This window comes from Ruminococcus sp. AF31-8BH, from assembly GCF_003460605.1.
Classification (GTDB): Bacteria; Bacillota; Clostridia; order Lachnospirales; family Lachnospiraceae; genus Blautia_A; species Blautia_A acetigignens.
Genome location: NZ_QTVN01000007.1, coordinates 173015 through 230685, shown reverse-complemented (window position 1 = coordinate 230685; position 57671 = coordinate 173015). Strand labels below are relative to the sequence as shown.

At 46.8% G+C, this 57671-nt stretch carries 47 protein-coding genes, 3 tRNA genes and 2 pseudogenes (2 of these 52 running past the window's edge); 11 read left to right on the top strand and 41 right to left on the bottom strand.

The features are described 5' to 3' along the window. Positions 1-255 carry the final stretch of a peptidylprolyl isomerase gene (locus DWZ38_RS10920; protein WP_117852646.1) on the top strand. 264 nt of this gene lie to the left of the window's left edge, so 255 of the gene's 519 nt are visible here — the last part of the coding sequence; its start codon lies beyond the left edge, outside the window; it ends in the stop codon at positions 253-255. A 75-nt stretch (positions 256-330) separates the two neighbouring features. Here the strand turns inward: DWZ38_RS10920 and DWZ38_RS10915 are convergent, their stop codons facing one another. Further along, complete coding sequence (locus tag DWZ38_RS10915) at positions 331-1137, bottom strand: YigZ family protein (RefSeq protein WP_347519479.1); 807 nt, start codon at positions 1135-1137, stop codon at positions 331-333. A gap of 136 nt (positions 1138-1273) precedes the next feature. Here DWZ38_RS10915 and DWZ38_RS10910 point away from each other — a divergent pair, with 136 nt between their 5' ends. Next, complete coding sequence (locus DWZ38_RS10910; protein ID WP_117852643.1) at positions 1274-3841, top strand: PBP1A family penicillin-binding protein; 2568 nt, start codon at positions 1274-1276, stop codon at positions 3839-3841. A gap of 167 nt (positions 3842-4008) precedes the next feature. Here DWZ38_RS10910 and DWZ38_RS10905 read toward each other — a convergent pair whose 3' ends face one another. The 4 genes from DWZ38_RS10905 to ftsH all read right to left on the bottom strand — a co-directional run bounded on the left by DWZ38_RS10905 (position 4009) and on the right by ftsH (position 10166). Further along, on the bottom strand, positions 4009-4950 hold the full coding sequence (locus tag DWZ38_RS10905) for an ROK family glucokinase (protein WP_021925654.1): 942 nt from the start codon (positions 4948-4950) through the stop codon (positions 4009-4011). A 103-nt stretch (positions 4951-5053) separates the two neighbouring features. Further along, positions 5054-5986 carry an HPr(Ser) kinase/phosphatase gene (gene hprK, locus DWZ38_RS10900; RefSeq protein WP_021925653.1) on the bottom strand — a complete coding sequence of 311 codons (933 nt, stop codon included), beginning with the start codon at positions 5984-5986 and terminating at the stop codon, positions 5054-5056. Between the two features lie 77 nt (positions 5987-6063). After that, positions 6064-7917 (bottom strand): excinuclease ABC subunit UvrC, encoded by a 1854-nt coding sequence (gene uvrC / locus DWZ38_RS10895; protein ID WP_117852641.1) that lies wholly within the window; start codon positions 7915-7917, stop codon positions 6064-6066. 86 nt (positions 7918-8003) lie between these two features. After that, positions 8004-10166, bottom strand: coding sequence for an ATP-dependent zinc metalloprotease FtsH (gene ftsH, locus DWZ38_RS10890; protein WP_117852639.1), 2163 nt, complete (start codon positions 10164-10166; stop codon positions 8004-8006). A 277-nt stretch (positions 10167-10443) separates the two neighbouring features. Here ftsH and DWZ38_RS10885 point away from each other — a divergent pair, with 277 nt between their 5' ends. Continuing rightward, complete coding sequence (locus DWZ38_RS10885) at positions 10444-11925, top strand: DUF1846 domain-containing protein (protein ID WP_021925650.1); 1482 nt, start codon at positions 10444-10446, stop codon at positions 11923-11925. Between the two features lie 141 nt (positions 11926-12066). Here DWZ38_RS10885 and aroE read toward each other — a convergent pair whose 3' ends face one another. The 24 genes and pseudogenes from aroE to DWZ38_RS23500 form a co-directional block, all read right to left on the bottom strand. Beyond that, positions 12067-12912 carry a shikimate dehydrogenase gene (gene aroE / locus DWZ38_RS10880; RefSeq protein WP_117852670.1) on the bottom strand — a complete coding sequence of 282 codons (846 nt, stop codon included), beginning with the start codon at positions 12910-12912 and terminating at the stop codon, positions 12067-12069. A 119-nt stretch (positions 12913-13031) separates the two neighbouring features. After that, a complete protein-coding gene (locus DWZ38_RS10875; protein ID WP_117852636.1) occupies positions 13032-14732 on the bottom strand; it encodes an AarF/UbiB family protein in 1701 nt (566 codons plus the stop codon). 100 nt (positions 14733-14832) lie between these two features. Further along, a complete protein-coding gene (locus DWZ38_RS10870; protein WP_347519474.1) occupies positions 14833-15222 on the bottom strand; it encodes a hypothetical protein in 390 nt (129 codons plus the stop codon). A gap of 96 nt (positions 15223-15318) precedes the next feature. Further along, positions 15319-15699, bottom strand: coding sequence for a diacylglycerol kinase family protein (locus tag DWZ38_RS10865; RefSeq protein ID WP_021925646.1), 381 nt, complete (start codon positions 15697-15699; stop codon positions 15319-15321). A gap of 68 nt (positions 15700-15767) precedes the next feature. Further along, positions 15768-17555 carry an ASKHA domain-containing protein gene (locus DWZ38_RS10860; protein WP_117852632.1) on the bottom strand — a complete coding sequence of 596 codons (1788 nt, stop codon included), beginning with the start codon at positions 17553-17555 and terminating at the stop codon, positions 15768-15770. A 131-nt stretch (positions 17556-17686) separates the two neighbouring features. Continuing rightward, positions 17687-20089, bottom strand: coding sequence for a leucine--tRNA ligase (gene leuS / locus DWZ38_RS10855; protein WP_117852629.1), 2403 nt, complete (start codon positions 20087-20089; stop codon positions 17687-17689). A gap of 55 nt (positions 20090-20144) precedes the next feature. After that, positions 20145-21329, bottom strand: a complete 1185-nt coding sequence (locus DWZ38_RS10850) for a S41 family peptidase (RefSeq protein WP_117852626.1) — start codon at positions 21327-21329, stop codon at positions 20145-20147. A gap of 187 nt (positions 21330-21516) precedes the next feature. Next, positions 21517-22425 (bottom strand): permease-like cell division protein FtsX, encoded by a 909-nt coding sequence (gene ftsX, locus DWZ38_RS10845; RefSeq protein WP_021924287.1) that lies wholly within the window; start codon positions 22423-22425, stop codon positions 21517-21519. Beyond that, positions 22415-23098, bottom strand: coding sequence for a cell division ATP-binding protein FtsE (gene ftsE / locus DWZ38_RS10840; RefSeq protein ID WP_021924288.1), 684 nt, complete (start codon positions 23096-23098; stop codon positions 22415-22417). The genes ftsX and ftsE overlap by 11 nt, the downstream gene beginning before the upstream one ends. A gap of 619 nt (positions 23099-23717) precedes the next feature. Further along, entirely contained in the window at positions 23718-24806 is a 1089-nt protein-coding gene (locus tag DWZ38_RS10835; RefSeq protein WP_117852624.1) for a helix-turn-helix domain-containing protein, read from the bottom strand. Between the two features lie 185 nt (positions 24807-24991). Continuing rightward, positions 24992-25861 carry a YitT family protein gene (locus DWZ38_RS10830; RefSeq protein WP_021924816.1) on the bottom strand — a complete coding sequence of 290 codons (870 nt, stop codon included), beginning with the start codon at positions 25859-25861 and terminating at the stop codon, positions 24992-24994. Positions 25862-25913: 52 nt separating this feature from the next. Continuing rightward, positions 25914-27887, bottom strand: a complete 1974-nt coding sequence (locus DWZ38_RS10825) for a nitric oxide reductase activation protein (RefSeq protein WP_243000235.1) — start codon at positions 27885-27887, stop codon at positions 25914-25916. Continuing rightward, complete coding sequence (locus tag DWZ38_RS10820; RefSeq protein WP_117852621.1) at positions 27877-28797, bottom strand: MoxR family ATPase; 921 nt, start codon at positions 28795-28797, stop codon at positions 27877-27879. The genes DWZ38_RS10825 and DWZ38_RS10820 overlap by 11 nt, the downstream gene beginning before the upstream one ends. A gap of 81 nt (positions 28798-28878) precedes the next feature. After that, positions 28879-30993, bottom strand: a complete 2115-nt coding sequence (locus DWZ38_RS10815) for a glutamine synthetase III (RefSeq protein ID WP_178105316.1) — start codon at positions 30991-30993, stop codon at positions 28879-28881. Between the two features lie 88 nt (positions 30994-31081). Next, positions 31082-31981 carry a diacylglycerol kinase family protein gene (locus DWZ38_RS10810; RefSeq protein ID WP_347519467.1) on the bottom strand — a complete coding sequence of 300 codons (900 nt, stop codon included), beginning with the start codon at positions 31979-31981 and terminating at the stop codon, positions 31082-31084. Positions 31982-32135: 154 nt separating this feature from the next. Beyond that, entirely contained in the window at positions 32136-32915 is a 780-nt protein-coding gene (gene trpA, locus DWZ38_RS10805; protein ID WP_117852612.1) for a tryptophan synthase subunit alpha, read from the bottom strand. After that, positions 32908-34092 (bottom strand): tryptophan synthase subunit beta, encoded by a 1185-nt coding sequence (gene trpB / locus DWZ38_RS10800; RefSeq protein WP_117852610.1) that lies wholly within the window; start codon positions 34090-34092, stop codon positions 32908-32910. Before trpB ends, trpA begins: the two co-directional genes overlap by 8 nt. Positions 34093-34116: 24 nt before the next feature. Next, entirely contained in the window at positions 34117-34764 is a 648-nt protein-coding gene (locus DWZ38_RS10795) for a phosphoribosylanthranilate isomerase (RefSeq protein ID WP_117852608.1), read from the bottom strand. A 23-nt stretch (positions 34765-34787) separates the two neighbouring features. After that, positions 34788-35585, bottom strand: a complete 798-nt coding sequence (gene trpC, locus DWZ38_RS10790) for an indole-3-glycerol phosphate synthase TrpC (RefSeq protein ID WP_117852605.1) — start codon at positions 35583-35585, stop codon at positions 34788-34790. A gap of 59 nt (positions 35586-35644) precedes the next feature. Beyond that, positions 35645-36658 (bottom strand): anthranilate phosphoribosyltransferase, encoded by a 1014-nt coding sequence (gene trpD, locus DWZ38_RS10785; RefSeq protein WP_117852603.1) that lies wholly within the window; start codon positions 36656-36658, stop codon positions 35645-35647. Beyond that, on the bottom strand, positions 36655-37230 hold the full coding sequence (locus tag DWZ38_RS10780; RefSeq protein ID WP_021924806.1) for an aminodeoxychorismate/anthranilate synthase component II: 576 nt from the start codon (positions 37228-37230) through the stop codon (positions 36655-36657). Before DWZ38_RS10780 ends, trpD begins: the two co-directional genes overlap by 4 nt. Further along, complete coding sequence (gene trpE, locus DWZ38_RS10775; RefSeq protein WP_117852601.1) at positions 37227-38738, bottom strand: anthranilate synthase component I; 1512 nt, start codon at positions 38736-38738, stop codon at positions 37227-37229. Before trpE ends, DWZ38_RS10780 begins: the two co-directional genes overlap by 4 nt. A gap of 191 nt (positions 38739-38929) precedes the next feature. Then, on the bottom strand, positions 38930-39085 hold the full coding sequence (locus DWZ38_RS22240; protein ID WP_021924804.1) for a hypothetical protein: 156 nt from the start codon (positions 39083-39085) through the stop codon (positions 38930-38932). Between the two features lie 92 nt (positions 39086-39177). Then, positions 39178-39324, bottom strand: a pseudogene (locus tag DWZ38_RS23500) (DUF6783 domain-containing protein); the annotation flags it as partial. On the opposite strand from DWZ38_RS23500, the pseudogene DWZ38_RS23495 reads away from it, so the two are divergent. Further along, positions 39262-39495 (top strand): annotated as a pseudogene (locus DWZ38_RS23495) (DUF6783 domain-containing protein). The pseudogenes DWZ38_RS23500 and DWZ38_RS23495 overlap by 63 nt on opposite strands. Here the strand turns inward: DWZ38_RS23495 and rhaD are convergent. Then, positions 39413-40246, bottom strand: a complete 834-nt coding sequence (gene rhaD, locus DWZ38_RS10765; protein ID WP_117852666.1) for a rhamnulose-1-phosphate aldolase — start codon at positions 40244-40246, stop codon at positions 39413-39415. The pseudogene DWZ38_RS23495 and the gene rhaD sit on opposite strands and share 83 nt — an antisense overlap. Positions 40247-40717: 471 nt before the next feature. On the opposite strand from rhaD, the gene DWZ38_RS10760 reads away from it, so the two are divergent. The 4 genes from DWZ38_RS10760 (at position 40718) to DWZ38_RS10745 (ending at position 41832) form a co-directional block, all read left to right on the top strand. Further along, positions 40718-40790, top strand: a tRNA-Val gene (locus DWZ38_RS10760). 18 nt (positions 40791-40808) lie between these two features. Next, positions 40809-40882 (top strand) — tRNA-Met (locus tag DWZ38_RS10755). A gap of 60 nt (positions 40883-40942) precedes the next feature. Then, positions 40943-41016: transfer RNA gene (locus DWZ38_RS10750), tRNA-Met, on the top strand. A gap of 123 nt (positions 41017-41139) precedes the next feature. After that, positions 41140-41832, top strand: a complete 693-nt coding sequence (locus DWZ38_RS10745) for a hypothetical protein (protein WP_117852596.1) — start codon at positions 41140-41142, stop codon at positions 41830-41832. 69 nt (positions 41833-41901) lie between these two features. On the opposite strand, the gene DWZ38_RS10740 is transcribed toward DWZ38_RS10745, so the two are convergent. From DWZ38_RS10740 to DWZ38_RS10730, 3 genes are all read right to left on the bottom strand, one after another. Then, complete coding sequence (locus tag DWZ38_RS10740) at positions 41902-43014, bottom strand: hypothetical protein (RefSeq protein ID WP_021924472.1); 1113 nt, start codon at positions 43012-43014, stop codon at positions 41902-41904. Continuing rightward, entirely contained in the window at positions 43007-43516 is a 510-nt protein-coding gene (locus tag DWZ38_RS10735; protein WP_021924471.1) for a sigma-70 family RNA polymerase sigma factor, read from the bottom strand. Before DWZ38_RS10735 ends, DWZ38_RS10740 begins: the two co-directional genes overlap by 8 nt. An 863-nt stretch (positions 43517-44379) precedes the next feature. After that, complete coding sequence (locus DWZ38_RS10730; protein WP_117852594.1) at positions 44380-48177, bottom strand: phosphoribosylformylglycinamidine synthase; 3798 nt, start codon at positions 48175-48177, stop codon at positions 44380-44382. Positions 48178-48381: 204 nt separating this feature from the next. Here DWZ38_RS10730 and DWZ38_RS10725 point away from each other — a divergent pair, with 204 nt between their 5' ends. Continuing rightward, positions 48382-49278, top strand: coding sequence for a LysR family transcriptional regulator (locus tag DWZ38_RS10725; RefSeq protein WP_117852592.1), 897 nt, complete (start codon positions 48382-48384; stop codon positions 49276-49278). Between the two features lie 164 nt (positions 49279-49442). Then, entirely contained in the window at positions 49443-50531 is a 1089-nt protein-coding gene (locus tag DWZ38_RS10720) for a class II aldolase/adducin family protein (RefSeq protein ID WP_117852590.1), read from the top strand. Positions 50532-50618: 87 nt separating this feature from the next. Here DWZ38_RS10720 and DWZ38_RS10715 read toward each other — a convergent pair whose 3' ends face one another. From DWZ38_RS10715 to DWZ38_RS10705, 3 genes are all read right to left on the bottom strand, one after another. After that, the gene (locus DWZ38_RS10715; RefSeq protein ID WP_117852587.1) at positions 50619-51449 is read right to left on the bottom strand and encodes an Mrp/NBP35 family ATP-binding protein; all 831 of its coding nucleotides are present in this window, start codon (positions 51447-51449) and stop codon (positions 50619-50621) included. A 34-nt stretch (positions 51450-51483) separates the two neighbouring features. After that, entirely contained in the window at positions 51484-51864 is a 381-nt protein-coding gene (locus DWZ38_RS10710; protein ID WP_021924652.1) for a metal-sensing transcriptional repressor, read from the bottom strand. A 187-nt stretch (positions 51865-52051) separates the two neighbouring features. Continuing rightward, positions 52052-52279: a hypothetical protein gene (locus tag DWZ38_RS10705; RefSeq protein WP_021924653.1), complete on the bottom strand. Its 228-nt coding sequence runs from the start codon at positions 52277-52279 to the stop codon at positions 52052-52054. Positions 52280-52442: 163 nt separating this feature from the next. On the opposite strand from DWZ38_RS10705, the gene DWZ38_RS10700 reads away from it, so the two are divergent. Next, positions 52443-53015 (top strand): xanthine phosphoribosyltransferase, encoded by a 573-nt coding sequence (locus tag DWZ38_RS10700; protein WP_021924654.1) that lies wholly within the window; start codon positions 52443-52445, stop codon positions 53013-53015. Positions 53016-53138: 123 nt separating this feature from the next. On the opposite strand, the gene DWZ38_RS10695 is transcribed toward DWZ38_RS10700, so the two are convergent. The 5 genes from DWZ38_RS10695 to DWZ38_RS10675 all read right to left on the bottom strand — a co-directional run. Further along, a complete protein-coding gene (locus DWZ38_RS10695) occupies positions 53139-54611 on the bottom strand; it encodes a substrate-binding domain-containing protein (protein WP_117852585.1) in 1473 nt (490 codons plus the stop codon). 15 nt (positions 54612-54626) lie between these two features. Continuing rightward, positions 54627-55259 carry a WYL domain-containing protein gene (locus DWZ38_RS10690; RefSeq protein WP_117852583.1) on the bottom strand — a complete coding sequence of 211 codons (633 nt, stop codon included), beginning with the start codon at positions 55257-55259 and terminating at the stop codon, positions 54627-54629. Between the two features lie 66 nt (positions 55260-55325). Beyond that, positions 55326-56051, bottom strand: a complete 726-nt coding sequence (locus DWZ38_RS10685) for a hypothetical protein (protein ID WP_021924657.1) — start codon at positions 56049-56051, stop codon at positions 55326-55328. Further along, entirely contained in the window at positions 56048-57385 is a 1338-nt protein-coding gene (locus tag DWZ38_RS10680) for a MurT ligase domain-containing protein (protein ID WP_117852581.1), read from the bottom strand. Before DWZ38_RS10680 ends, DWZ38_RS10685 begins: the two co-directional genes overlap by 4 nt. A gap of 48 nt (positions 57386-57433) precedes the next feature. After that, positions 57434-57671 carry the final stretch of a phosphatidylinositol-specific phospholipase C/glycerophosphodiester phosphodiesterase family protein gene (locus DWZ38_RS10675; protein ID WP_243000234.1) on the bottom strand. 620 nt of this gene lie beyond the right edge of the window, so the window shows 238 of its 858 coding nt (coding positions 621-858); its start codon lies beyond the right edge, outside the window; it ends in the stop codon at positions 57434-57436.

Genomic DNA, 57671 nt, shown 5'->3' with positions numbered 1-57671 from the left:
GAGGGCGTTCTTTCCATGGCAAGAGCCATGCATCCGGATTCAGCAGGAAGCCAGTTCTTCATCATGCACAAGAATGCTCCGCATCTTGACGGCGCATACGCTGCTTTCGGCAAAGTGATCGAGGGAATGGATGTTGTGAACAAGATTGCCGAGACCGATACCGACTACAGCGACAGACCTCTTGACGAACAGAAGATCAAATCCATGACAGTGGATACCTTCGGCGTAGATTATCCGGAACCAGAGAAATGCTGATCATAAATCACATATGAGTGCACAAATGCTCAGGGAAATTCGCAGCTGCCGAATATTCCCTGAGCATTTTTATTTTTAATGGTCAAATACTATGATCTCGCCGTCCACATCCGCAAAATACAACTCTTTTTCCTTCTCCATCTTCACTCTTCCGCTGGTGGCTTCTGTGATGGTTTTCTCAATTCTTCCTGCCTGGTCATTTGGCACAAGAAGGTGCATAATCACTCTGTCCGTATATTCTGTGTCAAGAATGGGCAGCTGATTTTCCCCGGCAATGTACTGCAGCTTGCCGATGGCTGTATAATCCGCTGTAAGCGCCAGGGAAATGCCGTGATGCTTCTCAATTACCTTGCTTGCCCCAAGGCCTGCCTGCACGGCTCCGGAATAAGCCCTCACAAGACCGCCTGTGCCAAGAAGCACGCCTCCGAAGTATCTGGTGACAACCACGGCTACATTGTAGATGTCCTCTCCGAGAATCACATCCAGCATAGGCCTGCCTGCAGTTCCTGAGGGCTCGCCGTCATCACTGCATCTTGTAAATTCCCGGTGTTCCCCGATGGAATAGGCGTAACAGTTATGTCTGGCGTCCCAGTATTTCTTCTTCATTTCTTCTATAAAAGCAAGAGCGTCCTCTTCTTTTTCTACCAGACGGACAGTGGCAATAAAACGGGATTTTTTCTCTGTGATCTCTCCCTCACCGCCAGCATAGATGGTCTTATAATTTTCCAGCATACCGGAACCTCCAAGCTTGTTTCTCCACAGATGTCCATTTCCTGCCTGGACATCCGTTTTCCTATAGTTTAACATGAATTCTCCCTGGTTTCCACCCCAGGAAAATGCATTTTTCGAAAGAGCAGCCCACCATCTGCTATAATAAAGCATAGAAATTCTTTTTTCTGGAAAAAATGCCTTAAGATGGGAACGGATTTGGTAAAGAGTTCACAGAAATATTCGATTTTAGGGTTTATTTACGAATTGAGATTTGATATAATAGAACGGATTATAAAGGAGGTTTATCATGAACTACGGAAAAAAATCGGCCTCTAAGAAGCGGAATTCTCTTATTTCCCGCTCGTCCATGATGGGGAAAAGAGCTCATGTTTCGTTTATCAGAGTCCTTTTCATCGGTCTGATTGCCCTTTGCGTCGGGGTATCCAGTCTTGGAATCGGTTCCATCCGCGGAATCCTTGCCAATACACCGAATGTAGATGAAGTGGACATCATGCCCCTTGGCTATGCTACTTTCCTCTACGACTGCAATGGAAACCAGATCCGTAAGCTGGCAGCACCTAATGCCAACCGTCTTCCGGTATCCATCGACCAGATTCCCGAGGATCTGCAGCATGCAGTCGTTGCCATTGAGGATGAGCGTTTTTACGAGCATAACGGAATCGATGTGAGAGGTATTCTCCGTGCCGGTGTGAAAGCACTTACCAGCGGAGGCTTTTCAGAGGGTGCAAGTACCATTACCCAGCAGCTTCTGAAGAACAATGTCTTCACCAACTGGACCAACGAGTCCACCCAAGTTGAAAGATTTACGCGTAAGCTTCAGGAGCAGTACCTTGCCATTGAGATTGAGAAGAAGATCAATGATAAAAATGTAATCCTTGAGAATTACCTGAATACCATCAACCTTGGTGCAGGCGCTTACGGTGTGCAGGCAGCAGCCCGCCAGTATTTCAATAAGGATGTATGGGATCTGAACCTTTCTGAGTGTGCTACCATCGCAGGTATCACCCAGGCTCCTACCAAATACAATCCCATTGAGAACCCGAAAGAGAATGCCAAGAGACGTAAGGAAGTTCTGGATCACATGCTGGATCAGGGATATATCACCCAGGAGCAGTATGACGAAGCCATTAATGATGATGTCTATACCCGCATTCAGGAAGCACAGGCTTACAATACACAGTCTCAAAGCAAGACTTACTCCTATTTCGAGGATGAGCTTACCCAGCAGGTTGTCAATGCCCTGATGAATATCAAGGGATATACCAAGACCCAGGCACAGAACCTTCTGTACAGCGGCGGTCTGAAGATCATGACCACCCAGGATCCTGACATTCAGAATATTCTGGATGAAGAATACGCAGATCCGTCCAACTATCCGGATTATGTGCAGTATTCCCTGGAATATGCCCTTACTGTGAAGAAGCCTGACGGCACAGAGGTCAACTACAGCAAGGAAATGCTGAAGCTCTACTTCCAGAACGAGGATTCATCCTTTGACCTTTTGTTTGACTCTCAGGATGAGGCACAGACCTATGTAGACCGTTACAAAGCGGATATCCTTTCTGACGGAAGCACAGTTGTGGCAGAGCGTGTGAATTTCATACCTCAGCCGCAGTCAGCAATGACCGTCATTGACCAGCATACCGGATATGTGAAAGCGATCATCGGAGGACGCGGTGAGAAGACAGCCAGCCTGACGCTGAACCGTGCTACAGACAGTACCCGTCAGCCTGGATCTACTTTCAAGATCGTATCCACTTATGCACCTGCTCTGAATGAGAAGGGCATGACTCTGGCTACCACTTATGAGGATGAGCCTATCACTTATGAAAATGGCGCTCCGGTCAACAACGCCAGCGGTTCCTTCAATGGTACCACTACCATCCGCACCGCGATCCGTAATTCTGTCAATACCGTTGCAGTCCAGTGTTTCGAGGATGTTACCCCGGAGCTTGGTCTGAAATATCTGGATAACTTTGGTTTCACCACTCTTGCCCATGGCACAGAGGCTGACACAGATGCCAACGGCAATGTGTTTACAGATGCCAACCTTCCTACAGCACTTGGCGGTCTGACCTACGGTGTTACCAACGTAGAGCTTTGTGCAGCATATGCAGCCATTGCAAATAACGGCAATTATATCAAGCCGGTTTACTACACCAAGATCCTTGACCACAATGGAAACGTACTCATTGAGAACAATTCAGCAGGACGTTCCGTAATCAAGGAGACCACTGCTTATCTTCTTACCAGTGCTATGGAGGACGTTGTACAGAACGGTACCGGTACTGCATGCCAGCTTGACAATATGGCAATTGCAGGTAAGACAGGTACTACAGAGGATTACAATGATCTCTGGTTCGTAGGCTACACCCCATATTACACCTGTGCAGTATGGTCCGGTTACGACGGCAACCAGAAGATGCCGGAAGGCGATGCCCGCAACTTCCACAAGACCCTGTGGCGCAAGGTTATGAACCGTATCCATCAGGGAATGGAATACAAGGAATTCGAACAGCCAGCCGATATTGAGCAGATCAGCATCTGTTCTGAGACAGGACTTCTTCCAAGAGCCGGCTGCCCGGTTACAGAGGAATATTTCGATGTGGGAACCATGCCAACCGATTACTGTGATCAGCACTTCTATGATTATGATGAAGATGAAGAAGAAATGGAGATTTTTGACGAACAGCTCACTCCAACTCCTGATCCGGAGAACCCGGACGGTACCACTGAGAATCCGGATGACGGAGTAATCGATGTTCCGGATGACGGAAGCGGCGACGGCGGTGATAACGGCGGTGAAGATGCCGGAGCTGATAACGGTGATGATAATATTTACTATTACGATTAAGCAGAATGTCAGATCAAAACTTTTATATTTGAAATCTTAAATGCAAAATAAAATGCCCAGCGAGGAAATGTTCGGATGAACAGATCTTCGCCGGGCGTTTTTTATGTATTACATGTACAGTTAAAAGTGAGCAGCCAAATGCTTCGCACCTGCTGATTTTTGGAGCATCAGTCCTTGATCACCATACGTGCTGCACCGTAGATACCAGCATCATTTCCAAGGCTTGCAAGAATGATCGGTGTGCTCTTGCAGGACGGGAATGCATATTTCTGATAGTATTTCTGGATGCAGTCTGTAAGAGCTTTACCAGCCTTGGATACACCGCCGCCGATTACGATGGCCTCCGGGTCCGTTACGCAGGCAAACATAGCAAGTGTGCTTCCCAGAATATCTCCAACCTTCTCCATTGTCTTAACAGCCAGTGCATCTCCTTCTTTGTAGAAGTCAAGCACGTTCTTTGCGGAAAGCTTCTCCACATGACGCATTTTGCTGTCTTCCTGGCTCTCCTCCAGAATGTCATTGGCTACGCGTACAATACCGGTAGCGGACGCATACTGCTCCAGACATCCGTGATTGCCGCAGTTGCATGGACGAACCTCGTTATGATTTACACATGCATGTCCAATCTCACCGCCGGCACCATGATGGCCTGCAATAATCTTGCTGTCAATGATGATACCGCCTCCAACACCGGTTCCAAGAGTTACCATGATCACATTCTTAGAGCCTTCTGCAGCACCCTTCCATGCCTCTCCAAGAGCTGCAATATTAGCGTCATTAGCTGCCTTTGCAGGAAGTCCTGTCAGTGCGCTTAATTCGCTTGCAACGGCCTTAAAGCCCCAGTGAAGGTTTACTGCCATAGGAACCTCTCCATTCTCATTGACAGGTCCTGGAATGCCGATACCTACACCATCTACATTATCCTTGGTAATTCCTCGCTCATCCAGCTTTACCTTAATTGCGTCTGCAACATCCGGAAGAATCGAAGAACCGTTATTCTCCAATCTGGTAGGGATCTCCCACTGCTCAACCAGAGTTCCATTGGTCAGGAATAATCCGCATTTTACGGAAGTTCCGCCCACATCAATTCCAAAACAATACATACCCATTGTAAATTTCCATCCTTTCTAACTCTATGCAATTAACTGCCCGAAAAAAGCGCCGCAGGCTTCCTGGTTCCCTCTCCCTGCCGGGAAAGTCCCTGTATAAAGCTTACTCCTCACGCTTTCTGGCAATATTTGCCTGAACACGCTTGTACAGCTCCTCAGCTGCATTGTAGCCCATCTTCTTCTGTCTGTGGTTGACTGCCGCAGACTCAACGATAACCGCCAGATTACGTCCCGGACGAATAGGAAGGGAATGACACACGATCTTATTTCCAAGATACTCTGTATATTCCTCGTGAAGTCCCAGACGGTCATATTCCTTGTCGCGGTCCCACTCCTCAAGCTTGATGACCAGGTCAACAGACTGGGTATCCTTAACGCTCTCAACACCGAACAGGGTCTTCACATCAATGATGCCGATACCGCGAAGCTCAATAAAATGACGGGTGATATCCGGTGCGGAACCAACCAGTGTTACATCACTTACCTTGCGCAGCTCTACCACGTCATCACTTACAAGTCGGTGACCACGCTTGATCAGCTCAAGGGCTGCCTCGCTCTTGCCGATTCCGCTCTCGCCTGTAATAAGGACACCCTCACCATAAACATCCACAAGCACACCGTGAATGGAAATGCAGGGAGCCAGCTGAACGCCAAGCCAACGGATGATCTCCGCCATAAGGCTGGATGTGGTTCTCTCTGTAACGAAGGTCGGTACATTGTACTTATAGGCAAGATCGATCATATCCTGGGACGGTCTTGTCATGGTGCTGAAGATTACGCAGGGAATCTTGCTGGAGATAAAACGCTCGTACTTAAATGCCCGCTCCTCATCACTTAACTGCATCAGATAAGTATACTCTACATATCCGATGATCTGAACACGCTCGTTTGCAAAATGCTCCAGGTATCCTGTAAGCTGCAAAGCCGGACGATTTATTTCTGCTGTCTTCACATAAATTTCTGTAAGGTCAATATCAGGCGTCAGGTTGGTCAGATTCAGTTCCTGCGCCAGCTTGGTAAGCTGTACACCTTTCATGCTTTTATCTCCTTTTTATTTGATGTTTTGACGGAAAACCGCACTCTTTTTTATTATACACAATTCTTCTTATAACTTCAATGTTGAATCTTGTGAAAAAATGCATATACAGATTCTGCACTTTGCATATTCATGGATTCTGTCTGGCTTAATTCTTCCACGGAAGCATCCCGGATATTCTCAATAGAGCGGAACCTGCGCATCAGGGCCTTGCGCCTTGTTTCCCCGATTCCAGGGATATCATCCAGAACAGAGTGCACCTGCTCCTTGCTTCTGAGGGAACGGTGATATTCGATGGCAAAACGATGAGCTTCATCCTGAATCCTTGTGACCAGATGAAAGCCCTCACTGGATGTGTCGATAGGAATCTCCACATTGTTGAAATACACCCCTCTTGTGCGGTGGTTGTCATCCTTTACCATGCCGCATACCGGAATGTCAATTCCAAGCTCGCCAAGAACCTTCAAGGCAATGTTTACCTGGCCCCGGCCTCCATCCATCAGGATCAGGTCCGGAAATCTGGAAAAGCTGTCGAATTCCCCCTTGGATTCATGGGTAAAACGCCTTGTAAGCACCTCTTCCATGCTTGCGTAATCATTTGGTCCCTGCACCCATTTGATCTTGAATTTGCGGTAATCACTGCGCTTGGGCTTGCCTTTTTCATAAACCACCATGGAGCCTACTGATTCAAATCCGCTGATATTGGAAATGTCGTAGGCTTCCATACGCACAAGGTTCTTCAGTCCAAGCCATCCCTCAATTTCCTTAACTGCACCGATGGTACGGCCTTCCTCTCTTTTGATCCGCTCTCTGTCCTTGGAAAGAACCATCCAGGCATTTTCTTTGGCCAGCTCTACCAGCTTCTCCTTGGTGCCTTTCTTTGGCACCCGGATATGAACACGCTGCTTTCTTCGAGAGGACAGCCAGTCCTCAATAATATCCGCATCTTCGATTTCTTTCTGCAGCATGATTTCCGCAGGAATAAATGGGGTACCCGCATAAAACTGCTTCAGGAAACTGGACAGCACCTGTTCCTTGGTATCTCCTCTTGCAACCCGCAAAAAGAAATGGTCTCTTCCGATCAGCTTGCCGCCGCGCATGAAAAATACCTGCACCACTGCGTCCTGCTCCCGCAGATCCTCGCTTTCGTCCATGGCCACTGCAATAATGTCCATGTCCTCTTCCCCGTAGGTGGTGATCTTCTGCCGCTCTCCAATCCGTTTGATGCTGTTGATCAGGTCACGGTATCCAGCTGCGTCCTCAAAGCGCATATCCTCTGAGGCTGCCATCATTTTCTCCGTCAGCTGGTCAATGGTTTCCTGGAAATTTCCGTTGAGAAAGTGGAGCACCTGAGCAATGTTTTTCTTATATTCTTCCTCGCTTACATTTCCCTGGCAGGGGGCTGTGCACTGCTTCATGTGATAATACAGGCAGGGGCGGTCTTTGCCGCAGTCTCTTGGCAGCGTGCGGTTGCAGGAACGGACCATGTAAATCTTCCGCACCAGCTCAATGACATCTTTGACTGCGGTGGAACTTGTGTAGGGACCGAAATATTTCGCCTTGTCCTTTTTCATAGTTCTGGAAAAAAGAACTCTGGGGTAGGGTTCATTTACAGTTACTTTGATAAAGGGGTAGGTTTTGTCATCCTTTAGCATGGTATTGTATTTTGGACGGTGCTCCTTGATCAGGTTGCACTCCAGCACCAGTGCTTCTAACTCGGAATCGGTGACAATATATTCAAACCTTGTGATGTGGGTGACCATCTGCTCAATTTTGGCACCTTTGTTGCGGCTGCTCTGGAAATACTGGCGGACGCGGTTCTTCAGGCTGACAGCCTTGCCTACATAAATAATCTCGTCCTTCTCCCCGTGCATAATGTAAACTCCCGGCTTACCGGGAAGCTTTTTTAATTCTTCTTCGATCAGGAACATACTATTTCTCCTTCTGAAAAGAACCGGGAATGCTCCCGGTTCTTATTCTGTCCTATATTGTCATCTGTATGTGAAAATTCTGAAATTTACAGATTCTGGGGGTCGGCTGAGTCTGCCGGGTTCTCGGAAGAAGCTGTAGCTTCCGCTGTATCCACTGTGGCAGCAGTCTCAGAAACAGCTTTTGCTTCATTGCTCTCTGACTCTGCACTGCCTTTCTGCTCCGCCTGACCGTCTTCGCCAGACATCTTTGCATCTGTATTGTTTTCAGCCTGCTCTTTTTTCTCTGTCAGTGCCTTCACAGCCTCATCCAGAGCCTTCAGCCCTTCTTTATCCAGCTCGTCAGAAACCTCCAGACCATGTTCTACAGCGCGGAAAATGATCATAAACTCTTTGCCGGTGATGGTCTCCTTGCGGATCAGATATGCAGCGATCTTGTCAAGAGCTTCTCTATGGCTGCTAATCAGGCGCTTGGCTTCCTCATAGGAAACCCGAAGCAGTTCCATTACCTCATGGTCAACCTCTGTGGCTGTATCGTCGCCGCAGTTCAGCACTGCGCGGCCATTGAGGTACTGGTTCTCCTGAGTGGCAAGTCCCATAAGGCCGAATTTCTTGGACATACCATACTGGGTGATCATGGCACGGGCAACCTTGGTCGCCTGCTCAATATCATTGGACGCACCTGTGGTCACACTGTCGAATACGATTTCCTCTGCAGCGCGGCCGCCCAGATAGCCTACCAGCATGGCTTCCAGCTCCTTCTGGGTATTCAGGTACTTCTCTTCCTCCGGAACCTGCATTACGTAGCCAAGTGCGCCCATAGTACGGGGCACAATGGTAATCTTCTGAACCGGCTCTGCGTCCTTCTGAAGAGCGCTTACTAACGCATGTCCAACCTCATGATAAGAAACAATGCGGCGCTCCTGTGCACTCAGAATGCGGTCTTTCTTCTCTTTACCAACAAGCACCACCTCTACAGACTCCTGCAGGTCCTTCTGGGAAACTGCATGCCTGCCGTTCTTAACTGCCAGGATGGCTGCTTCATTAACCATATTTGCAAGGTCAGAACCAACAGCACCGGATGTGGCAAGGGCAATGGCCTCGAAATCAACGGTATCGTCAAGACGCACGTTCTTGGCGTGAACCTTCAGAATATCAATACGGCCTTTCAGATCCGGACGGTCAACGATCACACGGCGGTCAAAACGGCCTGGACGAAGAAGTGCCGGGTCCAGAACCTCCGGACGGTTGGTTGCAGCCAGGATCAGAAGACCCTTGGAAGTATCAAATCCATCCATCTCTGCAAGCAGCTGGTTCAGAGTCTGCTCACGCTCATCATTCCCGCCGCCGTAATGAGAATCACGGCTTTTACCGATGGCATCAATCTCGTCAATAAACACAATACAAGGAGCATTCTTCTTGGCTTCCTCGAAAAGATCACGGACACGGGATGCACCTACACCTACGAACATCTCCACAAATTCAGATCCTGAAAGGGAGAAGAACGGGACATGTGCTTCCCCTGCAACTGCCTTGGCAAGAAGGGTCTTACCGGTACCTGGAGGTCCTACAAGCAGAGCTCCCTTGGGAAGCTTGGCTCCGATTTCCACGTATTTGCCTGGATTATGGAGAAACTCCACAACCTCCTGCAGGGATTCCTTGGCCTCGTCCTGACCTGCCACATCCTTGAATGTGATTCCGGTCTCCTTCTGGACGTAAGCCTTGGCGCGGCTTTTCCCAACGCCCATGACGCCACCGCCGCCTTTGTTCATGCGGCGCATGAAGAACATCAGAAGCACAAACAGCAGCACAGACGGCAGAAGCACGCTGAGCATCATTGCCATAAATTCGCCGAATGCATCTGGCGGCTCGGATTTGAAAATGATTCCGGTACCTTCCAGACGCTTGGTAAGTGCAGTCTCATCTTCTGTCAGATTGGTGTAATAGCTGATCTCCTGATAAGGGCTTACCTGCTTCTTCGGCACGATGGTCAGGGTATCAGACTGAAGTGTAACGGATTTCACTTCATCATTGTTCACCATGTCAATAAACTTATCATACGTAATCTCACTGGAATTATCCTGCAGCATATTGGTAAACAGGCTGAAACACACCAGAGTAACCAAAAGACATATCAGAAAAGCCAGAATGGACTGATGATTTTTCTTATTGCGGTTCGGATCCTGATTTCTTCTCGGATCCCCTTTATCAGGGCGGCGTCCGCCTTGATTGTTATCCAGATTATTATCCATTTCGTTCCTCCTTATTATCCTTTTTATTATAAAGAGAAAACCCGGATAAATCAACTGCGATATTGTGAAAACCCTCTGAATTTTTGAGAAAAAAGATGCAAAAAAATTTACATTTCCAAATCAAATAGATACTTTTTTTAACGGGAAAACTGTAGTATACTAGGAACGTGGTTTTTTTGACTTATATCACACCGCAAACTGTCTGCTTTTTGCAGGCATCATTTTATTTTAAATACAATGGATGAGGAACCAGAGAAAGAGAGAGAGGAAAAGCAGAATGAAAAAAATTGGATTCGATAATGACAAGTATCTGAAAATGCAGTCCGAACACATTCGTGAGCGTATCAGCAAATTTGACAACAAACTTTATCTGGAATTCGGAGGCAAATTATTTGACGACTATCACGCATCCCGTGTTCTTCCGGGATTTGAGCCGGACAGCAAACTGCGTATGCTTATGCAGCTTTCCGACCAGGCAGAGATCGTAATCGTCATCAGTGCGCCTGATATTGAGAAAAATAAGGTCCGCGGCGATCTTGGCATCACCTATGATGAGGATGTGCTCCGCCTGATGCATGAATTTACCAGCAGAGGCCTTTATGTAGGAAGCGTATGCATCACACGCTATTCCGGACAGGAAGGGGCAGATGCATTTAAGAAGCGTCTGGAGAAGCTTGGCATTAAGGTTTATGTTCTTTATAATATTCCGGGATATCCAAGCAATACTTCCCTGATCGTAAGCGATGAAGGATACGGAAAGAACGACTATATCGAAACCACCCGCCCCCTCGTTGTGATCACAGCACCAGGACCTGGAAGCGGAAAAATGGCCACCTGTCTTTCCCAGCTTTATCATGAATATAAGAGAGGCGTCAGCGCAGGCTACGCCAAATTCGAGACTTTCCCAATCTGGAATATCCCGCTGAAGCATCCGGTGAACCTTGCTTATGAGGCTGCTACAGCTGACTTAAATGACGTAAATATGATCGATCCTTTCCATCTGGATGCCTATGGCGTTACCACAGTTAACTATAACCGTGATGTTGAGATTTTCCCGGTTGTACAGGCTATGTTTGAGAAAATTATGGGTGAGTGCCCGTACAAATCACCTACAGATATGGGTGTAAATATGGCAGGAAACTGCATTATAGACGATGAAGTCTGCCAGGAGGCATCCCGTCAGGAAATTATCCGCAGATATTACAAAGGCATGGATGCTCTGATTGCAGGCACCGGCACTGAGGAGGAGGTTTACAAGATTGAGCTTCTTCTGAAGCAGGCTCATGCTGCATTGGAAGACCGCAAGGTTGTTCCGGCTTCGCTTGAACTGGAGAAGGCTGCTGGTGCTCCGGCTGCTGCTATGGAGCTTGATGACGGAAGAGTGATCACAGGAAAGACTTCTGATCTTCTTGGCGCATCTTCTGCTCTTCTTCTGAATGCTCTGAAGGAGCTTGCAGGAATCGACCATGCAGTGCATGTAATCTCTCCGGATGCCATTCATCCGATCCAGGAGCTGAAGACAAACTACCTTGGAAGCAAGAACCCAAGACTGCATATGGATGAGACTATGATCGCCCTTTCCATCAGCGCAGCTACCAACCCGGATGCCCGCCTTGCCCTCGAGCAGATTCCGAAGCTGAAAGGCTGCCAGGCACATACCTCCGTTATGCTTTCCTCCGTGGATATCCTCTCCTTCCGCAAGCTTGGCATCGAACTCACCTGCGAACCGAAATTCGAGCAGGGGAAGAAACTGCAGTAAGGCAGAGCCGCTGGCTGAGTGTAATATAGAATCAGCTTTAGAATTTTTCTTATAGAATAGTTCGTAAAAATAGAACCAGGAAACAACAGTTTTGGACTGTCATTTTCTGGTTCTATTTTTGATCGCCTTTTTATAATCTTCTCAAAATTCTTTCCGCAGCGCCTCTTCCATAACTTCCACCGGAGCTTCCTCTCCGGTCCAGAGGGTGAAGTTGAGGGCGGCTTGCTGCACCAGCATGCCAAGGCCGTTTACGGTTTTGGCGCCGTTCTTTTGGGCTGCCTTAAGGAACAGGGTATCACATGGGTTGAAAATTACATCGCATACGCACATGTTGGGGCGAATGGATGTATAATCAACATCTGGTTTCTCGGTTACATTCGGTGAAAAACCGATGGAAGTACCATTGATTAAAATGTCCGTATCTTCCGGGATTACTATATTTCTGGTCCAGGGAATATAGGCGGAATCACTTTTGGTTCTGCTCCTGATCAGGGCGGCAAGCTCCATTCCTTTTTCCTGGCTTCTGTTGATAATATGAATCTGTCTTGCCCCATTTAACGCACACTCTACCGCAATTGCTCTGGCTGCGCCTCCGGCTCCCAGTATGGTGACTGTCTTATTCTCAAGCGTTTCTCCGGATGCTTTGAGTGCTGTTACAAAACCCTTGCCGTCTGTATTTTCTCCATATAATCTGCCGTCCTTCTGAATGACAGTATTTACAGCACCAATAATCTCAGCTGCGGGACTCAGCTCGTCCAGATAGGGAATCACCTTAATCTTGTGAGGCATTGTAAGGTTAATTCCTCTCATATCAAAAATACGGACACTGTTCATTGCCGTCTCAAGGTCTTCCGGCCGCACCTTAATAGTCAGATATCTGTAATTCAGGTTCTTTGCCGCAAAAGCAGCTTCTTCCACTACGCCAGTTGGGTTGTCATCCACAGGATCACCAAATACGCCAGTCAGTTCCGCTCTGTAATTTTTCATTTTCCCAATCCCTCGATTCTTTTGAACTTTCCCGTATACTATGATGTTAGGGTCAAAAATTCTTTTGCCCCTAACATGATATCCACGAATTGCTCCGCTGCAAAGCAGCTCCCGCAATTCTACTTCTTCATAAAATGTTTGATAAACAAATACATCAAAATCACAAGTGCTCCAAAATATCCCAACACGCCCAGCGCCGGAATTCCAAACATCTTCGGCATCATATCCGTAGTACAGATAATACTGGAACTGATCAGCAGCGCCATAACCCAAAGCCCCAGCACAATATTCCGGATCAGCCGGCGCATCAGCCATGCCAGATCATCGGAGGCATGCAGATCCAGATTGATCTTCGTCTCCCCCTTCATACAGCCCTGGAGAAAATCTGCCGCAAGTGTGGGAATATCAATCGCCCGAAGCACAGAACGATACAGCTTCTTGCCAGTCCCCTTCAGCTGCTTCTTCCAGTTTTCTTTCTCCAGAAGATTTCCTTTCATACGCGCAGCTGCAATCTGCACCATATTGATCTCAGGACTGATGTCGGAAAGTACACCCTCCATATGAGTCAGTCCCCTGGCAAGCATGGTAAGACCGTGGGGCATAACAATTTTGTTTTCCTTCATCACATCCATTAGGTCTGTAAAAATTTCCACAATGTCAATCTGACCCAGATCAGCGGTACCGTATTTTGCCATAAGATCCCGGATATCCGTGTAAAGACGGCTCTGATCCGGCTTGCCCTTAAACTCCCCAAGCGCCAGCACTGCATCCTGGATTTTCCCGATGTCATTCAGCGCCACGCCTTCAATTGCCTCCCCGATCAGTTCCCGGTCGCGGTCACTCAGCCGTCCCATCATTCCCATATCGATCCACACAATCTTGCCGCCCTGGATCATCACATTTCCAGGATGGGGATCTGCATGGAAAAATCCATCGTCCATTACCTGCTTAATAAAATTATCAACAAATTTGCTTCCGATCTCGTCCAGATCATAGCCTCCTGCCAGCAAAGTCTCCTTGTCGTCAATGGGAATGCCGTCAATGTATTCCATCACAAGCACGCTGGCAGTGGTGTATTCCCGATAAAGGATAGGCGTTTTCACAAATGCAACGTTCTTGTTTTTCCTGGAAAATTCCTCCATATTGGCAGCTTCGGTAAGGAAATTCATCTCCTCCTGAGTAACCCGCCACAGCTCTTCCAGAACCAGATTCAGATCCACGGCCTCCTTAATACTCACTGGCGGCAGCAGCTTCACCGCCTTTTTCATAAGACCGATATCACGGGCCATGACCTCATAGATGCCCTTTCGCTGAACCTTCACCACCACTTCTTCCCCTGTTTTCAGGACGGCGCGGTGCACCTGGGCGATGGAGGCTGAGCCAAGGGGCTTCCTCTGGATTTCCTGAAATTCTTCCTGCCACGGACAGCCGAAAGCTTCCTGCAGCACTTCTTCCACCTCGGAAAAAGGCATGGGCTCTACATCTGAGCACAGCTTCATCAGTTCGTCGCAGTAGCGTTTGGGCAAAATATCAGAACGCATGGACATGACCTGTCCCAACTTGATAAACGTAGGGCCAAGATCTGTAAGGATCAGACGCAGTTTCTCCGGGGAAACGCCTCTTGTGATGGCATGCTTGTGAAGAACCGCTGTAATCTCTTTCAGCCGTTCCTTGTAGCCGTTTTTGTCTTTGTCTGATGAATTTTTTCCAGATTCAAGAACAATTTTCTCTTTCGGGGCAGTCCCGGCTTCTTTTCCGGTATTTTCTTTGTTGTGTGTCAGCTTCTCATTGGCTGTGTTTTTTGCCTCTGTCGGTTCCATATCTGTCCACCTGCTTCAAGGGCAGGACTTGGAAGATGCTGCACCGCTTTCCAACGGGCTGCAGCAAAACGCCTGGTCCTGCCCTTATTGTTTCCTTTACTTAGTTTTCTTCTGGATCTTCTGCAGGAGCTTCTTCTGCCTCAGCTTCCTTCGCTTCTTCCGGCTCTTCTTTTGCTCCCTCTGCATCCACGTCCTTCGCCTGCATCTGTGAGATCTGCTCCTTCAGGGCTGCGAGCTGGTCTGGTGTCATTTTATTCAGCACATCTTTCAGTTCATCCGGATTGGATGGCTTCAGAGTAACGTTCACATTTTTCTTAACGCTTTCTTTGATGTTGTGCTTCAGTTCCTGATTCAGGACCTTGCCCTGTTCTACAGTGAGCTCGCCTTTCTTCACAAGTTCGTCCAGAACCTCTTTGGATTTCTCAGCGGTCACTGCTGCTGTACCGATTCCTGCAAGTAATAATTTTTTGATGCCTTCTCCAAGTTCCATAATATATGCTCCTTTCTGCTCTGTGAAAAATGCCGGACAGTTTCCGGTGTTCTGGCATAAAACTCACAGGCATCATTGCCTGTAAATCTGGAATTCTCACAAAATTCCCAGAAATGCCAGTCCTTTGGGAACGAAAATGATCAGACCTGCAATCGCCGCCATAATCGCTGCGATAAGAACTGCCCCTGCTGCCGTATCCTTGGCAATTTTCGCCAGTGGCCTGTACTCACTGGTCACAAGATCCACCACTGATTCTACCGCTGTATTCACCAGTTCCAGCGCCATCACCAGCCCGAAAAGAGCCAGACAGATACACCATTCAATGGGGGAAAGTCCCAGGATCAGTCCTGCAATCACCACAAGCACAGCCATCACGCAGTGAATCTTCATGTTCCGCTCCCTGCGGATACAGGTAAAAATTCCCTCAAATGCATAGCCAAAGCTTTTGGTAATAGGCGGTTTCTTAGGTTCTGTCATTGCGTCCACTTCCTGTCCTTTTATTTGGCACAAGTATAGCAGATTTTGTTATTAATTACTATATTTTTCTAATAATTTATAATTTTTTTAACATTTATGTCATTCTTTATAGAAATCACATTTTCTTTTTTTGCCTGCCGCTCCTGTATTTTCTTCATAACAGTGGGATAGCGCTGGAAATCCGTATGAGGCAATGCCTGTGCAGCTACCATCAGCTCCAGGAAATCTTCCACCTCCGCAAACTGGATATACACCATTTCTTCCAGAATCTGGTCAATATCTTTAAGAAGTGCCCGGTTCAAAAGCAGCTTTGCCGCTCCTTCCAGGGAAGAGTTTCCTGCATTTATAATGTGGTCCCGGTCCATATCCGGATACATGCCGATGGTAATGGCAGACTCCTTGGATACATGCTTTCCAAAAGCCCCTGCCACATAGAACCGTTCTGCCTGGTCAAGTTCCAGCCCGGATTCCCGAAGCATGATTTCCACCATGGTGTGCGCAGCAGATTTGGTACGGATAAATTCGTCAATATCCTTCTGGTAAAAATGCAGGCCAGGCGCATACTCCACGCACCACTGCCCCTCCTTTTTCTGGATCAGCGGACTTTTCTCCGGGGAAAATTTCCCTCGGATGTCAATCCAGCCCTCCAGGAAAAGCTCCGCAATCAAGTCAATAATACCGGACCCGCAGATTCCCTTTGCCTCTATTTGCAGAGGTTTTCCGCCATTCTTTAATGTCTCTTGCTTATCAGATTTATTGCCAGAATCCATTTTCTGAAATTCCCCGTCTTCATTTCCAATCACATGCACCAGGATTTTTCCGTCCCGTATTTTTACCTCATCTACAGCGCCTGTGTCTGCCCGCATTCCGGTGCTCACCACGCCGCCCTCCAGTGCAGGACCTGCTGCCCCCGCGCCGCAGAGAAGGAACTCCTTATTTCCGATTACCAGCTCTCCGTTGGTGCCGATATCAAAGAAAACGCTGATTTCCTCCTTCTTGTACAGTTCGGTATCGATCATGCCGCTGATAATATCACCGCCAAGGTAATTGGATTTGGATGGATAGCAATAGACGTACCCCTTTATCGGAATTCCCAAATCCTTCGCAGGCTGGAAGCCAGGCCTGTCCCCATGAACTGCATGAGGAGTGTAAAATACGCAGAAAGCATCCATTCCAAGGAGAAAATGAATCATGGTAGTGTTTCCCGCAACTACCATCGAAACGCAGCTGCGAGTAATACTCTCGGCATCAGAATCTTCTCGGCACGAAGCACCGCCTCGCCTGGCTCCATCCACTTCTGTATTATCGCATTCTTCTGTCTTTCTTTGTACTTTTCTATCTGCTTCTTTTGCCCTGCATTCATCCAACCACTGCGCGTCTAGCTTATCCATGCATTCCACAATGGAGTCCACCGTAGCCTGCCGCACTTCTTCCAGCTTTCTGGGATTATCCTTACAGTAAAAAATCCTGGAAAGGATATCCGTTCCCCACTGGATCTGGCGGTTAAAGCAGCTGACTTCCTTCACCACCCTGCCGGAAACACAGTCCAGAAGTCTTGCCACCACGGTAGTGCTTCCAAGATCTACCGCCAGTCCATAATGATGCCCGGTCTGATTTCCAGCCTCTATGTCTAGTATTTCCCAGTTTTCCCCATTCCAGCCAAGAGATACTGTGATTTTCCACTTTGCATTTTCAACCAGTGGGTATATCATTCGCAAAATGTGGACAGGCATATGAACCTGCTCCTCTATCCCTTCCGCACTCAATGCTTCCAGAATGCGCTGCTGGTCAGAACGGGAATCCTCTTCCGTCGGCGCGGATAACTCAAGATATATTTTTTTGCTGAGACCTTCCATATAAATTTCTCTCCTAAAAACAAACAATACAATGACAAACACGCTCTAACTGTGAAAATCCCCACCAGTTCATTCTGATGGGGATTTTTCTGCACTACTTATATAACAGCTTTTATAACTTGGCAGCGTGATTATTTCGCAACAAAGTTTACAATCTTATTCGGTACATAAATCTCTTTTACAAGAGTTTTGCCCTCTAAGAAGGAAGCAACTCTCTCATCCTTCTTAGCCAGCTCAAGAGCTTCCTCTTTGGCGCATCCGTTCGGGATTACGATGGTTCCGCGGACTTTACCGTTAACCTGTACACCAATCTCTACGGAAGCCTCTACAGTCTTGCTCTCCTCGTACTCCGGCCACTGGGAAAGGGAAAGCAATCCTTCTCCGCCGATGGTCTCCCAGATTTCCTCGCAAAGGTGAGGTGCAAATGGGCAAAGAAGCTTGATGAAGATTACAAGGTCATCTCTGCTGATCTTGCCAACTGCATAGATCTCGTTAATCAGAGTCATGAGGCACGCAATTGCAGTATTGAACTTCATAGCCTCGATATCGGAAGATACCTTCTTGATTGCCTTGTGGATCTTAACCTCCATATCCTTGGAAGCAGGCTCATCAGTCATAATATCGGTAAGTCCAGCAACTCTCTCAAGGAAACGCTTGCAGCCTCTTACAGAGCTGTCATTCCACGGAGCAGCAGCGCCGTAATCCCCCATGAACAGTACATAGGTACGAAGTGCGTCTGCACCATACTCGTCTACAATATCCAGCGGATCTACTACGTTGCCCTTGGATTTACTCATCTTATCTCCGTCAGAACCAAGGATCATACCCTGTGCAGAACGCTTCGCATATGGCTCAGGAGTATTGACGATTCCCATGTCATACAGGAAATGATGCCAGAATCTGGAGTAGATCATATGTCTGGTTACGTGCTCCATACCGCCGTTGTACCAGTCAACCGGCATCCAGTATTCCATCTTCTTGCGGTCTGCAAGAGCTTCTGTATTGTGCGGATCCACATAGCGAAGGAAATACCAGGAAGATCCAGCCCACTGAGGCATGGTATCAGTCTCTCTCTTGGCATCGCCGCCGCACTTCGGGCATTTGCAGTTTACAAAGGATTCAATTCTTGCAAGAGGTGACTGTCCATCCTCTCCTGGCTGGAAGTCCTCAATCTTCGGCAGACGAAGCGGAAGCTCCTCATATGGAACCGCTACATCACCGCATTTCGGGCAGTGAACGATCGGGATTGGCTCGCCCCAGTATCTCTGGCGGTTGAATGCCCAGTCCTTCATCTTGTACTGAACACCAGCCTTGCCGATGCCCTTCTTCTCCAGTTCCTCAAGCATACGCTCGATGGAGTCCTTCTTATTGGTATATCCGTTCAGGAAATCAGAGTTGATCATCTCGCCGTCGCCTGTGTAGGCTTCCTTCTCGATGTCGCCGCCCTTGATAACCTGGATAATGTCAATGCCAAATTTCTTTGCAAAATCATAGTCTCTCTGGTCATGTGCCGGTACTGCCATAATAGCTCCGGTACCATATCCCATCATTACATAGTCTGCAATGTAAATCGGGATCTTCTTGCCGTTTACAGGGTTTACGCCCTCAAGACCCTGGATGCATACACCAGTTTTTTCTTTTACAAGCTGGGTTCTCTCGAACTCTGTCTTCTTGGCGCACTCTTCACGATATGCCTTGATCTCATCCATGTTTGTGATGCGGTCAGCATATTTGTCGATCAGAGGATGCTCCGGTGCGATAACCATAAAGGTTACACCGAACAGGGTATCCGGTCTGGTGGTATAAATCTGAAGTGTCTCATCAATTCCGTCAACTGCGAAGTTCACGAAAGCACCTGTAGATTTACCGATCCAGTTCACCTGCTGCTGCTTGATGTTTGCAGGATAATCTACATCCTTCAGGCCCTCAAGAAGCTTGTCTGCATACTGGGTAATGCGCAGATACCATACGTCCTTGGATTTCTGGATAACATCACTGTGGCAGATATCGCATTTGCCTCCCTGGCTGTCCTCGTTGGAAAGAACGACCTTACAGGACGGGCAGTAGTTAACCAGTGTCTTATCACGGAAAACAAGTCCGTTCTCAAACATTTTCAGGAAGATCCACTGTGTCCATTTGTAGAAATCCTCCTGTGTGGTATCGATCACACGGCTCCAGTCAAAGGAGAATCCAACGCTCTTCAGCTGATTGGTGAATTTCTCAATGTTCTGGTCTGTGATCACACGGGGATGTGTGTTTGTCTTGATCGCATAGTTCTCAGTCGGAAGTCCGAAAGCATCGAATCCAATTGGGAACAGTACATTGTATCCCTGCATTCTTCTCTTTCTGGAAAGTACCTCGATACTGGAGTATGCTTTGATATGGCCAACGTGCATTCCGGCACCGCTTGGGTACGGGAACTCTACAAGGCCGTAAAATTTCGGTTTATCACTTCCGTCAACAGCTTTAAAAGCCTGCTGCTCTTCCCATTTTTTCTGCCATTTCGGCTCGATTTTTTTAAAATTGTGTTTCATCTATGGTTCCTCCACATTAAATCTTTTATCATTCTAATCCAACACAGTCCTTTTGTCAACGAGAAACCGCCTGTATTGCCGCCTGAAGCTGATTATCTTCCTCATGGCTAATCTCTGTCTTATTCAAAAGGCTGGCATCCAGCTTCACTTCCACATCCGGCGTGATTCCCACCTTATGGATGTCATTGCCCTTTGGAGTAAAATATTTGGCTGTGGTCAGCTTCACCGCACTTCCGTCTGACAGCTGGCGGATACTCTGGACGATTCCTTTTCCATAGGTGGTTGTTCCCACAATGGTGCCGATTTCGTAATCCTTCACCGCTCCTGCAAAAATCTCGGAAGCACTGGCGCTGTTCTCATTTACCAGCACGGCAAGAGGAATGTCGATTGGCGTATCCCCGTCACACTTCATCTCATTTCTTTCCCCGTATTTGTCCTCTGTATACACGATCAGTCCCTCGGGCAAAATCTGGCGAAGCACATCGCACACAGAAGAAAGCACACCGCCCGGATTGTCGCGAAGATCCACAATCAGCTTCTCCATGCCTTTTGCCTGAAAATCCTGGTAGGCATCCTCAAACTGCTGGGGCGTCACAAGGGTAAACTCCGTAATGCGAAGATATCCGATAGAGTCCTCCAGCATCTCATAAGAAACCGTGGGCAGCTCCACATTGCTGATGGTAACCGTAATCTCTTCCGGCTCATCTGCTTCCTGGTGATAAACCGTCAGCACAGAGGTTCCGTCCTCTTTGTTTCGGATCATTTCGGAAACCTCTGAAGGAGTCATTTCTGTCACATCTGTTCCATCCACTGCTGTAATTACGTCATTTACCTTAATTCCCGCAAGATCAGCCGGACCGCCCTCATAACAGTCCACTACCAGAATTCCGCCTTCCGAATTCTGGGTGATGCTCACGCCGATTCCGGAGTAAGAGCCTTCCGTATCGCGCATTTCCTCCTCATATTCTTCCTCTGTGTAATACCGGGAATAGGGATCTCCAATGCCATACAGAAGACCTGTATAGAGTCCCTCCTTCAGGGAATCCTCATCTACCTCATCCAGATAATTCTGATCAATGATATCCTCCAGGTATTTGATTTTCTGGGGCACTGCCACATCGGACAAAACCATGCTTCCCGCACGCCCTGCTTTCTGCAGACCCACGTAGCCGCCTCCCAGCGCTAAAGATGCACACAGCACACCGGTTATGGCTCCCTTTATAAATTGTTTATCTGCCATTTATCGTTCTCCTCATTTTCGCTATCTAAGTTCTATTCATATACTATCATTTGCCTAAATGTATCCACCCCGAGCACACACTCTTTTTTATACAAAAGGGCTGCCGGATTTCTCCAGCAGCCCCCATATCTTTTCTCATATTCTCTGGCGGAATGCGAATAACCGCCTTTATTGTAAAACAGATTTCTCACACCTTCAAGTGTTTTCTTGTCGTAATAAAACTTCCCACAAGACCGATTCCAAGTCCTAATGCCAGCGCAATGGGAACCAGTGTCTGGTAGATCTGTCCTACCGGAATGAAATCCACAACGCCCATCAGCACGCTGAACTTGGTGTACACATAAGTTACCACACTGTTGTAGCAGAAATACAGGATCACCAGCGGAATGCCTGCACCAATCAGGCCAAGCACCATACCTTCCAGAAGAAACGGCGCACGGACAAATCCATCTGTAGCACCTATGTATTTCATGATTCCAATCTCTTCCTTACGAACTGTAATACCAACAGAAATGGTATTGCTGATCAGAAAAATGGAAATGATCAGCAGGATCACAATGACTGCCACAGATACATAGGAAACAATACGGTTGATCGAGCCAAGGGTTTTGGCCGCCTGCTCAGACTGATTGACCTCACGGACATTGTCCAGGGTCTTAATGTATGCAACCAACTCAGACTGTTTCTCAATATTGTTCATGTATACACGGTAGTTGGAAGAGTTTGCAAGAGGATTGTCATCCTTAAATCCGTCTGCTGCCTCCGCATCGTCTCCGAAGTATTCCTTCTTCATCTTCTCCCATGCTTCATCCGCAGACTCGAACTCAATCTTGGACACCTCAGGGCGCGCCTTGATCAGCTCGCCTACCGCATCCATCTGTTCCTGAGTGGTTCCTTCATTAAAAAGCACCGTGATCGGCACATCTTCCTCAACCTTATGTGCCAGGGTATTTACATTATTTACAATGGAAAAGAAAATTCCAAAAAGAAAAATACATGCTGCCATAGTGATAACAGAAGCAATGGAAAACATGAAATTCCTCTTAATGTTCTTGACACCCTGCTTCAGGGTATACCAGATCGTACTAGGCCTCATAATATTCTCCCTCTTTCTCGTCGCTGATGATCACTCCATTGTGCATGGTCAGGACACGCTTCTTCATGGAATTGACGATCTCTTTGTTGTGGGTTACTACCAGAACGGTGGTACCGCGCTCATTGATCTCCTCAAGCAGCTTCATGATTTCCTCTGAGGTCTTCGGATCCAGGTTGCCGGTAGGCTCATCTGCCAGCAGAATATCCGGGCGGTTTACAATGGCTCTGGCAAGGGCAACTCTCTGCTGCTCGCCTCCGGAGAGCTCATCCGGGTATGCCTTATATTTGCCTGCAAGTCCAACTTCCTGCAAAACCTCAGGAACACGCTTGCGGATCACTCTTGTCGGGCGGTTCACCACACGCTGTGCAAATGCCACATTCTCATAGACATCCCGGTCCTTCAGAAGACGGAAATCCTGGAATACAACCCCCAGCTTACGGCGGTACTTGGCAACACGGCGGTGCTTCATTCCCTCAAGCTTCTCACCGCTTACGATCGTAGTACCGGATGTGGAATCCAGTTCCTTGAGAAGAAGCTTGATCAAAGTGGATTTGCCGGAACCGCTGCTTCCTACTATAAACACGAATTCCCCTTTATCTACATGGAGATTGGCGTGATTCACTGCCGGCAGGCCCTGTCCATAGGACTTGCTCACATCTATCAGATCAATCATGATATCCTCCTTCATTTTTCTTCAAATAAGCATTTTGTTATTTTCTTAATTTTTATGTAACAATATTGTAATATATATCAGGTGAAAATGCAACCTTATTTTTTCACCTGCCTGTAAGCAGTAATTTATTAGTTACTATTCACTGGTAATGTTCCGCGAGGTGTTTTTTGTGAACAAAGTTCACAGAAAACCTGAGAATTAAGTTTTCGCAGCAAACGCTACTTCTTGTGCAATGCACAAGAAGGTTCGTCTTTCTGGGCATCGCGAAGCGTGTTACTAGTGTGCCGACAAGTTGATTCTTGTAACAATCTTGCAGGATAAATTTTTTATTTCAAGGCGGAGGAAGGAGGCGTAGCGGTGGCTACGGCGACCGACGACAACGCAGAAATAAGAAATTTAGACGCAAGATTGTTCTGGAAATCAACTTGTCGGTACACTAGGCACGGAGTGAACAGTAACATTTATTATACCAAAGAATAAGGAGAACGCAAGGGATTTCACAAAGGAAACACATAAAAAATGCCTGCCGCTTTCTTCAAACGACAGGCACATAAAATACTGTTGTAAAAACCAGATGCAGTCATCAAAATGCCCTGGCTGTGCATTTGGAATCCGTCTCTTAGTATTCCAGAGTCTCCATATATTTCATATAGCGTACAACCATCAGCGCAATCTTAAATGTGATGGCATCCTCGAATACGCGAAGATCCAGTCCGGTACTCTTCTGGAGTTTATCCAGACGATATACCAGAGTATTACGATGAATATAAAGCTGTCTGGATGTCTCGGATACATTCAGGCTGTTCTCAAAGAACTTGTCGATTGTGACCAGAGTCTCCTCATCAAAGTCATCCGGGGACTTGCCGCCGAAAATCTCCTTGATAAACATCTTGCACAGCGGGATCGGAAGCTGATAGATCAGACGGCCGATTCCAAGAGAACTGTAAGCGATCACATCCTTCTCCGGTGAGAAGATCTTGCCTACATCAAGAGCCATTCTGGCTTCCTTATAGGAACGGGAAACCTCCTTCAGCTCACTGACAATGGTTCCATATGCAATATGAGTATCATTCTCCCTGTCAAGTCCAAGAGTATCCAGAATGGTCTGGGCCAGCTTGTCCATCTCCTCATAGCCCTCATTCTCCTCAAGCTCCTTGACAATAATAATGCTCTTCTCGTCAACTGCTGTGATAAAGTCCTTGCTCTTGCCTCCGAACAGGCTCTTCACGCTCTCCATAGAACTGTGCTCTCTCTCCTGCTCAAGCTCCAGGATCATAACCACGCGGCGCACATCTGCCTCAATATGAAGCTTCTTCGCACGATTATAAATATCTACCAGAAGCAGATTGTCAAGCAGCAGGTTCTTGATAAAGCTGTCCTTGTCAAAACGCTCTTTATATGCCACGATCAGGCTCTGGATCTGGAAAGCAGCAAGCTTTCCTACCATATAAGTATCTTCATCTTCTCCGTGGGCAACCAGAATGTATTCCAACTGATAGTCATCACAGACCTTGAAATACTGGTAACCTTTCACAAGCTGGCTGGCAGCCTGGGATTCTACAAATGCCTGGACATCTTGCGGCTGAATCTCAAAATCACTGTAGGTGGACGCCAGTGTCTTGCCATCTGTATCAATAATGCAAAACTCCGTCCTGGATATCTCCTTGAGCCCCTCAAGTGTATTCTGCAGTACCTGATTCGATATCATTACCCTTCCATCCCTTCTTGTAAAATATATGTGTGCCGGATAAACCAGCCTAAACGGACATGCCGCATTGCGGCAATATCACCATGAATAAAAGTCATTCCGATATTCATGGAACTATTTTAATACAAATTCACCAAAAAAGAAAGAGGAAATCAGAAAAAATTTACAAATTTTTGATGTATTTTCTATTTTCTTTCTATAAAGCCTTCTCCAAGAACTTCTCTGACATCCGATACGATCACAAAAGCATCCGGATCAATGGAATCCACCAACTCCTTTAATGCAACGATCTCCTTGCGGCCAACTACACAGTAAAGCAGCAGCTTGTCCTGATCAGAATACATTCCTTTTCCATGGATTCCGGTAACGCCGCGATCCAGCTTTTCCATGATCTCACTGGAAATCTCCTGGGGCTTGCTGGTAATGATATACGCCTGCTTGGAAAATTTCAGACCCTCGATCATACTGTCCGATACCTTGGTCACGAGAAATACAGCGATGATAGCGTACAATGCCTTTTGCACGCCAAACACGTACATACCAACAAGGACAATGGCGCCGTCAATAAACTGCATGATCTGCGCGATGGAATAATGTCTTAATTTTCTCTGAAGCAGTGCCGCCATCATATCAGTACCGCCTGTGGTTCCTCTTCCCAGAAATACAAGGCCGATTCCGATTCCCTGGATCACGCCGCCGTATACGGCTGCCAGCAGCAGGTCATTTCCTGCAAGATCAAAAGCAGGCAGCACAGCCAGCCAGAAGGACAGACAGACCTCTCCCACCAGGGCTTTTTTTACAAACTGAAATCCGCCGATTTTCATTCCGATCAAAAACAGGGGAATATTCAGACTCATATTGGTGATCCACAGCGGTATTCCTCCCGGGATCACGCCCTGTGTCCACTCCTTTACCAGAATGGCGATACCGGAAAATCCTCCGGTTACCATTCCGGACATATCGAAAACACTGTTTATGGCAACTGCCATCAGCGCAGTTCCCACAATGATCATCAGATAATCCAGATACGCTGCTCTTTTGTTGTTCTGAAACATAGTCACACTCCTTCTTTTATAGTGATTCCCTCCCGCAGGAGGGTCTATCCGTTTATTCGTCATCCTCCAGCTGTTTGGTCAGATAACGTCCTACGATCTTGGAAAAGCCTGTAATATTGCGGATGTATGCAAAATCCTTTCCAAAAATCTTCTTCTCCGTTGCAAGATCCTTCTCCTCCCCTGCAAAAACACCCAGAACGCTTACGCCCTGGCTTCGCAGCTTCCGGATCTGGGCTGCAGTATCCGTGATGGCATATTTTCCATGGTAAGGATGGGGATTTCTGGCATTTGGACGGTTTACCACCACATCATAAGGGCGTCCGTCACTTAAAATGATCAGGATCTTTTTCTCCTCTTCCCGCATCAGAAGTCCATAGCCAGCTGCCCGGATGGCAAGTCCGTCCCGGTTGTTGGAAGAGGTCACATAATTAAAGATATTTTCATTGGCACTTCTTGGATCGTCATATTCCCGGAAACGATGGAGAATGGTGTAATCCCAGAAGGTGCAGTAGCTCATCACCCTGTGGGGAAGTCCTGCGTTGCTTAAGGATTCGCTGATGATATAGGCCTGCAGCGCCACCTCGCCCTGACGGCTCATCTGGGAACCGCTGGCATCGATCAGCACATCCACCACGAAATCTGAGGAATCTCCTTTTAATTCCCGCTTGAAAACCTTTGCTTCGCCGCTTCTTCCAAGACGCCACAGTCTGGACGGCACAATGGTTCCACGGTCCGAAAGGATCTCCTGGCTTTCACTTTTGATCACCAGAGACTTCTTCAGCATTTCTGTGAGAAGGGCAATATTTCGCTTCACGATCCGGTGTTTGTCATGGTACAGCCAGATATTCTTATTTTTCAGCCTTTTTGCATATTCATACTGGTAATTTCGCCTTACCGGATTTTTCAGGATTCCTTCCGTAAAATACAGGCTGCAGTCACCATGGATATCACGGCACATCAGCTGGTTCATCCGCTTCTCTTCCATCTCATTCAGATAGGTTTTGCCAAAATTCAGTTCTACATAAGTATGGGCTTTTTCCAGTGCTTCCGGCGGCACCACCTTAATCTTGTGCTTTGTCTGCCGTTCTTCCTCCATCTCCTGGGTCACATTGGCATTCTCCATGCCTGCCGCGTTGGAGGTCAGCTGCTCCATGTAGCTTTCCAGAGCATCCTCGTACATTTCCTCGGAAAGATAATCCCGCCAGTCAAATTCTGTCAGATCCTCTACGGTGACAGCAAGAACCTGCTCAAGGGTTGTCTTTTGGGAAAAATCAGGATCCGCCACTTCATTATATACGGTGTCGATCATGCGGATTAAGGACATGGTGTCCTTTACATCAGCCGCACCAGCTATCATATTTATATAATGATAGATTCCTTTGGAACGGTCTGAAGCGCTTAAGGAAGCACTGTCTTCTGCAACTTTTTTTGAAACAGCAGCACCTTGTTTTCCTCTGTCAATCCTTCTTCGCAGCATATTCACCCTCAGGTATCCAAGCTTGTCTGCTGCCGACGGCATCCGCTCATATTCCTGGTCCAGAATATCCTCACAGGCTCTTCTTTGCATTTCCCAGATTCCAGGGCGCTCCTGGCAGATCCGGTCTCCAATGGCTTCCTCAATACAAAGCTGGGAGACAAAGGTAAGAGCTGTCTCATCTGCACCCATAAAAATCTTCTTCACCAGATACATTCCCAGGAAATCCTTATCAAAAAACTTCGCCAGTGCTCCCTGCTTGATCCCGTCGTAAAGGGCAATGTCCTTAGAACGCAGAAAAAGAGAAACATCTGGCTTCATCTGCTGGGTATAGTCCCCGCTGATGGTCCACAGAAGATTTCGGATCCGGTTTTCCAGTTCTAACTGATAATCCTGAATTCTAAGTTCTTCCTTGTCATTCCACTTGGCCTGAGATTCTTCTGCATCCTCAAGATCAACTACTTTTGCCAAAAGCTTCTCAGACTCACCATCTGCCCTTTTTTCTGTGGAAGGCTTCATTTCCAGGGAAACTTTTTTCGCCTTATCTTCCATAAACATCTTCCCATGTCCAGCTTAGAGGAATTCTGGTTCTCACCACATCCTCCACGATTTCCTTTTCAAACACATCGAATGTCTTATTCACAATTCCCATGCGCACAGCCTGCCATGGGGAAAGTCCGGTGCGCACGATCTTCATGGCTGCCAGAAGTCCGCGAAGGTCCAGAGGCTTTGTGGAAATCTCACTGTTCATGGATTTTTGCTGCAGGTCCATAAACACGCCGATAAACTGCTCTACAGCTTCCTTCTTTGCATCCGGGAACATCCTGTGAAAAATAAATCCAAGGGTCTCCTCGTTCTGTGCAGGCATATCGATTACCAGGAAACGGGACACCAGCGCCTCATTCAACTCCTTGGTTCCTGCATATCCGTAGTTCATAGTTCCGATAAACCTTGCCGCAGGGTGCAGGTCGATCTTATCGTATCCCGGCACATCAATGGAACGGCGGTAGTCCAATGTGGCATGAAGCACGGAAACTGCATCATTTTTCGCCATATTGATCTCATCCAGAATTCCAAATCCGCCTTCCTGGGCGCACTGGTATATGCTTCCCTTGCGAAGCTTCACCTGATTGTCCTCAAAGGTATCGGTCCCGATCAGGTCTCCGCTGTTGGTATTGACATGGAAAGATACGTTATACACCGGACGTCCGAAAATATATGCCAAATTCTCTGCCAGCACATTTTTCCCAGTTGCCTTGGGGCCGGCAAGAAGAAGATTCTCCCCTTCCAGTATAGCAGCCATTCCCATTTCCAGGGTTTCCTTTCCATAAAATGGAAGGGACGGTTTCATAAGACGGTGCTTCGCCTCTTCTGAAACACCATACTCTTTCCGGTAGTCTGCTGCTGCCTGAATCAGCCCTTCTGCAACACCCTGTTCCTCTAAAAAATCAAACTCATTCATATATTCTGAAATCTCCTGTTACTTTTGACACTTTATCCCTTTAATAGAAAAGAGGACTGTCTGTACAGTCCTCCTAAAAACTTACGGCTCGAAAACAAGATCTCCGTAAGATGGCATCGGCCACATTTCCTTGTCAACCAGCATCTCCAGCTCGTCAACCGGCTGTCTTAATTTTTCCATTGCAGGTACCAGCTTCTCTCTGCAGAACACTGCTCTTTCACGTCCTTCCGGATGAGCCTCCACCTGATCTACCAGCTTGCTTAACTTATTCATGGCACTGTTCACTTCCTTCAGAAGCTTGCTTGCCTTTTTCAGAAGATCCATCTGTACGCTTACATCAATGGGTCCAACTGCTTTCACCTGATTGATGGATTCTGCAAGGACCGTTGTGTACTTGATCACTGCCGGAATGATCTGTTTGGTAGCCATGTCGATCATGGTCTTGGCTTCAATATTGATTGCTTTCGCATAAATCTCATACTGGATTTCCGCTCTGGATTCCAGCTCTGTTTTTGTAAATACGCCGAATTCTCCGAAAAGCTCCACTGCCTTATCGGTAGTCAGTGCCGGGATGGCATCTACCATAGACGGCAGAATTGGAAGTCCGCGGCGGCGTGCTTCTTTTTCCCACTCTGGTGCGTAGCCGTTGCCGTTAAATACGATTCTCTGATGCTCTGTTGCATATTTCTTGATCAGGTCATGGACAGCCAGATCGAAGTCCTCGGCTTTCTCCAGAATGTCGCAGGCTTCCTTGAATGCTTCCGCTGTAATGGTGTTCAGCACTACATTGCATGCGGAAATGGAATCCTTGGAGCCAACCATACGGAACTCGAATTTGTTTCCGGTAAAAGCAAATGGGGAAGTACGGTTGCGATCTGTGGCATCCTTCATAAAATCCGGAAGGGTCTTAACGCCTGTAGCAAGCTTCTCGCCAGTCTTGCTTCTTGTTGCGGTTCCGGTGCTGATCAGCTGCTCCAGCACGTCCTCAAGCTGTTCTCCAAGGAATACAGAGATAACAGCCGGCGGAGCCTCATGTCCTCCAAGACGCTGGTCGTTTCCAACATCTGCTGCGGACTCACGAAGAAGATCTGCATGCTTGTCAACTGCCTTTAAGATACAGGTAAGCACCAGAAGGAACTGGATATTCTCGTGAGGTGTCTTGCCAGGCTCCAGAAGATTGATTCCATCGTCTGTAGTAAGGGACCAGTTGTTGTGCTTGCCGGATCCGTTCAGTCCTGCAAATGGTTTCTCATGAAGAAGGCAGCGCATTCCATGACGGCTTGCTACTTTCTTCAGAATGCGCATCATGATCTGGTTGTGGTCTGCTGCGATGTTAACCGGAGCGTAGATTGGAGCCAGCTCATGCTGTGCAGGTGCTACTTCATTATGCTGTGTCTTGGCTGTCACGCCTAACTTCCAGCACTCTTCATTTACTTCTTTCATGTATGCAGAAACTCTCTGACGGATAGTTCCGAAATAATGGTCATCCATCTCCTGTCCCTTCGGCGGCATTGCGCCAAAAAGAGTACGTCCGGTGTAAACCAGATCCTTTCTCTGCATATATTTTTCTTTATCTACAAGGAAATATTCCTGCTCTGCGCCAACAGAAGGAGTTACTCTTCTGGAGGTTGTATTTCCGAAAAGTCTGAGAAGGCGTAATGCCTGTGTGTTGATTGCTTCCATAGAACGAAGAAGCGGGGTTTTCTGATCCAGCGCCTCTCCTGTGTAGGAACAGAATGCAGTAGGGATACATAAGGTTCCGCCAGCTGCGTCATGTCTTACAAATGCCGGTGAGGTACAATCCCATGTTGTATAGCCTCTCGCCTCAAAGGTTGCACGAAGCCCGCCGGATGGAAAAGATGAAGCATCTGGCTCACCTTTGATCAGCTCTTTGCCGGAAAAGCTCTGAAGAACCTTTCCATTCTCCATAGGTGCGGTGATAAATGCGTCATGCTTCTCTGCAGTTACGCCTGTAAGGGGCTGGAACCAGTGGCTGTAATGAGTAGCGCCTTTCTCAATGGCCCATTCCTTCATCTCATGGGCAACCACATCTGCGACCTCCATGGAAAGCTCCTTGCCTTCCTCAATGGTCTTCTTCAGTTCCTTGTAAACTTTCTTCGGCAAACGTTCCTGCATGACGGAATCATTGAATACATCACATCCGAATAATTCCTTCACATTAACATAATCTCCCATTGTTCCTCTCCTCTCATTCATCACACATTACTGGTTTTATTTTATCTTGGGCAGCTTGCTGACCTTTCGCGCAGGTATTTTCCCTACTCTACTGTGCACTTCTCAGGCGAAGATTCAAAGCCTGCTTCAGATTCTCAATCTCCACAACCTCAGGGCTTCCGCCGTACTCACCGTCCAGGGTCCACGCAACCGCCTCATCCGCTTCAATGGTAAGCTTCCTTGCCTTGAAGGAATAGATCAGGTCAGAATTGTCTTCCATGCTAAGAAGATTCCGGATAATTTCCTGCATTTCCAAAGGATTCTTCGGCTGTACGATCAGGGTGACCTCAAAAAGGCCGTCATTCATATCCACATCCTTGGTCAGGTTCTTAAAACCGCCTACGGATCTGGAATTGGTGACCATGCCGTAGATGAAATTATCCTCGATCACGCCGCTCTCTGTCACTACTTTCATATGGTAGGATTTGATATCCAGAAGTCTCTTGGCACCCTCCAGAACATAGGCCAGATGGCCAAGAATATTCTTCAGGTCCTGGCTGGTCTCGTAGGACACATCTGTAAAAAGACCAAAGGCAGCCACATATGCAAAGGTCTGATGATTGAATCTTCCAACATCACACTTATAGATCTCCCCGTCCATGATCATAGATGCAGCATCCAGCATATTCTTGGGCATAAAAAGACTGTTGGCAAAATCATTGGTGCTTCCGGCAGGAATGTAGCCGATCGGCACATTGCTTCCCACCTCGGTGATTCCGGTTACCACTTCATCCAGGGTACCGTCACCGCCGCTGCAGACGATCAGATCTACCTGGTCTGCATATTTTTTCACCTGTTCGTAGGCATCTCTGGGGGCCTGAGTGGCACGGATGATCACTTCATAGCCGCATTTGTTGAAGATATCTACAATCTCCATCAGAGATGTTTTGATTTTTCCTTTCCCTGCTTTGGGATTAAAAATAAATACCAGTTTTTTCTCCAACTTCATTCCTCTTTTTCATTACCTTATTTTACACATAAAATTTGATTCACATATGATACTATAAAAAAAAGAGGGCAAATTGTCAACGCTTTTGCCCTCTTTTATACTCTTTTTAGAATATTGATGCACAAAAAAATTTTTATTTGCACTTCTTATTTTTTTAGGCTTCTCTGACTGCATCCTTCATGGATTTCACATATTCCTTTACATAAGGAACACAGTTTTCCCCGTGGGCTGCGCACAGCTTCACAATAGCAGATCCTACAATAGCACCGTCAGACTGGGCTGCCATCTTCTTTGCCTGCTCCGGGGTGGAAATTCCAAAGCCAACCGCACAGGGAATATCCTTGGCTGCTTTTACAAGCTTTACCATACCTCCGATATCCGTTGTGATCTGTGTTCTGGTTCCGGTTACACCAAGGGAAGATACGCAGTATACAAAGCCGTTTGCCTCTTTTGCAATCTGGGTAATACGCTCATGGGAGGTTGGAGCGATCAGGGAGATCAGATCCAGACCATACTGTTTGCATACGGTATCGAACTCTTCTTTTTCCTCAAAAGGTACATCTGGAAGGATCAGTCCATCCATTCTCACTTCTGCTGCTTTCTTTATGAAGTGCTCTGTTCCATAGGAAAAAACAACATTGGCATAGGTCATGAACACCATAGGGATGGCTGTTTTCTGACGGATCTTTGCTACCATGTCAAAAACCTTATCTGTGGTTACGCCGCCGCTTAACGCGCGGACATTGGCTTCCTGGATCACAGGACCTTCTGCTGTGGGATCGGAAAATGGAATTCCAAGCTCGATCAGGTCTGCCCCTGCCTCTTCCATTGCGTATACAAGCTGCTCTGTGATTTCCAGTGACGGATCTCCGCAGGTAATAAACGGAATAAATGCTTTTCCTTTTGCAAACGCTTCTGTGATTTTGTTACTCATGGATATCCTCCCCTCTGTATCTTGCAATTGCCACGCAGTCTTTGTCACCGCGGCCGGAAATGGTGATGACAACGCTCTGGTCTTTTCTCATCTTTGGTACGATTTTTCTTGCATAGGCAACTGCATGGGCGCTTTCGATTGCCGGAATGATACCTTCTGTTCTGGAAAGATATTCAAACGCTTCTACCGCTTCTTCGTCGGTTACCGGCACATACTGGGCGCGTCCGGTATCATAAAGATGGGCATGCTCCGGTCCGATTCCCGGGTAATCCAGGCCTGCGGAAATAGAGTATACTGGAGCGATCTGGCCGTACTCGTCCTGACAGAAATAGGATTTCATTCCGTGGAAAATGCCAAGCTTGCCTGTGGCGATGGTGGCTGCTGTTTCTGCTGTATTGACGCCTCTTCCTGCTGCCTCACAGCCGATGAGCTGTACGTCTTTGTCTTCAATGAAATGATAGAAGGTTCCGATGGCATTGGAGCCGCCGCCTACGCATGCAAGGACTGCATCCGGGAGCTTGCCTTCTTTTTCCAGCATCTGCTCTTTGATTTCTTTGGAGATAACTGCCTGAAAATCACGGACAATAGTTGGGAAAGGATGGGGGCCCATAACAGAACCAAGTACGTAGTGGGTGTCAGCAATTCGGTTGGTCCACTCGCGCATGGTTTCGGATACGGCATCCTTCAGGGTTGCAGTTCCAGAGGTCACAGGATGGACTTTGGCACCAAGGAGACGCATTTTGTATACGTTTAAGGCCTGACGTTCGGTGTCCTCTTTTCCCATGAAAACTTCACATTCCATTCCCATGAGGGCTGCTGCGGTAGCGGTTGCTACGCCGTGCTGGCCGGCTCCGGTTTCTGCGATCACACGGGTCTTTCCCATCTTTTTGGCAAGGAGAACCTGGCCTAAGACGTTGTTGATTTTGTGGGCGCCTGTGTGGTTTAAGTCTTCTCTTTTGAGGTATACTTTGGCTCCGCCTAAGTCTTCGGTCATGTGGGCTGCGTAGTAGAGGCGGGAAGGACGGCCGGCATATTCATTTAAAAGTTCGGTAAGTTCCTGGTTGAATTCTGGGTTGTCTTTGTAGTGATTGTAGGCTTCTTCTAGTTCAATTACGGCGTTCATCAGGGTTTCGGGAATGTACTGACCGCCGTGAATTCCAAATCTTCCTTTTGACATGGTGTTGTTCCTTTCCTTTATACTTTAGTAATCTGCCTCGCGCTCTTTTTTGTAAGCTTCCAGAGTGTTGATCTGTTTCAGCATTTTAGAGAGCTGGCGGATTTTGGCTGGGTCTTTTTTGCCATCGGTTTCAAGGCTGCTGCTGATGTCTACCGCCCAGGGATGCAGCTTTGCAATGGCAGTTCGAAGGTTTTCGGGGGCGAGGCCGCCTGCCAGGAAAAAGGGACGCTTTACAGGGGGAACCAGATCCCAGTCAAAGATTTCTCCGGTTCCGCCGGCTCCCTGATCCAGAAGGATATAGTCGGCAGGACTTCGAAGGGCACGCTTTACGTCCTCTGGAGTTTTGATGGAAAATGCCTTGATCACGGGCTTTCCGGTCATGTTCTGGATCTTTTCAATATAGTCTTCGTCCTCGTTTCCGTGAAGCTGTGCTGCCCACAGAGTTCCATCTCTTAGTAACGAGATGGGCAGTTCCGGCGGCGCATCTACGAACACGCCTATCGGAAGGGTCTCTTCATTCAGTCCCTTAACCAGGACTTTCACCTGTTCTGGTGTAACGCTCCGGCGTCTTCCCGGTACCTCTATTACGAATCCTGCGAAGTCTGGCTTCACCTCATTTACTGCTGCAACATCTGCCTCACATGTCAGTCCGCAGATTTTTAATTTTGCCATATTGTTCTATTCCTTTTCACTTTTTAAACAATGTCTTTATTCAGTTCCTCAAGCGCTGCCTTCTTATCCGGGCTTCGCATAAGGGTTTCGCCGATGAGTACGGCGTCCACTTTATTCTGGTACAAAATACGAATATCCTTAGATGTTTTAATTCCGCTTTCTGAGACAAATACTGTATTCTCCGGTGCCATCTTTCGAAGCCGCACGCTGTTTTCCATATCTACGGTAAAATCATGAAGATTCCGGTTATTGACTCCCACGATCTTCGCCTCAAGATTCAGCGCCCTGTCTACTTCCCACTCATCATGGGCTTCCACCAGGGCATCCAGTCCCAGATCCTGCGCCAGTTCTCCAAAAGCTTTCAGCTGTACATTGTCCAGAATGGCACAGATCAGAAGCACGGCTGAAGCACCAAAAGCCTTGGCCTGGTAGATCATATACTCATCTACCGTAAAGTCCTTGCGAAGCACCGGAATGTTCACATTCCCTGCAATCTCCTGCAGATACCTGTCAGATCCCTGAAAATAAAAGGGTTCTGTAAGGCAGGAAATTGCGGAAGCACCTGCTGCCTCATACTCTTTTGCAATATTCAGATAAGGAAAATCCGGCGCGATCAGCCCTTTGGAGGGGGACGCCTTTTTCACCTCGCAGATATAAGACATTCCCGGCTTTCTTAAAGCATCCAGAAAACTCTGCTTCTCCATTGCATGCTTCGCCAGTTCCGAATCCAGCTGTGACATCAGGACCCTTGTTGGAACCTTAAATTTCTCTTCTTCAATCCGTTCCCTGGTTCGTGCTGCTATTTCCGTTAAAATACTCATGATATCTCCTACTGCTGTTTTATTTTATCATTTTTGTTATAAAATCTTTCTCTATTATGTTATTCCATATTGCTCATTTCAATAAACTCTTCCAGCTTCTTCAAGGCTGCGCCGCTGTCGATCAGCTCTTCTGCCAGCTTCACTCCGGAAGCAAGATCATCTGCCTTTCCTGCAATATAAAGTGCTGCACCAGCATTCAGGCAGACTGCCTGGCGTTTTGCCCCAGTCTCCTGGCCTTCCAGAATTGCTCTTGTGATTGCGGCGTTTTCCTGTGGGGTTCCTCCCTGAAGTTCTTCTTTTTGGCAGCGCTTATATCCGAACTGCTCTGGAGTCAATACATAGGAAGTAAATTTTCCATCCTTAATTTCGCATACAGAAGTAGGTGCGCTCATAGAGATCTCATCTAAGCTGTCCTGTCCAAATACGACCATTCCTCTTGTCACGCCTAAGTTTGCCATAACCTGTGCCAGCGGCTGTACAAGAGCCTCATCATAAACACCCATCAGCTCCATATTGGCGCCAGCCGGGTTGCTGAGAGGTCCAAGAATATTAAATACGGTGCGGATTCCCAGCTCTTTACGGATCGGTGCTACATACTTCATTGCAATGTGGTAATTCTGGGCAAACAGGAAACAAATCCCGATTTTTTCCAGAAGTTCCTGGCTTTTTTCCGACGGAATGGTGATCTTTACACCAAGTGCTTCTAACACATCCGCAGCACCGGATTTGGAGGAAGCGGCACGGTTTCCGTGTTTTGCTACCGATACGCCGCCTGCTGAGATCACCAGGGAAGCAGTTGTGGAAATATTAAAAGAATTGGATCCGTCTCCGCCTGTTCCCACGATTTCCAGCACATCCATGTCATGGAGCAGCTTAATGCAGTGTGCTCTCATGCCTGCTGCGGATGCTGTAATCTCGTCGATGGTCTCACCTTTTAATGCTAATGCAGTCAGATAAGCGGACATCTGAACCGGAGTTGCTTTTCCGCTCATAATCTCATCCATAACCTCTTCTGCTTCCTGATATGTTAAGTCCTGTTTTTTGGATAATTTGATAATGCTTTCTCTGATCATTTTTCTGCTCCTTTCAAGAAATTCTCTATCATCTTTTTTCCGTCCGGGGTCATAACAGATTCCGGATGGAATTGCACGCCGTATACCGGATAATCTTTATGTTCTACTGCCATGATTTCTCCATCCTCTGACTTGGCAGTCACGATCAGTTCCTTTGGAAGGGTTTCTTCCCTTGCCGCAAGGGAGTGATATCTGGCTGCCTGGAACCGTTCTGGCAGTCCATTTAGAAGGACACTGTCACAAGTACGGATCATCTCATCCTGCTTGCCGTGCTTTAATTCCTTTGCGTAAGAGACAACGCCGCCAAATGCTTCGCAGATGCTCTGATGGCCAAGGCACACGCCCAGAATTGGGATTTTGCCTGCAAACTCTTTTATTACAGGAATACAGATTCCTGCATCCTCCGGTCTTCCCGGTCCCGGGGAAAGCACGATGGCTTCCGGTGCCATCTTTTCAATCTCCTCAAGGGAAACCGCATCGTTTCTTACCACCTGCACATCTGGATTTACAGATCCGATCAGCTGATACAGGTTATAGGAAAAGCTGTCGTAATTATCAATTAGTAAAATCATTCCAATCCCTCCTCTGCCTGGCTGATGGCCCTTACCACTGCTCTTGCCTTATTCTGGCACTCTTCAAATTCTTTTTCCGGTATGCTGTCTGCTACGATTCCGGCGCCGGAACGGATACAGATCTCATCCTTCTTTTTGTAAACCAGGCGAATCGCAATGCACACATCCAGGTTTCCTGTGAAATCCACGTATCCAATGGCTCCGCCGTAAATTCCTCGTTTGCTTTGCTCTAATTCCTGTATGATCTGGCAGGCACGGAACTTTGGCGCTCCTGAAAGGGTTCCTGCCGGTAAAACAGCATCCACTGCATCAATAGCATCTTTTCCTTCTTTGATAACGCCTGTTACGGTAGAACCAAGATGCATCACACAGGAATATCGTTCCACGGTCAGGTATTTTTCCACCTTCACGCTGCCAAGCTTACTGATCTTTCCAATGTCATTTCTTCCAAGATCCACCAGCATATTGTGCTCTGCCAGCTCTTTTTCATCCTGAAGGAGGTCTGCCTCAAGGGCCCTATCCTCTTCTGCATTTTTTCCACGGGGTCTTGTTCCAGCAAGAGGGAAGGTGCTTAAGTTTCCATGTTCCAGCTTCACCAGTGTCTCCGGGGAAGCTCCGGCGATCTCAATATCATCGCTGGAAAAATAGAACATATAGGGGGATGGATTGGTTGCACGCAGCACTCTGTAGGTGTCAAATAAGCTTCCTTCTGCTTTCGCTCTCATAGGATTGGAAAGAACTACCTGGAAGATATCCCCCTCATGGATATAATGCTTGGCTTTTTCCACCATGTCACAGTACTTTTCCTTTGGGAACTGGGGCTTTATTTCGGACTTCAGCTGAATAGGCGGGAAAACCTTCTTTTTTCCTTTTTTGATCAGGCGGGTCATCTCTTCTAACTTGTCAGCTGCTTTTTGGTAGGATTCTTCCAGATTATCGGTCATAACGCCTGTGATCAGAAGCACCTTCTGGAGATAATGGTCAAAAGCAATGACATCGTTGAAAAGCATCAGATCCAGGTCCCGGAAGTCCTGCTGTTCTTCGTCCTTTAAGTTCAGCTTTGGCTCGCTGTATTTAATGTAGTCGTAGGAAAAATATCCTACCAGGCCGCCCGTGAATGCCGGCATATTTTCCATGACCGGGCTTTTGTATTTTTCGATGATCTCACGGATGGCATCGCCTGGATGAGTGACCTGCCGGATTTCCTCCACAGAACTGTCTGTTCCGTTTCCCCCGGCTTCCATTGCTTCTTTTGTTCTGCGGATTCTTAAGGTACCGTCTGTACAGGTAATTTCCATGGAAGGATCATATCCCAGAAAGGAATATCTGCCCCATACCTCATTCTGGCTGGCACTTTCCAGCAGATAGCAGTGATGACTGGCTTTGTGAAGGATCCGCATCATCTCCACCGGGGTGTAGCTGTCTGCGTACAACTCTTTGCAGACCGGAATTCTTTTGTAGGTTCCTGCTGCTGCCATTTCACTGATCTCGTCAAATGTTGGATACATCTTTTAACACCTCCGTATATACTAATGTGACAATAGAAAAGACCCGTCCTTGACAGAACTTCTAAGTCTGTCAAGGACGGGTCCCATAATATACTCACCCGCGGTGCCACCTTGATTCACGATCAATCAATCGTGCTCTTAACGGAATACTATCATACTCCTGACAACTGACGTATGTCTTACGTCGCACGCTACTTGGCATCTGATGCAAAACTCTCTTGGCCATTTCTAAGTCTGCCCTGTTCTGCTTCCTGTCCGCCTTTCAATGCGCCCTCAGCGGCCCATTTGATAAACTGCATTACCATCCGGCTCTCAGCCTCCCGGACTCTCTGTGGGTGCACGATCATCTTTATCCCCGCTTCAACGGTTTAGTCTGTTAAATTGAATTTTTATATAAAATAGCACAGAAAAAATTAATTGTCAAGTATTTTTATATCTTTTACAATTTTTTGCAAATAAAAAACCTGTCCAAAGAAGCATTGAAGCTTGCCCTAGAGCGTGTTTGAAAAAGGCTTTCTGCAAGATGTGCGTCACAATTTGTGGGAGATTTTGTCCGGATGAGGGCGCCGTAGCGGGCTACGGCAACTGAATTCGGGCAAAATATACCGCAAAGTGGGGCGTGCAGATTGCAGGAATGCTTTTTCAAACACGCTCTAGGCAGGTCTTATATAAATTTACTGCTCTTTTTCGTAAAGGAATTCTTCCGGCAGGGTTACGTGGAAATCTTTGGCTACTGCCCGGAAATCATCTGGTGTGATGGTCTGCAGCTTACGTGGAGCCATGGACATTACCTTTACCAGGATCTCAGCGGACTTCTCTACTGTGTGAAGAAGACCAAAGGTCAGGTCAAAGTCCTCTCCGGAGCAGAACATTCCGTGATGTGCCCAGATGACAACATCATATTTTTTCATCAGCTCTGCAGTCTTTACTGCGATCTCTCTTCCGCCTGGCACCATCCAGCCAACAACGCCTACACCATCTGGGAAAACTACCGGGCACTCTGTCGCAGACTCCCACAGCTCTCTTGTAAATACCTTGTCATCCAGAGGAAGCACAAAGGTAAGCGCAATGGTGTTTGTGGTATGTGCGTGATAAATAACACGATGCTTTCCATTTGTCAGCTTTTTCTTTACTTCGTGGTTCATCAGGTGGGTAGGAAGCTCACTGGTTGGGCGGCCGCCTTCTACAAGGCCCCAGCGGATTCTGTAATTAACGCCCTTGTCGTCCAGCTCGATAATAGCCAGGCATGCTTCCGGGTCTACTGCTATATTTCGGAAATATTTGCCGCTTCCGGTTACCAGGAAAAACTCTCCTGCAAGTCCCGGCACCTCTGTGCCGATTGGCTGCCACTCTCCCGGTGCATTCAGACGGGGGCGGATCATTTCTACTTCCTCATTTTTCAGACGATAGCTTAAGTTTCCGCCGTTTCTCTCGTGCCAGCCCTGCTGGAAACCATCGTCTGCCATTTTAATAAAGCCCTTCATAAATTTGGAATCTAAAATCTTCATACCATCTTCTCCTTTTCTCGTATCGCCAATCTTTCCTTCTTTAGAGCCGGTTTGAAAAAACTCCGGAATCAGAAGGCTGGTCGCAATTATGGTCCCCGGCTTTTTGTGAGCCATTCTTCTTTCATGCCTGCCGCAAATTCCGGGTCATGCATGTTGTGGGACCATACGAATACTCTGTGCCAGGCAGTGCCTTTTCTTGTTTCTGACAGGTATTCGGTATGTTTTGTTTGCTTCTTTTTGTTTACAAGCACAGTATAACACTTAACTTGATTTTGAAAAGAACCTGGCTTGCCTTGTTTGCATATTCCCTTTGCAAATAAGGACTCAAAATAAAAGGCTTATTTTGTATTCGAAAAAACTTTCAAAAAAATTTCAACTTTTTTAAAAAAAGCTGTTGACAATTTGCGACAGTTGATAGTATAATAGCAAAGCGAGCTGCGGAAGAGAGATAAATCTTCACAGATTGTATATGGGGTCTTAGCTCAGCTGGGAGAGCATCTGCCTTACAAGCAGAGGGTCATAGGTTCGAGCCCTATAGGCCCCATACTTATGAAATAAATATGGCGAGATAGCTCAGTTGGCTAGAGCACGCGGTTCATACCCGCGGTGTCGAGGGTTCGAATCCCCCTCTCGCTACTTTGCTGATAGTCTTTTATACGCACAGACTTTTCAGCAAATCTTTTCTAAATTGAATATGGCGAGATAGCTCAGTTGGCTAGAGCACGCGGTTCATACCCGCGGTGTCGAGGGTTCGAATCCCCCTCTCGCTACTATAGATGTTGCGAATGGCAGCATCTATTTTTTTGCTTTATTATTAGAGCGTGTTTGAAAAAGGCTCTAACTTACAAATTATACCTGTAGTTTATACTTTCAATATATAAAGGAGTATCTGCATGAACATTGATCCATCCATACGTAAACTTCTTGATAATGAAACAACGATCCACGAAGCACAGATCCGTGCTTTGTTCCAGTCCCTTGACCGCAAGTTTGGTCTTCGGGGAGCTTCTGTACCCATTCGCTTCGGCTACGATGAAGCTTTACTTGGCTCTTATACACCGGCTTCTGCCCACGAGAGGGAAAGCTTTTATTTTTCCCTGCTGTTCATCGGCTATGCAGTAAAAAAGCCACTCTCTAAAGAAGACCGTCTGGATCTCTACAAACACGAATACGCCCATTATATGCAATACAATATGAAAATCCCTGCACAGTATAACTGGCAGTCCGGCAAGCACGGAAGTGCCTGGAAATACTGCTGTTCACTTGTAGGCGCCGCACCAACCCCTTATTATAAAATCGGAGAAAGCCTGTTAAAGCACGATTATGACAAGGCGCTAAAAAATCCAATTCACGATAAAACGGTTCAGATTCGTGACACTTACCGCCGGGAACAGGCTTACCAGAGTACCAGGCACAGCGAAATCAAATTTCAGGTCAATGATGTGGTAGCACATCCGAAATTTGGCGAAGGCATTGTGGAAGAAGTAGTTCAGCTTCCAAATTCCGTCAGGCTGCACATTCGCTTTCCTGACAATGAAGTAAGAAAAATTGATCAGAAGTGGCTGCTGCGATCAAAGCATAAATAGGACTGGCCAACTATCAGCCAGTCCCTTTTTCCTTCTCAAGCACACTCTAATCCACTATCTCACTGCTTTTCAAGACATCTGCAGCATAACCGGCTCATAGGCAATGGAATTTTCGTAATCATATGCCCGGATGCCAATTTCATCCGGCAGATCTGTTTTCTCATACATAATCTTCCATACCCCCTCTTTTGTGTTTTGTGTAGTTTCAGCACTACCACCAACACTGGTCATATTCCAGAGGTTTCCATTTGCGTCTGTCACATCCAGTGCGATATTGGAAGCATCCCCCAGCACCATATAATGAATAGCTGCATATTCTCCAATTTCGGATTCTTCCACTTCCACAGACAGGATTTTCACCTTCCCATCAGCCGTAATAATGCCGTCTTCTGCATTTTTCGGCACATAAGTAACCGTTCTTTTCTGGCTCTTATCTTCCAGCTGGAAAGTAATGTTTGTCCGCATCACATCATCCACACTTTTGGCATCCGGAAGCATAGCTACTCCCACGCAGGAAACAGTAAGATTGCTGCTCTGGTTCCCTTTTACTGCGGAAGAATAAATCATCAGAACATCGTCCTCCTGGGAACGAAAATCACCGGATGCACTGCTGATTCCAAGCTTCTCCCCGAATTCAAAGTGAGCGTTCACCCTTACCACTGTAAGCCCTTTTTCTCCCGCATATTCTTCTATAGTTTGATTACTGTCAATTCCCAGATTGCTTACAGGATCGTCGTAACTGGAATCCTCTCCTACCAGGAAATATTTTCCACGCTCCTTTGCAGCTGCTTCTACCACGATCTGGACACTGTTCTTATCACACAAAGCTTCTTTGACTGTAAAGGTAAGGATGGAGTCCCCATCCTCCTGCTGTACCGGTTCATTTTCAATCAGAGCCTGAGCTTCCTTGGACAGCCTGGCACCTCCATTGCTAAAGAAGCTGGAAATCCCCATATATTTCTCAGCAGCAAAAACGGTGGCCCCAAATGCCATCACAGCTGCAAAGGAAAGGACCAGGCTGCGCTTCCAGTTTTTCCTGTTGGTTCGTCCCCCTGTGCTTCTTGTTTCTTTCTTTTTATCTTCTGTCCTTTCCAGCGTGTCCAATGTCTCATCAATTCTATCCAGTACACATTTTGGTACAGTTGTCTCTTCTGAAAAAATATCAAACAGTTTATCATCCATGAATGTACCCTCCTTCATACTCTGCGCGAAGCTGCTTTCTTGCACGTGAAAGTCTTGTCAGCACTGTATTCTGACTGATTCCCAGAAGTGCTGCAATCTCCTTTACACTAAGTGCCTTGCTGTAATACAAAAGAATCACTGTCTTGTATTTTTCGTCCAGTGACGCCAGGATTTCCTTCCACTCGCAGTCCAGATACCCTGGTTCCTCAAAGGTTCCCTCTTCCATCTCTACAGCAGGAAATACCCGTCCTTTGTGTCGCAGCATTTCATTGCAGTTATTAATAAGAATCCGGATCATCCAGGTTTTGAAATAGGAATCCTTTTTCAAAGTGGAAAGCTTTTCATAGCAATTTAAAATGGTTTCCGAAATGGCATCTGCCACATCCTCATCATTTTTCAGATAGGCCCAGGCGACCTTGTACATGCTCTGGGTGTTCATCCTGATGAGTTGGGAAAACGCATTCGAATCTCCGGATTTTGCCTTTTTCACCAAATTTTCCATAAGGTTCTTTCGCTCCTTTTTTGTGTTCTGCAGTACACGAAATTTATTGCTTTTTCCTTTTACATACATTAGATGGAAAAGGGTGGGGGAATATTTCATGGAATTAAATTTTTCGCTAAAATGGAACTTAGTTAATCAAGGCGGACGCGTTCCCCCAGGTGTGCCGGAACAGCCAATGACGAATTTCGGGATTTGGCTCCGTCGCCTATTGACAGGTGGGGAAGCAAACTCGCCCTATCGGGCTCAGACAGTGCATCCCCACCTGTCGCTTACTCGCCAAATTCCAGAAATTCGCCAATCGTCTGTCCCGGCACACCTGGTGGAACGCTGGCTATTGAAAACTATTCCCGCGATCTGCACATCCGAATATTGCAATGCACAGCGGTGAATTAACGGCTAAGGGCGCACCTGAAATGACCTGCTTAGGAGTAACAGGTGTCCAGAGGCTGTGCATCGGCTGGAATTCCCCTTAATGCCAGTAAATAAGTATCAGTCTGAATTCCCTCTCAGTGCCAGTGAAGAAGTATCGTTTTAGCACATTCTCCTTACCAGTAACCAGTGAGTTCGCAATGTATATTCGTGAGCAGGTCATTTCAGGAGCGCTTTTAACGTAGACGAGATCCACTGTCTACGAAGACTTAACATCGAAGGCTCTCCTGAGATGTTTAGTCGCAGTTGACAGTTAGCTCGGCGAAGTGTTGCGACGACCTGCGATGAATATACATTGCGAACTCACGTCCTGCTAACAATTGCTTCACTAAATTACGTTTAATTGAATTGAAAGGAGCCGGCACCTGTAATCTACATTACAACTGCCAGCTCCTTTTCCCTATAACTTATTCATCTTAGAGCGTGTTTGCACATTATTTAAAGTACTCAACACCGGACTCAAAGATCTGAATATCCTGCTGTCCGTAAATATTGATAGCAACACCATTGTCACGACGCTCACTGTGAGCCATCTTACCAAGAACACGTCCATCCGGGCTTGTAATACCCTCGATGTTGTAGGTAGAACCATTGATATTGGACTCTTCAGACTGATCCAGATCTCCATTTGGATTTACATACTGTGTAGCCACCTGACCATTTGCAAGAAGCTTTGCAAGCCACTCATCATTTGCTACAAAACGTCCCTCACCGTGAGAAGCCGGGTTGCAGTATACGCCGCCAAGAGCAGCTTTCTGCAGCCATGGTGATTTGTTGCTTACTACCTTGGTGTAAACCATCTTGGAAATATGGCGTCCGATGGTGTTGTAGGTCAGTGTCGGAGAATCCTCCTTCTGTCCGCAGATCTCACCGTACGGAACAAGTCCCAGCTTGATCAGTGCCTGGAATCCGTTACAGATACCAAGTGCAAGACCGTCTCTCTCATTTAACAGCTTCATAACCGCCTCTTTGATCTTTGCATTCTGGAAAGCGGTTGCAAAGAACTTAGCGGATCCATCCGGCTCATCACCGGCAGAGAAGCCGCCTGGGAACATGATCATCTGTGCCTGGTCAATAGACTTCTCAAAGATCTCCACAGAATCGCGGATATCTTCTGCACTTAAATTCTTAAATACCTTAACATCAACCTCAGCGCCTGCTCTCTCAAAAGCACGGGTGCTGTCGTATTCGCAGTTGGTTCCCGGGAATACCGGAATGAATACACGAGGTTTTGCTACTTTATGCTTGCATACGTAGATCTTCTTTGTATTGTAAACACCGTTCTCATAGGTTGCTTCTTCCTCTTCCGGTTTCACCCAAATTGCTTTCGGGCCATCGTTTGTCTCTCCTGAAACAGTCTTAAATACTTTCTCCAGAGTGCCTGTCCATGCATTGTATGCCTCTGCCAAAGTAATCTCCACATTTCCATAGGAGAATTTACCATCAGCTGTTACCTCACCGATTACAGTGTAAGTAATGGAAAGCTCTCCAACCTTTTCAGCCGGAACCTCCAGAACCAGATCACCGAAGCCAGGAGCAAAGAAATCTCTCGGATCCAGATTATGCTCGATCTTTACACCCATCGCATTACCGAATGCCATTTTGCTAACAGCTGCTGCAATACCATGACGATCAAGTGCATAAGCAGAAACAACCTTTCCTGCCTGCATATCATTATGGAGCTTTTCATACTGATTCATAATACCTGCATAGTCCGGTAAATCGTACTGATCCTTTGGTGCACGAAGCCATACCAGTTTGTTACCAGCCTTCTTCAGTTCAGGTGTAATTACATCCTGAAGCTTGGCAACATCTACAGCGAAAGAAACCAGTGTCGGCGGAACATCAATATCATTGAAGGTTCCGGACATACTGTCCTTGCCTCCGATAGATGGAAGGCCAAAGCCCATCTGTGCTGCATAGGCACCAAGAAGTGCTGCAAAAGGCTGGCTCCATCTCTTTGGATCTTCTGTCATGCGACGGAAATATTCCTGGAAGGTGAAACGGATTTTCTTATAATCACCGCCTGCTGCCACAATTCTTGCAACAGATTCCGTCACTGCATAGGCAGCTCCATGATATGGGCTCCAGGAGGATAAATATGGATCAAAGCCATAGCTCATCATGGTTACAGTATTTGTAGTTCCATTCTGTACAGGTACCTTGGCAACCATTGCCTGAGTCTCTGTAAGCTGGTTTTTACCACCATAAGGCATAAGCACGCTTCCTGCACCAATAGAGCTGTCAAACATCTCTACAAGCCCCTTCTGGGAGCATACATTCAGGTCTGCCAGTGTAGCAAGCCATTTTTCTTTCACATCAGCTACATCCGGACGTTCTTCAAAAAGGTTTCCCTCTTTACCTGGAATTTCAACTTCTACGGTTGTCTCCTGATGTGCACCGTTGGTATCAAGGAATGCACGGGAAATATTAACAACCTCTTTGCCTCTCCAGGAAAGTACCAGTCTTGGCTCTTTTGTTACAACAGCAACCGGAACTGCTTCCAGGTTCTCTTCATTTGCAAAGCCAAGGAATTTATCTACATCTTCCGGCGCAACAACTACTGCCATACGCTCCTGGGACTCGGAAATTGCAATTTCAGTACCGTCAAGGCCAGCATATTTCTTCGGAACCTTATCAAGGTCGATCTGAAGTCCAGGTGCCAGTTCTCCAATTGCTACAGATACACCGCCTGCACCAAAGTCATTACATTTCTTAATGATATGGCTAACTTCCTCACGACGGAACATACGCTGAATCTTACGCTCTGTAGGTGCGTTTCCTTTCTGTACCTCAGCGCCGCAGACTTCAATGGAAGCCTCTGTATGCACCTTGGAGGAACCGGTAGCACCACCGATACCGTCACGTCCTGTACGTCCGCCAAGGAGGATGATAATATCTCCCGGATCAGAGTTCTCACGGATAACTGCACGTCTTGGAGCAGCACCCATAACGGCACCGATTTCCATACGTTTCGCAACGTAGTTCGGATGATAGATTTCTTTTACATAGCCTGTAGCAAGACCGATCTGGTTACCATAGGAGCTGTATCCATGAGCAGCACCGCGAACCAGCTTCTTCTGAGGCAGCTTTCCCTTGAGCGTTTCTTTCACGGAAACAGTAGGATCTGCTGCTCCGGTTACACGCATTGCCTGATATACATAGGTACGTCCTGAAAGCGGATCTCGGATAGCACCGCCAAGACAGGTAGCTGCACCACCAAACGGCTCAATTTCAGTAGGATGGTTATGTGTCTCATTCTTAAAGTTGATCAGCCATTCCTCTTCTTCTCCATTTACATCAACAGGAACTACAATACTGCAGGCGTTGATCTCATCGGACTCTTCCTGATCCTGAAGCTTGCCTTCGGATTTCAGCTTTTTCATGGCCATAAGGGCAAGGTCCATCAGGCACACGAATTTATCGTCCCGTCCTTTATAAAGGACTTCTCTGTCAGCAAGATATTTGTGATAAGTATCCACGATAGGAGCTTTGTAATCGCCCTCGTCAAATTTTACATCTGTAAGTTCTGTAGAGAAAGTGGTGTGACGGCAGTGGTCGGACCAGTAGGTATCCAGCACACGGATCTCTGTCATGGACGGATCACGCTTCTCCTCGTTTTTGAAATAGTTCTGAATGTGAAGGAAATCCTTGAAGGTCATTGCAAGGTTCAGGGAACTGTAAAGCTCTTTTAAAGGAGCCTCCTCCATATCGCGGAAGCCGTCGAAGATCTTCACATCTTCCGGATCCTTGAACTCTGCAACCAGTGTCTCCGGCTTCTCAAGTCCGGTCTCACGGGAATCTACCGGGTTGATGCAGTGGCTCTTGATTGCCTCAAACTCTTCCTCTGTAATGTCACCCTCGATCACGTAGGTGGTAGCAGAGCGGATGATCGGCTGTGCGTTCTCATCTAAGAACTGGACGCACTGTACCGCAGAATCTGCTCTCTGGTCGAACTGTCCCGGAAGGAACTCTACAGAAAAAATACGGGTGCCGTCTGCTGCCTCAAATTTCTCCAGGTAAAGATCATCTACCGGAGGCTCAGCAAATACTGTATGGCATGCTTTTTCAAATACATCATCGGAAATATTCTCAACATCATAGCGGATCAGTTCCCGCACATTTGTTACAGTCTTAATGCCCAGATAAGAACTGATCTCATGCTTTAGTTCTTTGGCTTTTACGGCAAAGGATGGTTTCTTTTCTACGTATACTCGTCTTACGTTACTCATTGGAAAACTCCTTTCGTGAATATAAAATATCATCAGGTGCCAGAGCCCGTAAAAAATCCGCTCTTGCACATCGTCACTTATTATAGTATCATAGCTTTTATCATAAGTAAAATTAATATATCTTATATTATTTATTAATTTAACTTATTATTTTTCAGTTTGCAAGGCGTACAATACTCTTTAATGGATTCGGAGATTTCATACATGGATGTCAATCTTGAATTATATAAGTGCTTTTACTACGTAGCCACTACATTAAGCTTTTCTGAGGCCTCCCGCCAGCTTTTTATTTCCCAGTCTGCAGTAAGCCAGGGAATCAAGGCTCTGGAAAAAAAACTGGGGCGGGAACTGTTTTACCGAAGTACCAAAAAAGTATCTCTTACTCCGGAAGGCGAAATACTTTTCCAGCACGTAAAGCCGGCTTTGGAAATGATTTCCCAGGGAGAAGCGCAGCTGCTTGCAGAAGATGAGCTTCAGGGACAGCTGAGGATCGGGGCAAGCGATACCATCTGCCGTTATTTTCTGATTGATTACCTGAAACGCTTTCATCAGGATTATCCCGGTGTGCGGATCAAGGTCACAAACAGCACCTCCATCGGCTGCGTGGAGCTTCTGGAAAATCGCCAGGTAGATCTGATTGTATGCAACTTACCTAACTCACGGCTTATCCAGCATATGAAGGTTCAGGTGGTAAAGGAATTTCAGGATATTTTTGTCGCCAATCCGGACTTTTTCCCCCTTGAAGGGAAGGCTCTTGAGCTAAAAAAGCTGATGGAATATCCTCTTCTCACACTTTCATCCAAAAGCACAACAAGCGAATATCTTCATCAGTTTTTCGCAGCACACAAACAGAACCTGATTTCAGAGGTTGAGCTTAACAGCAATGATCTGCTTATTGATCTGGCCCGCATTGGTCTGGGAATCGCCTGTGTTCCCGATTATATGCTGGCTTCTTTACATGGACAGGAGGCTTCCCTGATGCAGGTTACCTTAAAGCAACAGCTGCCGCCCAGACAATTGGCACTGGTATATCACGAAAACCTGCCTTTATCGCAGGCTGCACAGAAGTTTTTCGACTATTTTTCTGCAAAAATGCAATAAATACCGTTTTTTAGCATATTTCGATAGCTAAATACTGCTATATCATGTACAATATAAATATAGTTAGGCAGATGTTCACAATCTGCTTTGCTACTTGCATATAACCAGATAACAGCTTTGCAGTTTTGGTTAAATTATTGCAACAATATGGAGGTATTTAACTTATGGATCTTTCAACTTTAGTAAAAATGTCAAACACTTACGGCAGCAATCCCGCTTATGTTCTTGCAGGAGGCGGAAATACTTCTGTAAAGAATGACACCACCCTTTATGTAAAGGGCTCCGGTACACAGCTTGCCACAATCAAGGCAGAAGAATTTGTGGAAATGAGCCGTGCACGTCTCAATGAAATCATGAAAACAGAATATCCGGGAAATGACACAGAGCGTGAAGCTGCATATCTTGCAGATGTAATGGCTGCAGTAACAGATGCGGATAAAACAAAGCGTCCAAGTGTAGAGGCCTTGCTTCACAATTTATTTGCCTACACCTATGTGCTGCATGTTCATCCTACACTTGTAAATGGTCTGACATGTGGTAAAGGCGCAAGTACACTTTCCAGGCAGCTTCTTGGAAACGAGGTTCTCTGGATCGACATCTGCAAACCGGGATACACACTTGCACGTATTTGCTATGAGAAGATGAACGCTTACAAAGAAGAATTCGGAAAAGACGTTCAGGTTCTTCTGCTTCAGAATCATGGTATTTTTGTTGCCGCCAATACAGTAGAAGAGATTGGCGTTTTATTTGACAGCGTGATCTCCAGGCTTGAAAAGCAGGTAAAAAGAACAGCCGACGTAACCGATGCTGTTACACCGGAAAAAGAAGCTGCTGCACAGAAGCTTTCCCAGTTACTTGGACATGCGGTGGAGGTTGTTCCGGCCGCTGAAGCTGATAACTTCGTAAAAAATAAGGAAACTGCTGCACCGCTTCTGAAGCCTTTCACTCCCGATCACATTGTATATTGCGGCCCGTATCCTTTATTTGTTGAAAACATAGATCAGGCGAAGGAAGCACTGGATGCGTTTATGACCAAAGACGATAAGGAACCAAGATTAATTCTGGTTCAGGATGTTGGTGCGTTTATTATGGAGGATGATAAAGGCAAAGCTGCCAAGGCTCAGCTTCTGGCTAAGGATGCTATCAAGCTTGCTGTATATGCCCAAAGCTTTGGCGGTCCTCTGCAGATGACAGATGATATTACATATTTCATCACACATTGGGAGGCAGAGGCTTACCGCAGTAAGAAATAAATAAAAGAAAAGATTCTGGTAAAAACAGGAGATTACGTCTTGTTTCTACACAGAATCTTTTTTATTTGCTATAGCTTTCGCATTTCTTTACTGAGGCATAACAGCCTCTGCGGCCTCGATGTACGGGTTATCAATCTCATCGAATGCGCCTTCATCTACCTTGGCTGCATAGGCCGGGTCAATTGGCATCTTGCCAAGTACCGGAACATTTAAGGATGCTGCAATCTCATCAATGTGGCTCTCACCAAATACCTTCAGTTCCTTACCGCAATCCGGACATTTCACATAGCTGTAGTTCTCCACAAGTCCTAAAACCGGCACATTCATCATTCCAGCCATATTGTATGCCTTCTTCACGATCATGCTTACCAGATCCTGAGGAGAGGTTACAATCACGATTCCCTCAATCGGAAGGGACTGGAATACAGTCAGCGGAACATCGCCTGTTCCTGGCGGCATATCTACAAAGAGGTAGTCTACATCGCCCCAGATAACATCTGTCCAGAACTGTTTTACCATGTTTCCAAGAATCGGTCCACGCCAGATTACAGGAGTGTCCTCAGTTGGAAGAAGCAGGTTGATGGACATGACCTTGATTCCATTCTTAGTTTCCATTGGGAAAATGCCGCTGTCGTTTGCCTGGGCAGCACCTTTCAGGCCGTACATTTTCGGGATGGACGGACCAGTGATGTCTGCGTCAAGGATTCCTACCTTGTAGCCTTTCTTTGCCATTCTGTTGGCCAGGGAAGCGGTCACGAAGGATTTGCCGACGCCGCCCTTACCGCTTACAATGCCGATCACATGCTTTACATCTGACATTGGGTTCATTTCCGCCTGCATGCTCTGCGGATTTTTCTTGCTGGCACAGCCTTCACAGCTTGATTTGTCGCAAGTCTTGCTGTCACATTCTTTTGCCATTTCTCTATATCTCCTTTTTCATTATATTCATAGATCACTTCATAAATCTGTCAATTGCACGTTCCAGTTCCTTGATGGCATCCTTGTCTCCATGCTCCACTGCATCTACGATACAGTGCTCAATATGATCCTGCAGAATGATCTTGCCTGTATTATTGATGGCAGATTTCACTGCGGAAAGCTGGATCAGAACCTCGCTGCAGTCCCGGCCGTCCTCCACCATGCGCTTGATGGATTCCAGATGCCCGATTGCCCGGGAAAGGCGGTTCAGTACAGCCTTGGTCTGTGCATGACTGTGATGATGTCCGTGTTCTCCATGGGAATGGGTGACTGTGGTCCCATCATCCAGAACATGGGTGTGAATATGCGCTTCCCCATCTTCATGGGAATGGTTTGGGGTATTTTCCTCGATCATGTCATCCTCCTTTAACTGCCAGGCATTCCGCTGCCGATGCAGCCCTGTGTCCGGCTTTTTTCCTTTGAAGCACGTCCAATTATTATAACATAGTTTGGCAGATTATGCACTATTTCCTGTAAAATATACCCGGGAAAATTCCCACCAAAGCTTATCCAAAATTACGGGAATGATTTTTTGGCACGCTCTAGATTTCCGTAAAGGAACACCTCTGCTTAATCTGTGAGGTGAGAATGTCAAACACAATGGTTCCGTCTGCAAGAACCGTCTTTTCGTAGGATACTTCCTTTCCTTTGAATTTATTCTTCACATATTCTTCCGGGTCTTCAATTTCTATTTCGTCCACAAATACATCCCGCATCTGATTCCTTGGACACTTGTTAAAAATCTCCCAGATTACTTCATATTCTTTCATTCCTATTCTCCTAATCATTCAGCAAATACTCTCAACAGCATTGGTTACATCCATTATAGATATTTTGTATTTTTTTGTCAAAAATAATTGCACTTCTTCTAATAATGTCGTATCATAGAAATATTAAAATCAGTCGAAGCAAATCGAAAAGGAGAATTGAGCCATGCAGCTTTTAAAAGATCGAATTCTGAAAGATGGCGTTGTGAAGCCAGGTAATATCCTGAAAGTAGACAGCTTTCTCAATCACCAGATGGACATTGATCTGATTAATGAAATCGGAAAAGAATTTAAAGCACGTTTTTCAGATTGTCCCATTACCAAAATTCTTACTATCGAGGCTTCCGGTATCGGCATTGCCTGTATTGCAGCCCAGTATTTCCATGTTCCGGTAGTATTCGCCAAGAAGTCCCAGAGTGTGAATCTGGACGGTGAAATGTACTGTACCAAGATTGAGTCCTTCACTCATAAGAAGGTATATGATGTTATTCTTTCCAAGAAATTCCTTGGACCTGAGGATCATGTACTTCTGATTGATGATTTTCTTGCCAACGGCTGTGCACTTCTTGGTCTGATCGATATTGTGAAGAAGTCAGGCGCCACTCTTGAGGGAGCAGGAATTGTAATCGAGAAAGGTTTCCAGCAGGGCGGACAGCAGATTCGTGATATGGGCGTTCGTCTGGAATCTCTTGCCATCATCGATTCCATGACAGATGATTCCCTGACTTTCCGGGAATAAAATCTTTAGGAAAAACCTCTCTTTCTGTAATGGGAGATTCCAACGGAATTTCCTATTACGAAAAAATATCCTGTCAAATCACTTCGTCACCAAATGCGTTGTGATTTGTACAGGATATTTTTATTATAAATGTTCTTCTTTCACAGACGGAACTTCTTCGGTTGTAATCTCAGGACCATCCCCTGAAGCAGGAGCCGCGTTTTTCCCATCTGTAGTCTTCTTATTATCTGGCGCAGGACTTGCTTCTGGAACCCCCGTTACTTCTGCTGCAGGAGTAGGGCTTACTTCCTCCGGTGCAGGTGAAACTTCCGGTGTCAGCGTAGGCGAAGCTTCCGGGATCTGTGTAGGAGAAGCTTCCGGCGCAATCATCTCCGCCAGATAGAATCCATTGTCCACAAGAATCTGGTAATTGTCCTTGTCGATCAGTTTTCCGTCACAGGTCACAGTGCCGATGATCTTCACCCCGTTGTCATACTGGGAGTAATTGCTGACTTCCACGTCATCGCCCTTCAGATAAGTGTCCACAAGGGTCGCACACGCCTCTGCAAGGTCTCTTCTGTCCATCATCACAGTAAATCCCATTTTGCCCTCTGCAACGCTTTTCACGGCGTCTGCATCTGCATTTAGCCCTGTGATCAGAGGCCAGTTCTCATCTCCCGGATAAATCTCCTCATTTTCCAGAATGTCCATTGCAGCCAGGGCGAAAACATCGGAAGCAGTACAGATAATATCCGGTGTCTTTTCCAGAGAATAGAATTCACTGATCACAGAATTCAGCTGTGTCATGGCATCAGCTGTATTTTCATCCGCAATTCCATTCTGGTCAAAGGTAGTTCTTCCGGAACGGCACACCAATGTGCCATCCTCCACATATTCTCCCAAAACCTCCATGATTCCGTTAAACAAAAACAGGGAAGCATCGTCATCCAGGGAGCCCATCAGAAACTCGATGGTGCGGCAGCCTCTGTCCTCCCGGACTTTATCCAGCTCTGCCTGCTTCACAATGTTTTTGCCAATCTCATTTCCAATGGCACGGGTATTAAAGGTCACATAATATTTGATCTTATCCGTATCCATGATCAGATCATCATAATCAATGACCGGAATAGACTGATCAGACGCCTCCTGAAGCACATCAGATAAAGAATAGGGATCCACAGGTGAGATCACAAGTGCCTTCAGATTCTCATCCTGCAACAGCTCCCGAATCTGGCTGATCTGGGTATCTGCATCCTCTTTGGCGAAATAAAGGGCTGCGTCATAACCATTCTCCTCAAGACGGGATTTCAGCTCTGCACGCTCCAGACTGCCGTTCATATCACTTCTCTCTTCTGGCAGCAAAATTCCAATCTTGTCCAGAACTACTTCCGGTGCCTGATCTTCTCCACTGCTTTCCTCTGTGCTGCCATCCGTTTCTTCTGCATCGGATTTTTTGTCCTGGTCTTTTCCTTCTGCTTCTGTAGATTCTCCGTTTCCTTCTTTTTCTGTTTCCACGCTCTCCTTTACTGCCTGGGTGGCCTCATTTTTGCCGCAGCCGGCAAGGAACGCACTGCAAACAAGAAGTCCGGTAAGAATTCCTGCGATTTGCCTTTTCATAAAAAGTCCTTTCTGTTATTTATATTCTTTCAAAATACCCTTCAGATAATCCCGGTATGCCTGCACAGCCTTTTTGGGCTTCACAATCACCGCATCACGTCCCAGACCTGCCAGCCAGCCGAAAAACTGCGGAGTCTCCTCTGCATAAAATGCTGCAGTAAAAGTACCGGATTCCTTCTCTTTATACTGGGCACGGTTTCCAAGAGCCTCTGTGATCTCATCTTTTCTTTTGCTGCTGTAAAGAAGCTTCACCGGCTTGTCATCCTCCGAATCGGAAAATGGGAGAAGCCAGTCCGGTCTGGAGTTCTTCTGTACCGGAGGCATCTCTGCCGCATCTGCGGCTTCTGGAATTTCTACTGCCGCAGTCTGGGAGCGCTCTTCCCGTACACCATCTGCCAGCGCTTCTGTCGCTGCTTTTTGTCCGGTTACATAATAACCTGTGGACTTTCCTCTTTTGAACTTAATGTCCATGCCAAAGCTTCTAAGCACTTCCATGTCATCATAAATACTTTTTCTTTCTGCACTTATCCCATATTCCTGGAGTCTGCCCAGGATTTCCTGCATGGTGCAGGGATGGGTCTCATCGGTTCCCTGAAGAATTTTTTCAAGATAAAGGATTTTCGCTTTCTGATTCGTTGATTTTGCCATATCGTTCCCCTTATTTCTTATCTGTGTGTATATTTCTGTCTGCTTTTTCTGAATGTTTCTGAAAAATCAGCTTTCTTTTACAAATCTGTGGTATACGTAGTCGTTTGCAGCCTTCTCTTCTGTGTCATCAAGAGGTGCAAGCTCCACTGCTTTGCCATACTTTTTCTCAAGCGCGTGAGCGATCAGCCAGTCTGCCAGCTGCGGGTTCTTGGGAAGCAGCGGGCCGTGAAGATAGGTTCCGATCACGTTCTTATAAACTACGCCCTCATAGCCTGTCTGGCCGTCGTTTCCGGAGCCGTACAGAACTTTTCCAAGGGGCTTGCAGTTGTTGATGCAGGTCCTTCCGCCGTGGTTCTCAAAGCCTACGATGGGCATGTCAAAAAGGTCGCTTTTCAGCACGATGTTGCTGATCAGGCGTCCCTCGCCCTGCTCGGTATAAAGATCCACCAGATCAAGGCCTGTGATGGTTCCCTGTTCGGTCTTGTAGTATTTGCCGAGAAGCTGATAGCCGCCGCAGATGGCGATAACTACGCCGCCGTCTTCCACATATTTCTTGAAATCCGGCTGGATCTCTTTGAGCTTCTCGCAGACCAGCATCTGCTCCCTGTCGGAGCCTCCGCCCAGAAGCACAATGTCCAGTCTGGAAAAATCAATTTTGTCGCCTAACTCAAATGCAATTGTCTCTGCCTCGATTCCGCGCCACTGGCAGCGTCTCATCAGGCACTGAATGTTTCCTCTGTCTCCGTACAGGTTCAGGAGATCCGGATATAAATGTCCGATCGTCAGCTTCATTCCTTTTCTCCCTCCATTTTCTTCAGTATATTGTGAGTACCAAACAGTGCAGTGTAGTTTACCAGCACGTATAGGTTGCCCACGCCGTCTGCAATACGCTTGCGGATGGCTGTCTCCACATCTGCCTCCAGCTGCACCGGAATGTCCACATATTTCATACGCAGGCGCATATCCTGGCAGCGGATTCCGCTGACTGTAATGGAATGGATGCTCTCATCTCCCAGAAGGTCAAAGTCCACATCCCAGAGCCAGGAAATATCGGTGCCGTCCTGGGCATTGTCGTTAATGGTAATAATAATATCCTTGGGTGATTTATCCTGCATCACTGCGGAAATATTCTGGTTAAAGCCTGCCGGGTTCTTGGCAAGGTTCAGCATAACCCCTGTGCCCTTAATGCGGAACTGCTCCATACGGCCGTTCTCCGGATTAAACCCATTTAACATATCCTGGAAATGCTCCCCGGAAAAACCAGCAGTGCGAAGTCCTGCATAGGCAGCCAGAATATTGTATACATTGTAAAAGCCCTTGTAATTGGCTGTAAGGTGCTTGTCCTCCACCTGGAAGGAAAGCTGGTCGCCTACCTTTACATCATGGGCATCATACTGGATCGCCGGTCTTGCAAAACCGCAGGACGGGCATTTATAATCCCCTAACTGGCTGTAATGGTAAAAGCTGTATTCCAGCTTGGCTCCGCACTTCTTGCAGAAACGTCCCTCACGGATCTCGTTTGCGGCACTTTTCTGGACCGGTTTGCTGATTCCATAGGTAATGTACGGATTGCCGCTGTCCATGGCAAGGTACGCGGAAAGTGCATCATCAACATTGACGATGACCTGCATCTTTGGCACTGTGCGGATCATCTCTTCCAGAATATTCATGGTAATATCGATTTCCCCGTAACGATCCAGCTGATCACGGAACAGGTTTGTAAGAAGCATGTAGTCCGGCTTCAGGCCTGGGAATACATGCCTTGTGGAAGCCTCGTCAACCTCGATGCAGGCGTAATCTGCATCCAGCCTGCCTGTAGGTCCGGCAGCAAGCACAAAAGCCGCTACAACGCCGTTCAGCATATTGGAGCCGGTATGATTGCACACTACCTTCTGGCCTTCCCTTTCCAACGCCGCACAAAGCATATTGTTGGTTGTTGTTTTTCCATTGGTTCCGCAGGTTACGAAGATTTTGCCCCGGATCTGGGAGGAAAGGTCTTCCAAAATATGGGGATTGATCTTCAGTGCGATCTTGCCTGCCCAGGTAACACCCTGGCGTCCCATTTTCCTGCAGATAAAGCCTGCAGATTTCGCCGCACATACGGCTGCCATTGTTCTTATATTCATGTGTATTCTAATCCTTTTTCAAGTGTTGTGTTCGTTGTAATAGTAATGCTATTCCAGATTTTCTGAGATCAGGGTATCTGTGCAAACGCCCTTTGCCCCTGCTTTCACATACTCTCTGGCTTTCTCTTCATCATTTATGGTATAAATATATACCAAAATGTCCCGTTCGTCAAAAATTTTCTGCACATCTTCAGACCAATACTCGCAGTACAGGCTGACAGCCTGAATTTGGTTAGCCTGACAAAAATCAGCAATGTCGTTCAGCTCCTCTATGGAATACTCCTGC

What these genes read in the sequence shown, in the direction of transcription:
- DWZ38_RS10915 (WP_347519479.1), bottom strand. Translation starts at nt 1,137, where the DNA reads ATGCTTTATTATAGCAGATGGTGGGCTGCTCTTTCGAAAAATGCATTT.
- DWZ38_RS10910 (WP_117852643.1), top strand. Translation starts at nt 1,274, where the DNA reads ATGAACTACGGAAAAAAATCGGCCTCTAAGAAGCGGAATTCTCTTATT.
- DWZ38_RS10905 (WP_021925654.1), bottom strand. Translation starts at nt 4,950, where the DNA reads ATGGGTATGTATTGTTTTGGAATTGATGTGGGCGGAACTTCCGTAAAA.
- hprK (WP_021925653.1), bottom strand. Translation starts at nt 5,986, where the DNA reads ATGAAAGGTGTACAGCTTACCAAGCTGGCGCAGGAACTGAATCTGACC.
- uvrC (WP_117852641.1), bottom strand. Translation starts at nt 7,917, where the DNA reads ATGTTCCTGATCGAAGAAGAATTAAAAAAGCTTCCCGGTAAGCCGGGA.
- ftsH (WP_117852639.1), bottom strand. Translation starts at nt 10,166, where the DNA reads ATGGATAATAATCTGGATAACAATCAAGGCGGACGCCGCCCTGATAAA.
- DWZ38_RS10885 (WP_021925650.1), top strand. Translation starts at nt 10,444, where the DNA reads ATGAAAAAAATTGGATTCGATAATGACAAGTATCTGAAAATGCAGTCC.
- aroE (WP_117852670.1), bottom strand. Translation starts at nt 12,912, where the DNA reads ATGAAAAATTACAGAGCGGAACTGACTGGCGTATTTGGTGATCCTGTG.
- DWZ38_RS10875 (WP_117852636.1), bottom strand. Translation starts at nt 14,732, where the DNA reads ATGGAACCGACAGAGGCAAAAAACACAGCCAATGAGAAGCTGACACAC.
- DWZ38_RS10870 (WP_347519474.1), bottom strand. Translation starts at nt 15,222, where the DNA reads ATGGAACTTGGAGAAGGCATCAAAAAATTATTACTTGCAGGAATCGGT.
- DWZ38_RS10865 (WP_021925646.1), bottom strand. Translation starts at nt 15,699, where the DNA reads ATGACAGAACCTAAGAAACCGCCTATTACCAAAAGCTTTGGCTATGCA.
- DWZ38_RS10860 (WP_117852632.1), bottom strand. Translation starts at nt 17,555, where the DNA reads ATGGAAGGTCTCAGCAAAAAAATATATCTTGAGTTATCCGCGCCGACG.
- leuS (WP_117852629.1), bottom strand. Translation starts at nt 20,089, where the DNA reads ATGAAACACAATTTTAAAAAAATCGAGCCGAAATGGCAGAAAAAATGG.
- DWZ38_RS10850 (WP_117852626.1), bottom strand. Translation starts at nt 21,329, where the DNA reads ATGGCAGATAAACAATTTATAAAGGGAGCCATAACCGGTGTGCTGTGT.
- ftsX (WP_021924287.1), bottom strand. Translation starts at nt 22,425, where the DNA reads ATGAGGCCTAGTACGATCTGGTATACCCTGAAGCAGGGTGTCAAGAAC.
- ftsE (WP_021924288.1), bottom strand. Translation starts at nt 23,098, where the DNA reads ATGATTGATCTGATAGATGTGAGCAAGTCCTATGGACAGGGCCTGCCG.
- DWZ38_RS10835 (WP_117852624.1), bottom strand. Translation starts at nt 24,806, where the DNA reads ATGATATCGAATCAGGTACTGCAGAATACACTTGAGGGGCTCAAGGAG.
- DWZ38_RS10830 (WP_021924816.1), bottom strand. Translation starts at nt 25,861, where the DNA reads ATGTTTCAGAACAACAAAAGAGCAGCGTATCTGGATTATCTGATGATC.
- DWZ38_RS10825 (WP_243000235.1), bottom strand. Translation starts at nt 27,887, where the DNA reads ATGGAAGATAAGGCGAAAAAAGTTTCCCTGGAAATGAAGCCTTCCACA.
- DWZ38_RS10820 (WP_117852621.1), bottom strand. Translation starts at nt 28,797, where the DNA reads ATGAATGAGTTTGATTTTTTAGAGGAACAGGGTGTTGCAGAAGGGCTG.
- DWZ38_RS10815 (WP_178105316.1), bottom strand. Translation starts at nt 30,993, where the DNA reads ATGGGAGATTATGTTAATGTGAAGGAATTATTCGGATGTGATGTATTC.
- DWZ38_RS10810 (WP_347519467.1), bottom strand. Translation starts at nt 31,981, where the DNA reads ATGAAGTTGGAGAAAAAACTGGTATTTATTTTTAATCCCAAAGCAGGG.
- trpA (WP_117852612.1), bottom strand. Translation starts at nt 32,915, where the DNA reads ATGAGTAACAAAATCACAGAAGCGTTTGCAAAAGGAAAAGCATTTATT.
- trpB (WP_117852610.1), bottom strand. Translation starts at nt 34,092, where the DNA reads ATGTCAAAAGGAAGATTTGGAATTCACGGCGGTCAGTACATTCCCGAA.
- DWZ38_RS10795 (WP_117852608.1), bottom strand. Translation starts at nt 34,764, where the DNA reads ATGGCAAAATTAAAAATCTGCGGACTGACATGTGAGGCAGATGTTGCA.
- trpC (WP_117852605.1), bottom strand. Translation starts at nt 35,585, where the DNA reads ATGAGTATTTTAACGGAAATAGCAGCACGAACCAGGGAACGGATTGAA.
- trpD (WP_117852603.1), bottom strand. Translation starts at nt 36,658, where the DNA reads ATGATCAGAGAAAGCATTATCAAATTATCCAAAAAACAGGACTTAACA.
- DWZ38_RS10780 (WP_021924806.1), bottom strand. Translation starts at nt 37,230, where the DNA reads ATGATTTTACTAATTGATAATTACGACAGCTTTTCCTATAACCTGTAT.
- trpE (WP_117852601.1), bottom strand. Translation starts at nt 38,738, where the DNA reads ATGTATCCAACATTTGACGAGATCAGTGAAATGGCAGCAGCAGGAACC.
- DWZ38_RS22240 (WP_021924804.1), bottom strand. Translation starts at nt 39,085, where the DNA reads ATGATCGTGCACCCACAGAGAGTCCGGGAGGCTGAGAGCCGGATGGTA.
- rhaD (WP_117852666.1), bottom strand. Translation starts at nt 40,246, where the DNA reads ATGAAGATTTTAGATTCCAAATTTATGAAGGGCTTTATTAAAATGGCA.
- DWZ38_RS10745 (WP_117852596.1), top strand. Translation starts at nt 41,140, where the DNA reads ATGAACATTGATCCATCCATACGTAAACTTCTTGATAATGAAACAACG.
- DWZ38_RS10740 (WP_021924472.1), bottom strand. Translation starts at nt 43,014, where the DNA reads ATGGATGATAAACTGTTTGATATTTTTTCAGAAGAGACAACTGTACCA.
- DWZ38_RS10735 (WP_021924471.1), bottom strand. Translation starts at nt 43,516, where the DNA reads ATGGAAAATTTGGTGAAAAAGGCAAAATCCGGAGATTCGAATGCGTTT.
- DWZ38_RS10730 (WP_117852594.1), bottom strand. Translation starts at nt 48,177, where the DNA reads ATGAGTAACGTAAGACGAGTATACGTAGAAAAGAAACCATCCTTTGCC.
- DWZ38_RS10725 (WP_117852592.1), top strand. Translation starts at nt 48,382, where the DNA reads ATGGATGTCAATCTTGAATTATATAAGTGCTTTTACTACGTAGCCACT.
- DWZ38_RS10720 (WP_117852590.1), top strand. Translation starts at nt 49,443, where the DNA reads ATGGATCTTTCAACTTTAGTAAAAATGTCAAACACTTACGGCAGCAAT.
- DWZ38_RS10715 (WP_117852587.1), bottom strand. Translation starts at nt 51,449, where the DNA reads ATGGCAAAAGAATGTGACAGCAAGACTTGCGACAAATCAAGCTGTGAA.
- DWZ38_RS10710 (WP_021924652.1), bottom strand. Translation starts at nt 51,864, where the DNA reads ATGATCGAGGAAAATACCCCAAACCATTCCCATGAAGATGGGGAAGCG.
- DWZ38_RS10705 (WP_021924653.1), bottom strand. Translation starts at nt 52,279, where the DNA reads ATGAAAGAATATGAAGTAATCTGGGAGATTTTTAACAAGTGTCCAAGG.
- DWZ38_RS10700 (WP_021924654.1), top strand. Translation starts at nt 52,443, where the DNA reads ATGCAGCTTTTAAAAGATCGAATTCTGAAAGATGGCGTTGTGAAGCCA.
- DWZ38_RS10695 (WP_117852585.1), bottom strand. Translation starts at nt 54,611, where the DNA reads ATGAAAAGGCAAATCGCAGGAATTCTTACCGGACTTCTTGTTTGCAGT.
- DWZ38_RS10690 (WP_117852583.1), bottom strand. Translation starts at nt 55,259, where the DNA reads ATGGCAAAATCAACGAATCAGAAAGCGAAAATCCTTTATCTTGAAAAA.
- DWZ38_RS10685 (WP_021924657.1), bottom strand. Translation starts at nt 56,051, where the DNA reads ATGAAGCTGACGATCGGACATTTATATCCGGATCTCCTGAACCTGTAC.
- DWZ38_RS10680 (WP_117852581.1), bottom strand. Translation starts at nt 57,385, where the DNA reads ATGAATATAAGAACAATGGCAGCCGTATGTGCGGCGAAATCTGCAGGC.